Source organism: Huijunlia imazamoxiresistens (genome assembly GCF_037132455.1).
Taxonomy (GTDB): Bacteria; Bacteroidota; Bacteroidia; order Chitinophagales; family Chitinophagaceae; genus Flavisolibacter; species Flavisolibacter imazamoxiresistens.
Window position 1 is genome coordinate 74,401 of the sequence record NZ_JBBBEI010000009.1, and the last position, 57,671, is coordinate 132,071.

General features: G+C 56.0%; 34 protein-coding genes and 2 tRNA genes (1 of these 36 running past the window's edge). 27 read left to right on the plus strand and 9 right to left on the minus strand.

Going from position 1 to position 57,671, the window contains the following annotated elements:
• The 7 genes from V9K67_RS12955 to V9K67_RS12985 all read left to right on the plus strand — a co-directional run.
• A partial coding sequence (locus V9K67_RS12955; RefSeq protein WP_336723091.1) for a beta-galactosidase small subunit-related protein occupies nt 1-1,733 on the plus strand: 1,733 nt, incomplete at its 5' end.
• A 362-nt stretch (nt 1,734-2,095) separates the two neighbouring features.
• On the plus strand, nt 2,096-3,751 hold the full coding sequence (locus V9K67_RS12960) for an alpha-L-fucosidase (protein WP_336723093.1): 1,656 nt from the start codon (nt 2,096-2,098) through the stop codon (nt 3,749-3,751).
• 335 nt (nt 3,752-4,086) lie between these two features.
• Complete coding sequence (locus V9K67_RS12965) at nt 4,087-6,486, plus strand: glycoside hydrolase family 127 protein (RefSeq protein WP_336723095.1); 2,400 nt, start codon at nt 4,087-4,089, stop codon at nt 6,484-6,486.
• Between the two features lie 57 nt (nt 6,487-6,543).
• Nucleotides 6,544-8,586 (plus strand): NPCBM/NEW2 domain-containing protein, encoded by a 2,043-nt coding sequence (locus V9K67_RS12970; protein ID WP_336723097.1) that lies wholly within the window; start codon nt 6,544-6,546, stop codon nt 8,584-8,586.
• Between the two features lie 161 nt (nt 8,587-8,747).
• Nucleotides 8,748-11,075: a glycoside hydrolase family 31 protein gene (locus tag V9K67_RS12975; RefSeq protein WP_336723099.1), complete on the plus strand. Its 2,328-nt coding sequence runs from the start codon at nt 8,748-8,750 to the stop codon at nt 11,073-11,075.
• 39 nt (nt 11,076-11,114) lie between these two features.
• The gene (locus V9K67_RS12980) at nt 11,115-13,034 is read left to right on the plus strand and encodes a glycoside hydrolase family 97 protein (protein WP_336723247.1); all 1,920 of its coding nucleotides are present in this window, start codon (nt 11,115-11,117) and stop codon (nt 13,032-13,034) included.
• Nucleotides 13,035-13,064: 30 nt separating this feature from the next.
• On the plus strand, nt 13,065-15,677 hold the full coding sequence (locus tag V9K67_RS12985) for a glycoside hydrolase family 31 protein (protein WP_336723101.1): 2,613 nt from the start codon (nt 13,065-13,067) through the stop codon (nt 15,675-15,677).
• Nucleotides 15,678-15,793: 116 nt separating this feature from the next.
• Here V9K67_RS12985 and V9K67_RS12990 read toward each other — a convergent pair whose 3' ends face one another.
• From V9K67_RS12990 to V9K67_RS13010, 5 genes are read right to left on the minus strand one after another with little or no spacing between them, the layout of a single operon-like run.
• Entirely contained in the window at nt 15,794-17,065 is a 1,272-nt protein-coding gene (locus tag V9K67_RS12990) for a mandelate racemase/muconate lactonizing enzyme family protein (RefSeq protein WP_336723103.1), read from the minus strand.
• A gap of 24 nt (nt 17,066-17,089) precedes the next feature.
• Nucleotides 17,090-18,034, minus strand: a complete 945-nt coding sequence (locus tag V9K67_RS12995) for an RraA family protein (protein WP_336723105.1) — start codon at nt 18,032-18,034, stop codon at nt 17,090-17,092.
• Between the two features lie 31 nt (nt 18,035-18,065).
• Entirely contained in the window at nt 18,066-19,202 is a 1,137-nt protein-coding gene (locus V9K67_RS13000; protein WP_336723107.1) for a bile acid:sodium symporter family protein, read from the minus strand.
• Between the two features lie 24 nt (nt 19,203-19,226).
• Nucleotides 19,227-20,765 (minus strand): gluconokinase, encoded by a 1,539-nt coding sequence (locus tag V9K67_RS13005; RefSeq protein ID WP_336723109.1) that lies wholly within the window; start codon nt 20,763-20,765, stop codon nt 19,227-19,229.
• A 12-nt stretch (nt 20,766-20,777) separates the two neighbouring features.
• Nucleotides 20,778-21,668 (minus strand): helix-turn-helix domain-containing protein, encoded by an 891-nt coding sequence (locus tag V9K67_RS13010; RefSeq protein ID WP_336723111.1) that lies wholly within the window; start codon nt 21,666-21,668, stop codon nt 20,778-20,780.
• 192 nt (nt 21,669-21,860) lie between these two features.
• On the opposite strand from V9K67_RS13010, the gene V9K67_RS13015 reads away from it, so the two are divergent.
• The 11 genes from V9K67_RS13015 (at nt 21,861) to V9K67_RS13065 (ending at nt 39,319) form a co-directional block, all read left to right on the plus strand.
• On the plus strand, nt 21,861-25,025 hold the full coding sequence (locus V9K67_RS13015; RefSeq protein ID WP_336723113.1) for a SusC/RagA family TonB-linked outer membrane protein: 3,165 nt from the start codon (nt 21,861-21,863) through the stop codon (nt 25,023-25,025).
• A gap of 10 nt (nt 25,026-25,035) precedes the next feature.
• Entirely contained in the window at nt 25,036-26,601 is a 1,566-nt protein-coding gene (locus tag V9K67_RS13020; protein WP_336723115.1) for a SusD/RagB family nutrient-binding outer membrane lipoprotein, read from the plus strand.
• A gap of 127 nt (nt 26,602-26,728) precedes the next feature.
• On the plus strand, nt 26,729-28,033 hold the full coding sequence (locus V9K67_RS13025; protein WP_336723116.1) for an MFS transporter: 1,305 nt from the start codon (nt 26,729-26,731) through the stop codon (nt 28,031-28,033).
• A 26-nt stretch (nt 28,034-28,059) separates the two neighbouring features.
• Complete coding sequence (locus V9K67_RS13030; RefSeq protein ID WP_336723118.1) at nt 28,060-28,896, plus strand: fumarylacetoacetate hydrolase family protein; 837 nt, start codon at nt 28,060-28,062, stop codon at nt 28,894-28,896.
• Between the two features lies 1 nt (nt 28,897).
• Nucleotides 28,898-30,478 carry an aldehyde dehydrogenase (NADP(+)) gene (locus V9K67_RS13035; protein WP_336723120.1) on the plus strand — a complete coding sequence of 527 codons (1,581 nt, stop codon included), beginning with the start codon at nt 28,898-28,900 and terminating at the stop codon, nt 30,476-30,478.
• Between the two features lie 26 nt (nt 30,479-30,504).
• The gene (locus tag V9K67_RS13040; RefSeq protein WP_336723123.1) at nt 30,505-32,223 is read left to right on the plus strand and encodes an IlvD/Edd family dehydratase; all 1,719 of its coding nucleotides are present in this window, start codon (nt 30,505-30,507) and stop codon (nt 32,221-32,223) included.
• Between the two features lie 232 nt (nt 32,224-32,455).
• Nucleotides 32,456-33,637 (plus strand): alpha/beta hydrolase-fold protein, encoded by a 1,182-nt coding sequence (locus V9K67_RS13045; protein WP_336723126.1) that lies wholly within the window; start codon nt 32,456-32,458, stop codon nt 33,635-33,637.
• 11 nt (nt 33,638-33,648) lie between these two features.
• Nucleotides 33,649-34,551 (plus strand): alpha/beta hydrolase, encoded by a 903-nt coding sequence (locus tag V9K67_RS13050; RefSeq protein ID WP_336723129.1) that lies wholly within the window; start codon nt 33,649-33,651, stop codon nt 34,549-34,551.
• 32 nt (nt 34,552-34,583) lie between these two features.
• Nucleotides 34,584-37,211 (plus strand): xylan 1,4-beta-xylosidase, encoded by a 2,628-nt coding sequence (gene xyl3A, locus V9K67_RS13055; RefSeq protein ID WP_336723132.1) that lies wholly within the window; start codon nt 34,584-34,586, stop codon nt 37,209-37,211.
• Nucleotides 37,212-37,365: 154 nt separating this feature from the next.
• On the plus strand, nt 37,366-38,322 hold the full coding sequence (locus tag V9K67_RS13060; protein ID WP_336723134.1) for a glycoside hydrolase family 43 protein: 957 nt from the start codon (nt 37,366-37,368) through the stop codon (nt 38,320-38,322).
• Between the two features lie 46 nt (nt 38,323-38,368).
• Complete coding sequence (locus V9K67_RS13065) at nt 38,369-39,319, plus strand: alpha/beta hydrolase (RefSeq protein WP_336723135.1); 951 nt, start codon at nt 38,369-38,371, stop codon at nt 39,317-39,319.
• Between the two features lie 68 nt (nt 39,320-39,387).
• On the opposite strand, the gene V9K67_RS13070 is transcribed toward V9K67_RS13065, so the two are convergent.
• Nucleotides 39,388-39,465, minus strand: a tRNA-OTHER gene (locus V9K67_RS13070).
• Between the two features lie 53 nt (nt 39,466-39,518).
• Nucleotides 39,519-39,592 (minus strand) — tRNA-Asp (locus V9K67_RS13075).
• 81 nt (nt 39,593-39,673) lie between these two features.
• On the opposite strand from V9K67_RS13075, the gene V9K67_RS13080 reads away from it, so the two are divergent.
• The 3 genes from V9K67_RS13080 to V9K67_RS13090 all read left to right on the plus strand — a co-directional run bounded on the left by V9K67_RS13080 (nt 39,674) and on the right by V9K67_RS13090 (nt 44,957).
• Nucleotides 39,674-40,564: a glutamate--tRNA ligase family protein gene (locus tag V9K67_RS13080; RefSeq protein WP_336723137.1), complete on the plus strand. Its 891-nt coding sequence runs from the start codon at nt 39,674-39,676 to the stop codon at nt 40,562-40,564.
• Nucleotides 40,565-40,657: 93 nt separating this feature from the next.
• Nucleotides 40,658-41,803 carry a glycoside hydrolase family 88/105 protein gene (locus V9K67_RS13085; RefSeq protein WP_336723139.1) on the plus strand — a complete coding sequence of 382 codons (1,146 nt, stop codon included), beginning with the start codon at nt 40,658-40,660 and terminating at the stop codon, nt 41,801-41,803.
• A gap of 160 nt (nt 41,804-41,963) precedes the next feature.
• On the plus strand, nt 41,964-44,957 hold the full coding sequence (locus tag V9K67_RS13090) for a DUF2264 domain-containing protein (protein ID WP_336723141.1): 2,994 nt from the start codon (nt 41,964-41,966) through the stop codon (nt 44,955-44,957).
• Between the two features lie 835 nt (nt 44,958-45,792).
• Here V9K67_RS13090 and V9K67_RS13095 read toward each other — a convergent pair.
• A complete protein-coding gene (locus V9K67_RS13095) occupies nt 45,793-46,827 on the minus strand; it encodes a LacI family DNA-binding transcriptional regulator (protein WP_336723143.1) in 1,035 nt (344 codons plus the stop codon).
• A gap of 249 nt (nt 46,828-47,076) precedes the next feature.
• Between V9K67_RS13095 and uxuA the strand changes: the two genes are divergently transcribed.
• The 4 genes from uxuA (at nt 47,077) to V9K67_RS13115 (ending at nt 53,216) form a co-directional block, all read left to right on the plus strand.
• Nucleotides 47,077-48,291: a mannonate dehydratase gene (gene uxuA / locus V9K67_RS13100; protein WP_336723145.1), complete on the plus strand. Its 1,215-nt coding sequence runs from the start codon at nt 47,077-47,079 to the stop codon at nt 48,289-48,291.
• Nucleotides 48,275-49,090 carry an SDR family oxidoreductase gene (locus V9K67_RS13105; RefSeq protein WP_336723148.1) on the plus strand — a complete coding sequence of 272 codons (816 nt, stop codon included), beginning with the start codon at nt 48,275-48,277 and terminating at the stop codon, nt 49,088-49,090. The genes uxuA and V9K67_RS13105 overlap by 17 nt, the downstream gene beginning before the upstream one ends.
• 1,191 nt (nt 49,091-50,281) lie before the next feature.
• On the plus strand, nt 50,282-50,695 hold the full coding sequence (locus tag V9K67_RS13110; RefSeq protein WP_336723149.1) for a hypothetical protein: 414 nt from the start codon (nt 50,282-50,284) through the stop codon (nt 50,693-50,695).
• A gap of 133 nt (nt 50,696-50,828) precedes the next feature.
• Nucleotides 50,829-53,216 carry a DUF5703 domain-containing protein gene (locus V9K67_RS13115; RefSeq protein ID WP_336723150.1) on the plus strand — a complete coding sequence of 796 codons (2,388 nt, stop codon included), beginning with the start codon at nt 50,829-50,831 and terminating at the stop codon, nt 53,214-53,216.
• A 35-nt stretch (nt 53,217-53,251) separates the two neighbouring features.
• Here the strand turns inward: V9K67_RS13115 and V9K67_RS13120 are convergent, their stop codons facing one another.
• On the minus strand, nt 53,252-54,835 hold the full coding sequence (locus V9K67_RS13120) for a sensor histidine kinase (RefSeq protein WP_336723152.1): 1,584 nt from the start codon (nt 54,833-54,835) through the stop codon (nt 53,252-53,254).
• 295 nt (nt 54,836-55,130) lie between these two features.
• Here V9K67_RS13120 and V9K67_RS13125 point away from each other — a divergent pair, with 295 nt between their 5' ends.
• Together V9K67_RS13125 and V9K67_RS13130 are read left to right on the plus strand one after the other, a co-directional pair.
• Nucleotides 55,131-55,544, plus strand: coding sequence for a hypothetical protein (locus V9K67_RS13125; RefSeq protein WP_336723155.1), 414 nt, complete (start codon nt 55,131-55,133; stop codon nt 55,542-55,544).
• A gap of 711 nt (nt 55,545-56,255) precedes the next feature.
• Nucleotides 56,256-57,671: the 5' end (the start) of a TonB-dependent receptor gene (locus V9K67_RS13130; RefSeq protein WP_336723158.1), read on the plus strand. Its footprint extends 1,737 nt past the window's final position; the window shows 1,416 of its 3,153 coding nt (coding positions 1-1,416); the start codon lies at nt 56,256-56,258; the stop codon falls past the right edge of the window.

A 57,671-nucleotide genomic window follows, 5' to 3' on the forward strand; every position in this document is an offset into this window, starting at 1 on the left:
GCGGGACCGGCGGCTCGAACTTCCGGACGGCATTAAGTGCCATCAGGGCCATCGACAACACCCGTCCTACCCATTATGAAGGGTTTGGCGTAGGCCCGGGCAACCCGGCCGACCTGGACAGCAAAATGTATTCGCCCATACTGCCGTATCCCAACCCCGATGCGAAGCAACGGCTCCTGGCCTCCGTGGCCCTGACGGCAACGGACACGGCCCTGACAAAACCTTTTTACCTATGCGAGTTTGCCCATGCGATGTTCAACTCCATGGGTTCGCTGAAAGAATACGGTGAGGCCATCGATAAGTATCCCTCCCTGTTGGGAGGAGCTATTTGGGAGTTCCAGGACCAGGGCATCTGGAACCGGCGCAATCCCGCCCGCCCGATCCTGGCCTTTGGCGGCGGTTTCGGCGAGTTTCCGAACGACCACTATTTTATCCATAAAGGCGTGTTCACCTCCGACCGGCAGCCCAAGCCGCATTACCCGGAAATGAAGCACGTATTCCAGTGGATCGGCATTTCGGCAGAAAACCTGGCCGGCGGCAGTTTCCGCATTCGCAACAAATACCAGTTTGTTGATCTAAGCGGTTTGGAAGCCAGCTACGTAGTTACCAAAAATGGCCAGCCGCACAGCTCGGGTACGTTCAGCGTGGCAGGCATCGGGCCCCGGTCCGAAAAAACCATAACCATCCCCTATGCCGGCGAGGATAGGGAACCCGGCGCGGTGTACCACCTGCGGCTTTCCTTCAAGCTGGCGAACGACCAGTTATGGGCACCCAAAGGCTATGAGGTAGCCTCGGAGCAATTTGAATTGCCCTCTGCGGAAAAGGGGGCCACCCTGGAGACGGCAGCAACCGCGCCCCTGCGCCTGGAACAAACGGATACGTCCATAGCGGTGCAAGGCAAAGAGTTTCGCTTGGAATTCAATAAAGCTTTGGGCACGATCAGCCGCATGGTCGTGAACGGCAATAATGTATTGCAGGAGAACGGCGGGCCCCTGCTCCATTTGTGGCGGGCGCCGCACCAGCAGGACGACCTGTATGCCGACAGGGGCTGGGAAGAAACAGGATTGAAATACCTGCGCTGGACCACGAAAAGCATTTCGGCGAAACAATTGTCCCCAGCCTCCGTCAGCGTTACGGCCATCCTGGTGGGCAGCGGCATCCATGGCTTCTCCGTCAGCCACGATGTGGTGTATACCATATCCGGCGACGGCACCATAAAAGTGCAGAACAGCGTGGCGGCCAGTGATGCCAACCTGGTCCTTGCCCGCATGGGCGTTCGCCTGTTTTTGAACAAAGCCTATGAGCGGTTCGATTACTTCGGCCGGGGGCCCTTCGAGAATTATTCCGACCGGAAGAGCGGCTCGGACGCGGGGATCTATGGCAGTACGGTAATGCAGCAGCTGACGCCTTATGAGCGACCGATGGAATGCGGCAACCATGAAGACGTGTACTGGGCAACTCTTTCCAACAGGGAAGGAGCGGGCCTGAAGATCATGGCCGATAAAACCCTGCTGCAGGTAGCTGCCCTGCCCTACAGCGACGAGGAGCTGGCACGGACCGAAAACAGGATCGACCTGCCCCAAAGCACCTCCACGGTAGTCGCCATCGGCTACAAAACCTTAGGCGTCGGTTCCAACTCCTGCGGTCCCACCCCCATGCCGGAATATACCGTTAAAGCGGCGCCGGCAAATTTCACGTATCTCATGAAGCTGGTTACAGGCAGGGGAAAATAGTCAGGGTTGAATCGAATCAAGTCTGTTCCAGGCAGCAGGGTCAGGGGCTTACGGATAAGAAATGCGGCAGTAAGGACAACGGATGTTTTGGCTGCTTCCTGTCCGGGAAAGGAAGTTCATGCGCTGCAATTAAGGGCAAAAAGTCGGATTTGTATAAAACAAAGTCTGTTTCCTGTAAGGGCAGGGAAGATGCAGCAAGTAACTTTGTACCGACGTAAATTCAGGAAGATAAAGGACTTGTCGTGTCGCCAGGCGGTGCAGGAGAACCTCTAAAGCGGCCTATGCCCCCCTGCAGTGGTCGGGAACGGTGTGTAATAAAGAGGCGCACATTCATTAAACTACAAAAAGACTAACGATTCATCATGGACCGCAGAACCCTTTTAAAGCAGTTAGCCCTGGCCGCCCCGGCCATCACCTTGTCGAAATACACGCATGCCGCCGACAGTTTTTTGAACGGCACATATGAGCCCATGGCTCCCGGGCCCTTTCGGCCCACCTGGGAAAGCCTCTCTGCTTACCAAACCCCCGAATGGTTCCGCAATGCCAAGTTCGGCCTCTGGGCCCACTGGGGCCCGCAATGCCAGGCCGAAGCCGGCGACTGGTATGCCCGTGGCATGTACCAGGAGGGAAGCGGCAAGTACAAATACCAGCTCGAAAAATATGGCCATCCCTCCAAATTCGGGTTTAAGGACGTGATCCACTCCTGGAAGGCCGAACAGTGGGACCCCGAAAGCCTGGTAGCGCTGTATAAAAAGGCGGGTGCCCGGTACTTTGTGGCCCTGGCCAACCACCACGATAATTTCGACCTGTACAAAAGCCGGTACCAGAAAAACTGGAATTCCACCCGCATCGGTCCCAAAAAAGACCTGATCGCCGGTTGGGAAAAAGCCGCCCGCCGCCATGGCCTCCGCTTTGGCGTAAGCGTCCATGCGTCCCATGCCTGGTCCTGGTTCGAGCCGGCACAGCGGGCCGATAAGTCGGGGCCAATGGCCGGCATCCCTTACGATGGCCGGCTGACCAAGGCCGATGGGAAGGGCTTATGGTGGGAGGGCCTGGACCCGCAGGAGTTGTATGCGCAAAACCATCCCCTGAGCGAAAACAGCTTCAACGACAACATGATCCACCGGCAGTGGAACTGGGGCAACGGGGTGGCGGTACCCTCAAAGGAATATTGCGAAAAATTTTACAACCGGACCATCGAGCTGATCAACGCTTACGATCCCGACCTGGTGTATTTCGACGATACCGCCCTTCCTTTATGGCCGGTGAGCGACGCCGGCCTGCGCATTGCCGCCCATATGTACAACCGGAGCATTAAAAAGAAGGGGCGGCTGGAAGCGGTAATCAACGGCAAGATCCTGGATGCGCAGCAGCGCAAATGCATGGTGTGGGATATTGAGCGGGGTCAGAGCAATGAAATAGAGCCCCTGCCCTGGCAAACCGATACCTGCATCGGCAACTGGCATTACGAACGCAGCCTCTACGAACAGAAAAGATACAAAAGTGCCCGGACCATTATCCACACCCTTGCCGATGTGGTGAGCAAGAACGGCAACCTGTTGCTCAGTGTCCCGGTACGGGGCAATGGCACCATCGACGAGCTGGAACGCGCCGTGGTGGAGGAGATCGGGGAGTGGATGGCCCTCAACGGCGAAGGGATCTATGATACCCGTCCCTGGAAGGTCTTTGGAGAAGGACCGGCCATGGAAGCGGCTGCCCCGCTTTCGGCCCAGGGCTTTAACGAAGGAAAGGGAAAACCCTTTACGGCCGGCGATATCCGTTTTACGGCAAAGGACCATACCATTTACGCGATTGTCATGGGCTGGCCTGAAGACGGCAAAGTGCGGATCAAAAGCCTGAAAAGGGGGAGCGCCCACCTGAATGGAAGCCTTTCAAAGGTGGAACTGCTGGGAGCGACCGGCGGCCTTGCTTTCCAGCAGAGGGAGGAGGCGCTGCTGGTGGAACTGGGGGGGAACAAACCCAAACTTGACTATGCTTTTACGTTAAAGATTTCTTAGGGGCCCCGGCGGCAGTTTGGGGGAACAATTGTTTCAGGATACCTCCGGTAGGGAGAAGCACCTAAAGTTCGCCCGGATGCCGGAGCCGGGCGGGCACAAAACACCATAAAGGATCAAACATTTGTTCAGGGCCGGCAGATACCCCAAAGGGGGTGTTTGCGCTTGCCCGGCAGCCGAAGGCAGGACAATTCTTCCATAGGATGAACGATGCTGCCCCCGGGATAACAATTGTGCTATTAATTTTTCCAAATGACTCATTCCCCCTTGGGTGGGGACCCTACTTTTGGCAGCGGGATAGATCCCTCCATATGATTTGTTTAAAGAATTAATCTATCATGATGCGCTTGCCCCTTTTTTCATTGTTGCTCGCCTGTGGCCTGGGCGCCGGTATGGCTGCGGCCGCCCAGGAAAAGTTATACCCCAATACCTTTCCCCTACAAAATGTCACCTTGCTCGACGGGCCGTTCCAACAGGCCCGCGACCTGAATATCCGGACGCTGTTGCAATACGACGTAGACCGCCTGCTGGCCGGCTACCGGCAGGAGGCGGGGCTGGCCGCCAAAGCCACCCCCTTTCCCAACTGGGACGGGCTGGACGGTCATGCGGGCGGCCACTATTTATCCGCTTTGGCCCTGCACTATGCCGCTACCGGGAACCCTGAATGTAAAAAACGCATGGAATACATGCTGGAAGAACTGGACGCCTGCCAGGAGGCCAATGCCCGGAACCATCCCGGTTGGGGCGCCGGCTATGTGGGCGCCGTTCCCAAGGGCGAAGGGTGCTGGCCGAAGTTGAAAGCCGGCGATATCAGCCCGGTCTGGAAATATTGGGTGCCCTGGTACAATGTCCATAAAACGTACGCCGGCCTGCGGGACGCCTGGTTATATGCCGGCAACGAACAGGCAAAGCGGATGTTCCTGAAATTCTGTGACTGGGGTATCGCCATCACCGCAGGGTTAACGGAGGAGCAAATGAACGAGATGCTCGGCAATGAGCATGGCGGCATGAACGAGGTTTTTGCCGATGCCTACCAGATGACCGGCAATGAAAAGTACCTGGCCGCGGCCAAGCGGTTCTCGCACAAAATGTTGCTGGATGCCATGGCCGCCTCCGAGGACAACCTGGACAATAAACATGCGAACACGCAGGTGCCCAAGGCGGTGGGGTTTCAAAGAATAGCGGAAGTGGCCAAAGACGACCGGTACGGAAAGGCCGGCAGCTTTTTCTGGGAAACCGTCACCTCCCGCCGCACCCTGGCCTTCGGCGGTAACAGCCGGCGGGAGTTTTTCCCGAGCGCCGCTGCCGGCAGTGATTTTGTCAACGATGTGGAAGGGCCGGAAACCTGCAACACCTACAACATGCTGAAACTGACCGAAGACCTCTTCCGGGTTCGGCCGCAGGCGAAATATGCCGACTTCTACGAACGGGCGCTGTACAACCATATCCTGTCCACCCAGCACCCGGAGCATGGCGGTTATGTGTATTTTACGCCGGCACGTCCCCGGCACTACCGGGTGTACTCTGCTCCCAATGAAGCCATGTGGTGTTGCGTGGGCAGCGGTATGGAAAACCACGGGAAATACAGCCAGTTTATCTATACCCATACACAGGAGGCCCTGTACCTGAACCTCTTCGTGGCCTCCGAAGTCCACTGGAAGGAAAAGGGCATCCGCCTGCGGCAGGAAACGACTTTTCCCAATGAAGAGCAAACCCGGGTGGTCATTACCCAGGGGGCTTCCCGCTTTACCTTAATGGTCCGGTATCCGGAATGGGTGGGGGAGGGGGCCCTGAAGATCCGGGTAAATGGCAAAGCCGTTGCGTATACGGCAAAGCCGTCCTCCTATATCGCCCTGGAACGGCAGTGGAAAAAGGGCGACGTGGTGCACATCTCCCTGCCCATGCACCACTCCGTCGAACAATTGCCCAGTGTACCCAACTACGTCGCCTTTATGCATGGGCCCATCCTGCTGGGCGCGAAAACAGGCGCCGAAGACCTGCGCGGCCTGGTGGCGGGCGACAGCCGCTGGGGACATATTGCCAGCGGCCGGAAACTGCCGGTGGATAAAGCCCCGGTTTTGATCGAAGGCGATGGGGGCGCGCTGGCCGGCAAACTGGTGCCGGTGGCGGGTAAGCCGTTGACGTTCCGCTTGTCGGGGGTGGATATGCGGAACCCGGGTGATTTCGTGCTGGAGCCTTTTTACAGGATCCACGACGCCCGGTATATGCTCTACTGGATGAACCTGTCCCCGGCGGCCTACCGTTCCTATATGGATTCCATCGCCGCCCTGGAAGCGCAAAAGCTGGCCCTGCAGCGGCGCACGGTCGATTTTGTGGCGCCGGGAGAGCAACAGCCCGAAGTGGACCATTCCATGGAAAAGCAAAATTCCAATACCGGCAATTACCTGGACGAGTTCTGGCGGGATGCCCGCAACGGGGGCTCCTTCAGCTACAGCCTCTCCACCGGCGGGCAAACCGGCTTACGCCTGATCGTCCGCTACTGGGGTGCCGAGCGGGGCGCCCGGAAGTTTGACATCTACATCGATGAGCAAAAGCTCCTTTCCGAGGACCTGGCGGAAAAATGGAACCAACAGAAGTTCCAGGAAGTGGAATATACGATCCCCGACGCGCTGGTAAAAGGGAAGGCCCGCATACGGGTGAAGTTCCAGGCGCCGCCGGCAGGCACTGCCGGCCCGGTTTATTACCTGCGCCTGGCGCGGGAAAAAGGGGCGCAGTAGCAAGGAAACGGTATTCGAAACATACATAAAATGCAGGCTCTTAAAAATATACACAAGATGAAGGCAACCATAAGCAGGAAATGGATCACTTTGGCTGGATGGATGATCGCGCTGAACCTGGCCGGAACAAACCGGCTGTCCGCGCAAACCGTATGGCTCGACCAGCTGGACCTCCGGGCCGCTACCCAGGGTCATGGCGTACCCATGAAAAACAAATCCGTTGACGGCCGGGACATCCGGATCGGCGGCAAAACGTTCCAGCGGGGCTTCGGCACGCATGCGGAGAGCTCCCTGATGATCCAACTGGAGGGAAAAGCCACCCTGTTTACGGCCCATGTGGGGGTGGACGACGAAATGGAAGGGCACCAGCCGGCAGTGGAGTTCGTGGTCATCGGGGACAACAAAAAGCTTTGGTCGAGCGGCGTTATGCGCCTGGGAGAAGCCGCAAAGGCCTGTTCCGTTTCGCTGGCCGGCGTGCAAAAGCTGGAGCTGGTGGTTACCGACGGCGGCAATGGCAACTACTATGACCATGCCGACTGGGCGGATGCGCAATTCGTCACCACGGGCGTCCGTACCCTTGCCACCACCAATCCCGTATCCGGCACCCCTTATCTACTCACCCCCAGGCCTTCCGCCCAACCCCGGATCAATGGCGCCAGCGTCTTCGGGGTACGCCCGGGTTCCCCTTTCCTGTTTCGCGTAGCCGCCACCGGCGACCGGCCCATGGCCTTCTCGGCCAAAGGATTGCCTGCGGGGCTGCGGATAGATCCGCAAACCGGTATCATTACAGGTAACCTTTCCACCGCCGGAACCTATATTGTTTCGTTAACCGCAAAGAACCGGAAGGGAACAGCGGAACGCAAGCTACGCATCGTCTGTGGCGACCGCATGGCGCTCACCCCGCCGATGGGCTGGAACAGCTGGAACTGTTTTGCCGGCGAGGTGTCGGCCGATAAGGTAAAAAGGGCCGCGGATGCCATGGTAAAAAGCGGGCTGGTCAACCATGGCTGGACCTATATCAATATAGACGATTTCTGGCAGAATCACCGCGACGCCAAGGACTCCACGCTGCGGGGCCCGTTGCGGGATGATGCGGGCCATATCGTGCCCAATGCCCGGTTTGGCGATATGAAAACGCTCACCAATTATGTACATGACCTCGGGTTGAAGATCGGCATCTATTCCAGCCCCGGCCCCTGGACCTGCGGCGGCTGTGCCGGCAGTTACGGCTATGAAAAACAGGATGCGGAAAGCTATGCCCGCTGGGGCTTCGACTACCTCAAATACGACTGGTGCAGTTACGGCGGCGTCATTAACGGCATGCCGGAAAACAATCCCTTCAAAGTAGCCTCCCTGTCCTACCAGGGCGGCGGTACGCTGCCGGTGGCGGTGAAACCCTTCCAGGAGATGGGCGCGTACCTGCGGCAGCAGCCCCGCGATATCTTGTTCAGCCTGTGCCAGTACGGCATGTCGGATGTATGGAAGTGGGGCGATAATGTGGGCGGTACCTCCTGGCGCACCACCAATGACATCACCGACACCTGGGCAAGCGTGAAAGGCATCGCCCTGGCACAGGACAAAGCCGCCGCATGGGCGAAACCGGGAAACTGGAACGACCCGGATATGCTGGTGGTGGGTACGGTGGGCTGGGGAAATCCCCACCCGAGCAAGCTGAAGCCGGATGAACAATACCTCCACATGAGCCTTTGGAGCCTTTTTTCGGCCCCGCTCCTCATTGGCTGCGATATGGAGAAGCTCGATGCGTTTACCCTGAACCTGCTGACCAATGACGAAGTGATCGACATCAACCAGGACCCGCTGGGCAAACAGGCCACCTGCGTGCAAACCATCGGGGACCTGCGGATCTATGTGAAGGAGCTGGAAGACGGCAGCCGTGCCGTGGGCTTCTGCAACTTCGGCCTCGAAAAAGTGGCGCTTTCTTATAACGACTTCGAAAAGCTGGGTATAACCGGCCGCCAAAAGGTACGTGACCTCTGGCGGCAGAAGGATGTCCGCAACCTCCATACAAAAAGTGATCACCTGCCGGTTAACGTGCCGGTGCATGGCGTGCTGCTGTACAAATTTACTCCTGCCCCGTGATGATGACGATGTGCCGGGATAAAGCCCGGCCCCAAATGCGTAACATGAGCTAAAATTAAAGTCGAAAGAGCATGAAGTACCGCCTGTTCACCTTCCTTTTTGTATTTCTTATTGCCGGCATAAACAGCAGCGCACAGTCGTACCAAAAAACCGGTCTTGGCATGAAAACCGCGGTCAAGGGTATGGAGATAGAGCTGCAGGTTTACAGCCCTGCGATCATCCGGGTGCTGAAATCACCGGCGGGCCGCCCCTTCTCCAAAGAAAGCCTTTCGGTGATCAAAAAACCCGGAAAGGAAACGTTCCGTGTACGGGAACAGGGCGAATGGCTGCACCTGGAAACGGGTAAGGTAAGCGTACGCCTGGACAAGAGGTCGGGAGCTATCGCGTACTATATGGGGTCCAATGACCTGCTGCTGAAGGAGAAAGAAGCCGGCGTAAGCTTTACCCCCTTTAATGATGCCGGCAGCAATACATTTACGGTGCTACAGACCTATACCCTGGAAGCAGACGAGGCCATCTATGGACTGGGCCAGCAACAAGGCGGAAAGATGAGCCAGCGTAATGTGTCGCTCCGCATGGTCCAGGGAAATACGGATGATTACATCCCCTTTTTTCAATCCGTAAAGGGGTACGGCATTTTCTGGGATAATTATTCGCCCACACAGTTTACGGATAATGCGGCAGGAACATCTTTCCGGTCGGATGTAGGCGATTGCGTGGATTATTATTTTATGTACGGGGGCAATGCAGATGGGGTGATTGCCTGCATGCGCGACCTCACCGGCCAGGCGCCCATGTTCCCCTTATGGACTTTTGGTTTCTGGCAGAGCAAGGAGCGCTATAAAAGCCAGGACGAACTGGTGAACGTGGTCAAAAAGTACCGCGAATTGAAAGTGCCGCTTGATGGAATCATCCAGGACTGGCAGTACTGGGGTAATAATTATTTATGGAATGCCATGGACTTTCTGAATGTGGAATTTCACAACCCCCAGCGGATGGTGAATGAGGTGCACCACCTGAATGCCCGCCTGATGATCTCCATCTGGAACTCCTTCGGCCCTCAGACAAAACAGTACCGGGAACTGGATACCATCAACGCCCTGTTTGACTTTGCCACCTGGCCCCAGTCAGGCTCTGAAAAATGGCCGCCCAACCGCGATTACCCCTCCGGTGTACGGGTATACGACGCCTACAATCCCGAAGCCCGGAAGATCTACTGGAACTATTTGAAAAAAATGTTTTCGCTGGGAATTGACGGGTGGTGGATGGACTCTTCCGAGCCGGATCACCTGGATTTCAAACCCGCTGATTTTGATAATAAAACGTTCCTGGGTTCCTTCCGTAAAGTCCGTAATGCTTTCCCGTTGATGACGGTGGGTGGCGTGTTCCAGAACCAGCGTTCCGAAAGCTCCGGCAAACGTGTATTCATCCTTACCCGTTCCGCCTTTGCAGGGCAGCAGCGTTATGGCGCCAATACCTGGTCGGGCGATGTGACGGCATCCTGGGACGCGTTGCGCCACCAGGTATCCGCCGGGTTAAACTTTTCCCTCACCGGCATACCCTACTGGAACAGCGACATTGGCGGGTTCTTCCTTTCGAAATACCGCCGGAAACTGGAGGACCCGGAATACCGCGAGTTATATGTCCGCTGGCTGCAGTTCGGCGCGTTTACCCCGATGATGCGCTCGCATGGAGCAGATGCCCCGCGGGAGATCTACCAGTTCGGCAAAAAAGGCGATAAGGCTTATGATGCCATTGAACGGTATATTCACCTGCGTTACCGTTTGCTGCCCTATATCTATTCCACTGCCTGGGAGGTAACGGCCCGTCAATCCAGCATGATGCGCGCCCTGGTGATGGATTTTCCAAAGGACAAGGATGCTTTGAATATCAATGACCAGTACCTGTTCGGCAAATCCCTGCTGGTAAGCCCGGTTACCGGGGCGATGTACCTGAAGCCGGTGGTGACCGGGAAGGATACTGCCTTTGCGGAGGATTTCAGCACGATCCGATCAAAGGCTACCTACCTGCCGGCCGGTGCTGCCTGGTACGACTTCTGGACAGGGGAAAAGCTGCAGGGTGGAACCAATGTAACCAGGGAAACGCCCCTGGATATCCTGCCCCTGTATGTAAAAGCGGGCTCCATCCTTCCTGTAGGACCCGACGTCCAGTATGCCGAAGAAAAGAAATGGGACGAACTGGAAATCCGTGTATACCCGGGGGCAGACGGCACCTTTGTCCTGTACGAAGACGAGAATGACAATTACAATTATGAAAAAGGAGTTTACGCCACTATTCCCTTCCGCTGGGAGGATAAAAAGAAGACGTTGACCATAAGTGACCGGAAAGGCGCTTTCCCGGGGATGCTCCAAAACCGGAAATTTCATATAGTCATCGTGCATCCCGGCAAAGGCGGAGGAGAGCAAAGGGTAGCCCAACCCGATAAGGTGATCCACTACACGGGCAAAAAAGTAACCATTACATTCTAATCGTATACAAATTGAAGCATGGCAAAAGGGAAAGCAACGATGGTTGCGGCGCTTGTTTTTTCGCTTAGCGGAATTGCCGCATTCGCCCAGAAGATAACGGTCCGGTCGCCTAATCAAAAAATTAAGGTGTCCCTTTTTAACAGCCGGAACCAGGACGCAGGGGCATGGTACCTCGCCACCACTTATTCGGACAGTGGAAAAACATCGGAAGTGGTGCCGCGGATCGACCTGGGACTTTCGAGAAGCGACCAGGATTTTTCCGGTGAGCTGAAATTCCTGAAAGCGGGCAAGCCGCTGTTGATCAGTGAACAATACACCGTCCCGCATGGCAAAAAATCCGTGTGCAGCAATGCGGCCAGCGAGGTGACGGTTTCGTTGGAGAACCCCTCGAAAGCTAAATTGAACATCATCATAAGGGCCTACAATGACGGCGTTGCCTTTCGCTACGAATTCCCCGAAAAGCAGGGGACCTTTGAAGTGAAGGAGGAACATACCGCCTACTCCATTCCCGGTGAAACGGCGCGGTGGATGGAAAGATGGAATCCCGCCAATGAAGGCCTGTACACCGCTATGAGCGGCGACAAGGTGCAACAGCAGGAATGGGGTTACCCCGCACTGTTCCGGTCCAAAGACAGCGCCTGCTGGTACCTGTTGCACGAATCCGACGTGAACCGCACCTATTGCGGCTCCAAACTGAGTAACCAAGGGGAGGCATCGAAATACAAGCTGGCCTTCCCCAACCCCAAAGACGGCAGGGGAACAGGTGCGTCCGCTCCCACCATATCCCTTCCCTGGAAATCGCCCTGGCGGGTGATGGTCATGGGCGGGCTGGACGCTATCGTATCCTCCACCCTGGTGGACGATGTGGCCCCCCCTTCCGTTGTAAAAAATACGGACTGGATCCAGCCGGGAAAGGTTTCCTGGAACTACTGGTCCAGCAACCATGGCACCAAGGACTTTAAAGTGGTAAAAGAGTTTGCCGACCTGGCCTCGGAAATGGGGTGGCGCTATACGTTGCTGGACTGGGAATGGGACGCCATGTCCAACGGGGGCAAGGTGGAAGATGCGGCAAAGTATATCCTGTCCAAAGGGGTAAAACCGTTGATCTGGTACAATTCGGGCGGCAACCATACCTGGGTGTCGGCTACGCCCAAAGACCGCATGCTGACGCATCAAAACCGGGTGGAGGAATTTACCAAACTGAAGAAAATGGGCTTTGCAGGCGTCAAGATCGATTTTTTCGAAAGCGAAAAGCAGGATATGATCCGCTACTACCTGGATATCCTGGAAGATGCCGCCCAGTTTGAAATGCTGGTGTATTTCCACGGCTGCTTGGTCCCCCGGGGATGGGCCCGGACCTATCCCCACCTGATGACCTACGAGGGCGTGCGGGGAGCGGAATGGTACAACAACGGGCCGGAATTTACAGGTACCGCCCCGGAGCATAATACCATCCTGCCCTTTACCCGCAACGTGGTGGGCGCTATGGATTATACACCGGTGACCTTTACCAACTCGCAATTCCCGCACCTGACCTCCTATGGGCATGAGCTGGCCCTGAGCGTCTTGTTTGAATCCGGCCTGCAGCACCTGGCCGACCGGCCGGAAGGTTATTACGCGTTGCCGGATGCCGCCAAAGCCTTTCTCCGGGCGGTTCCCAACGCCTGGGAGGAAACAAGGCTGCTGGAAGGTTATCCCGGCAGGGATGTGGTCATGGCCCGCCGTAAAGGAAGGACCTGGTACATCGGGGGCATCAATGCGGAAACCAGGGAAAAGAAGAAAACCCTGCGCTTCGATTTTTTGCCCCCTAACGCAACCTATAAACTGACCCTGATCGCCGACGGGCAGCACGACAAAGCCTTCGCCACGAAATACCTGGTGGTGGACCGGTCCGGCTCCGTGGAGGTAGGCCTGCTGCGGCGGGGCGGCTTTGCCGCCTTGTTAGAGCCGGTATTGTAACGCAAATAAAAAACGATCCTTGCCAGAATCATGAAGTCAACACTCTTTTTATTGTTTGGATGGCTGCCCGCCCTTGCATGGGGGCAGGTGTATCAAAAGCACCGCTTGCAGCAAGACCGGCTTTCCATCCAGCTGTCCGAAGGCTTGCTGCACCTTACCCCCTTGTCCGAAAAAGCGGTAAGGGTGCAATGGGAAAAAGACGGCAGCAGGGAAGAACGCCAGTTTGTTTTGGTCAACAAGCTCCTGGTCCCGGCATTTACGTTCGCGGAAACAGCAGCAAAGCTGAAACTGAGCACCAAGTCCATAAATGTGCTCTTTGATAAACAAACCGGCGTCATGGAATACAGCGACCGGGGCGGGAAGGTGTTCCTACGGGAAAAGGCCGGGAGCCGGAAACTAATAAAGGACTCCGTTTTGGGCGCGCCTTGCTTTATCGCGGCGCAAAGTTTCGACTCGCCCCCGGGCGAATATTTGTTTGGCCTGGGCCAGTTCCAGGACGGGGCGTACAACCTTCGGAACATCAGCCGCAAATTGATCCAAGTGAACTCCCAGATCGCCATCCCTTTTCTTTATTCCAGCAGGGGGTATGGCATTTTATGGCACCAGTACGGCCTCACGGACTTTAATCCTGCCGATCACGAGGTGCCGCTTGCCAAAAAAGACCGGGCGGACGGGGAAAAGGGGGAGGTGGAAGTAACCACCACTTCAGGAACGCAAAAGGTTTCCCGGCAGCAATCCGTGTATGCAGGTACGTTCCGGATCGAGAAGGAAGGCGAATACGCCCTGATGCTGGACCTGGGAAATATGGACAGCCGCCACCTGGTTACCATTGATGGCATTCCCTGTATCGACCAGTCGAACCTGTGGCTGCCGCCGGCCGTGGGAAAGCTGGTCCGCTTAAAGGCCGGCGAACATTCCGTGCAAGTGGTGTGCAAGGCGTCGAATACGCCGAAACTATCGTGGCGGCAGGCCGGCAACGAAACCACGTTCCGCTCGCCTAATGCCCGCTCGCTGGATTACGTGGTGTTTCATGGAAAAAATGCCGACGAGGTGGTTGCCACCTACCGCAACTTATCGGGAAACGTGCCGATGCTGCCGCTATGGGCGTACGGTTTCTGGCAGTGCCGCGAACGGTACACCTCCGGCAACCACCTGGTGGAAACGGTAAAAGAGTTCCGGAAGCGAAAGCTGCCCCTGGATGTGATCGTACAGGACTGGCAATACTGGGGTAAATACGGGTGGGGCGTACCCAAGTTCGATGAAGCCCATTATCCCGAGCCCGGCAAGTTTATAGGGCAATTGCACGACCTGAAGGCCCGGTTTTCCATTTCCGTCTGGGAAAACCTGGATAAAGCCTCGGAAGTAGCCAAAGACTATGTTTCGAAAAACCTGTACATCCCCAACAGCCCCTGGATCGATATCTATCAGCCCGAAACGGGGCGGACGCACTGGAACGCGTTGCGGAAAAACCTGTTTGACTACGGGGTGGACTCCTGGTGGATGGACGCTACCGAGCCGGAGAACGACGCCCTGGCCGGAAAGCAAACCCATTTCGGGCTGGGCAACTTTTACCGGCTAACCTACCCGCTCTTTGTCAGCAAAGCGGTGTATGAAGGACAACGCCATACCGACTCCTCCAAGAGAGTGGCGATCCTTACCCGTTCCGCCTTTGCCGGCCAGCAGCGTTACGGCACGATCAACTGGTCGGGGGATATCGGCTGGGACTGGGATGCCTATAAGCGGCAGATCGTTGCCGGCCTCAATTACTCCCTGACGGGAATGCCTTACTGGACGACGGATATCGGGGGCTTTTTCCGCCCGGGCCCCTCCCAGTATACGGACGCGAAGTACCATGATATTTTAACGCGCTGGTTCCAGTGGAGCACCTTCAATACCATTTTCCGCATGCACGGTTACCAAACGGAAACCGAACCCTGGAAGTACGGGCCAACCGTTGAAGCCCATATGCGGAGCATGCTCGACCTGCGTTACCGCCTGTTGCCGTATATCTATTCGGAAGGATGGCAGGTTTCCAGCAAAGGGTCCACCCTGGTGCGCCCCCTGGTCATGGACTTTCAACACGACCGGGCGGCCATCGGCCAGGCCTACCAATACCTGTTCGGTAAAGCGTTCCTTGTGGCCCCTGTTACCGAACCCGGGGTTTCCGAATGGGGTGTTTACCTGCCCCGCGCCACGGACTGGTACGACTTCTGGACCGGCAGGCGGTTCGGGGGCGGGCAAACCATAAAAACCGCGGCCCCGCAGGATAAAATTCCTGTTTTTGTCAAGGCCGGCGCTATCGTCCCCATGGGCGGCTACCAGCAATATTCCTCGGAAAAGGCTATGGATACCCTGGAGATCCGGGTTTACCCCGGCGCCGACGGCCATTTCAACTGGTACAGCGATGAAGGGGATAATTACAATTACGAAAAAGGCAAGTACGCCCTGGTGCCCTTTGCGTGGAACGAAAAGGAGCAAACGCTGACGATTGGCAAACGGCAGGGCACTTACGCCGGGGCGTTGCAGCAATGCGTATTCAATATTGTCCGGGTACAGGAGGCGCAAGGGCAGGGAACAGGCATAAGCCCGGCAACAAGGCAAGTAATTTATAAAGGAGAAAAGACCCGTGTGGCCCTCCGGTAACTTTTCCTTTGATCCCTAAATTGTTGTAAGGCTGATAAAACGAAAAAGTCAACGTTCAGAAAGCGTTTGCCTCCGGCGGCGCTTTCTGAACGTTGACTTTTTTGCGAACACCCGGTTTAGGCGAAGAACGGCATGTTGGGCAAGGCATATTTTTTCATGCCTTCTTCATTGATATCCACGCCAATGCCTGGTTTTTCGGAAAGAGGGATGAAGCCATCCTCCACCCATTTACCCTCGTAGGTAACAATATCCCGGAACATCGGGTCGGTATGAAAGTAGGATTGCCATTCCAGTATCAGGAAATTGGGGACCGAGGCGCATACATGTGCGGAGGCCATGGCGCCGAGGAAAGAGGCGACCATATGCGGGGCAAAAGGCACATAATATAAATTCGCCAGGTTGGCGATGCGCTGTCCCTCGCCAAGACCCCCCGCTTTCTGAAGATCAGGCATAACGATATTCACGGCGCCTATTTCCAAAAGCCTTCTGAACCCGTAGGCCAGGTACAGGTTCTCGCCGGCGCAAATGGGCGTCCGGGTGGAATCCGTGATCAGCTTGTAGGCTTCCACGTTTTCCGCCGGTATCGGCTCTTCCAGCCACATCAGGTTTAAGGGTTCCAGGCGCTTGGCCACCAGTTCGCCGGTAACGGCATCGTAGCGGCCATGCATGTCCACGCATATATCGATGTTCGGCCCGACAGCTTCCCGGGCGGCGGTTACCTGGTCCACCATACGTTGCAATTCACCGGGGCTGGCCGTCCAGTTATACAGGTCATATTTATTGGGATCATTGGCCTGGTCCAGGTCGAACTTGATGGCATTAAAGCCCATTTTCTTCGCCTTGAGCGCCGCCTCTGCAAAATCTCTTGGCGCGGGCAGACTGCGCTGGTATAAGGCCGTATCGCAGTATACCCGGATCTTATCGCGGAACTTTCCACCCAGCAGCTGGTATACGGGCATGTTCAGCGCTTTGCCCGCGATGTCCCATAAGGCGGTTTCGATTGCGGAAAGAACGGCTACATACATACCTGCCTGGGCGCCCTGGAAAAACCCGGATTTCCGGATATCTTCAAACAGGCGGTGCACGTTCAACGGATTTTTGCCTTTGATCCGGCTTCCGAAGTTCTGCACGAGGTGGTACGTACCCGGTACGGCGTCCACCCCTTCTCCACACCCCCAGATCCCCTGGTTGGTGTGGATCTTCACAAACACGCTTCCTTTGATGTACCCGCACTTTATATCGGTAATTTTTAATTCGGAAGGCGGCGAGGATTTTGGTGTTTTGTCAATTGCGGCTTCATAGCTGCGGCCGAAGGATGCCAGGGGGGCAAAAGCAGCCGCCAGTGCCGCCCTGGATAAAAAGGATCTTCTTGAAGTTGAGGTTGCCATTTGATGGTGGTTTAAAGGTGATGCTTACCAGGTGCGTTCTTTTAAATATTTCTGGATTTCTTCTTTGGGAACCGGGAGCTCGTTGATATGGTCATTCAACCATTTGGAAAAATCCTTTTCTATTTCCTCGCTCCAGCGGGCGTCGATCTGGCCGGCCGTATATTTTCCCTCCCGTAAACGCAGGTGTCCGAACATGTCCCGTAAGCGGACGACCTCTGAGGTCCGCACCACTTTTTCCGCCAGGTGCGGCGGGATAAAGACAACAACGCCATTTTTGCCCAGTACCACATCTCCGGGCATAACGGTTGCCTGGCGGATCCGCGTAGGGTGGTTGATGCCGACAATCATGGTATTGAGATCGCCTTCAGGGTTGTGGTGGGAAGGATCGTAACTGGTGAAATAAGAGGTGAACCCACCCATTTCCTTTAAGCCGGCAACGTCTCGTAAGGCCCCGTCATAAACAATCCCGTTCCCGGATTTGGCATAGATGGCATTGCCGACATTGTCACCAATGGTCGGCCCGTTGCGGTGCGCGCCAAACTGGTCGGCAACATACACGTCCCCTTTTACCAGCAGGTCTACCGCCCAGGTATTCTGGCCGCGTTTGCCCTGCTGTTTGCCGCGGTCGTCAATGGCTTTCCATACGTCAGGCCGGCCGGGCATGAAGGAAGCGGTAACGGCCCTGCCCACCAATACACTATCCGGGTTGATCTGCTGCCATCCTTCGGCAATCTGGTAGAGGTAGCCTGCGTTTTTCATGACGGCCCAGGCCTCTTCCACGCTCACTAATTTCATGCGTTGAATCAGGTTATCGGGCACTTTCGGCCTTCCATCGGGGAATCGTTCCCCCTTCCATTCAGCGGTCAGGGCCAGGAGTTGTTCTTTGGGGAGCTGCACCTGCTGTGCTTTTGACGGTTTCAGGAACAGCAAAAGGGTAAGCGAACATAAGAAGCGGTTCATTGTGCGCATAGGGTTTGCTTTTTTTTACAGGAATAATTTTTTAAAGGATACCTGCCGGGGCGGCTTCTTTCTTTTCCGCGGTTTTTTCGGGGGCTTTCTCTTTCGGCAGATGATTGTGCCACCAGCTGGCCAGTGAAGAACCATTCACGTTCATTACCGGTCCGAAGATGGCGGGCGCCAAACCTGCGGTGGCCATTTTTCCCATGGTCAGGGCAAGGCCGGTAGCCAGCCCGGCGTTCTGCATGCCCACTTCAAGGGCTATGGTGCGGCAGTCGCTTTCCGGGAAATTCAATAAGCGCGAGGACCAGTAACCCAGGAAAAACCCGGCAACGTTGTGCAGGAAGGTGGCCACGAGCAGCAAGGCACCTACTTTCAGCAGGTTATCCCTCCCTGCCGCTACCATGATCGCCAGGATGCAGGCGATGCCCGCCATGGAAAGAAGCGGCATGACCTTGTCCAGCCAGCTGAACTTTCCACGCATCAGGTGGTGGAAGGCAAGGCCGGCAACAATGGGAAGGATGACGATCTTGGTGATCTCCCACGCCATGCCCCAAAAGTCGATCTGGACAAAGCTGCCGCCCAGCCACTGCAGCAGCAAAGGGGTTAAAAAGGGGGCCAGCAGGGTGGAGATCGTGGTCACCGAAACCGAGAGGGCCAGGTTGGCTCTTGCCAGGAACGCCATCACATTGGACGCCAGGCCGCTGGGGCAGCATCCCACTAAAATGATCCCGGCAGCAATTTCCTTTGGAAAATCAAAAAGGCTGGCGATGGTAACGCCCACCAGGGGCATGATGAGGTAATGAAAAGCAACGCCGACGATGATCCCTTTCGGCATGCGGACCACATGGGCGAAATCCTTCAGGCTGAGTTCCGTGCCCATGCCGAACATAATGACCTGCAGCAGGGGAATAATGAGCGCGGACATTTTAAAGCTGCCGATGCTCACGAAATAGTGGGGGTGGTACAGGGCAAAGCTCACCACGCCCAGGATCATTACCGTAAAGGAAAGGCCTTTGAGGAACTTGTTGCCCCGGAACGCCAGCGCCAGGAAGAAGAAGAACGACAGCAACAGTCCTCCTCCCCAATGATGCAATTGCCCGGCGGTAACAAGGATCCATGCGATCAAAAGAAGGGCAGCGGGCAGGTAAAAAAGATGGTAACGGGATTTTTTGTTCATGGCAAGAAGGGAATGGGTTAGAGATTATGGTTCGTTTTCATTTTCCTGTTGCAGGTCGGCAATCGCCTCGAATTCATCAAACAACTTCACGCCTAATCGTTCGAAAATGGCGAAGTGCTTCATGTATACCTGGTGATGCTTCTTCTGGGGAAGGAAACTGTCCGGCAGCTTCACGGTTTCCGCGGCTTCATCCAGGTTTTTGTAGATGCCCATTTCCACGGCGCTCAGTAAAAAAGAGCCGAAGGCAACGCTGTCCGAACCCGGTCCCTGCTTGATATGAACCGGCTTGTTGAACATGTCCGCCATCATCTGGGTCCAGAAAGGATAAGAAGCCAGGGTTCCGTTTGCCGCGATGCTTTTGAAGGAACGATGCTCCTGGAGGGTTTTTCCAATGCTGTAAAATGCGTATAAGATGCCTTCGATCGTGGCACGGACAAAATGGGGTTGTTCGTGTTTTATGTTCAGCCCGAAATAAACGCCCCGGGCGTTGGCGTTCCATATCGGTGCCCGTTCCCCCTGCAGGTACGGCAGGAAGATCAACCCCTCCGAACCCGGGGGCACCCTGCCGGCATCGGTGATCAGGTTCTCCACGCACTCCTCGAGGTCAAATGCTCTTTTAAAATCGCCGAATTGCTTGGCATACCATTCAAAGACCGATCCGGCATTGTTGGTGGGGCCGCCGGAAACATAATTGCCTTCGGTAAGCACGTAGTTAAACAGCCGCTGCATGTCATCCTGCAGCACTTCCTTGCCCGCCACCCTAACGGCACCGCTTTCCTCCAGCGTTACGGTTGCTTTCCCGTCCCCCCAGACGCCGGCGCCCAGCGTGGCCATGCAGCCATCGCTGGAGCCAATGATCAACTTTACCTTTTCGTGCAGGCCCAGTGAGGCCTGGAACTCCCTTTTCAACTTTGCCGAGGAATAAAACACCGGCACCACGTCGGCCAGTCTTTCTTTGCCGATGCCTGCATGTTTCAGCGCATCGTCTTCCCATTGCAGGGAATAAATATTCAGCATGCCCGTTGCGGAAGCCACGCTGTGGTCCACCACATATTCCCCGGTAAGCTGCTGCAGGATATAGGTTTTTATGGACAGGAACTTTTGCGATGCGGCAAAGCGGTCTTTTTCGTGGTTTTTCAGCCAGGTGATTTTATTGAGCGGCGACATGGCGTGTATGGGCGTGCCGGTTGCCTTGTATAAGGACTTTCCGAGAGCGGAGTTTTTCAGCTCATCGGCTTCCTTTTTTGCGCGGTTGTCCGACCATACAATTGCATTGCCTATGGGTACGCCGTTCCGGTCAATCGGCAACACGCTATGCATGGCAGAACTAAAGCAAATGCAGGCCACCTTGCGTTTTTTGGGATGGATGCTCTCATTCAGGAAATTCTTGAGAATATAAAGCATCGTGATGAAGATCTGTTCGGGGTCCTGCTCGCTATAGCCCGGCTTTGCATGGAAAGTGGGGTAGGAGCCTTTGGAGGAACCCAGCAGCTTTCCCTTCAGGTCAAACGCCGCAACCCGGATGGCGCCGGTTCCTATTTCAACGGTAATGATACAGTCCATTTTCAAAAAAATTTAATTAGCGGATGGGGTGTTTTTCTTCCGGAACGCACTGGGCGTATAGCCCGTCAGTTTTTTAAACGTAGTGGCAAAATGCTGTGATGAATAAAAGCCTACATCCATCGCTATGTCGGTCACCTGCACGTCGGGGCGCTTCAGTAATTTGATCGCTTCCGAAATGCGGATGTTGATGAGGTAGTTCAGGGGCGAAAAGCCTGTCAGGCGCTTTACCTTTTCGGAAAAGGCCGTCATGCCCAGGCCCACCAGGGCCGCCATTTCCTCCACCGTCCATTGGTGGGAAAGGTCTTCGCGCAGCGCCTGTTCCAACTTCAGGAAGGTTTGGGGGAAGTCCCTGCGGGAATCATTCTCCCGGGTTAACTGGCGGGCTATCAGGATGAACAGTTCGTCGATCAGCTGGTTGATGCGGGTGGCATAACCGATCTCCTGGTTGACCAGTTCGCTCTGCAGGTTTTTCAACAAGATGCCTGCCTCCTTCAGCTTCGACAGTACCGGGCAATTATTCAGTTGCAGGATCCTTCCGATGGTCCTGCTTTCGCTTTCGGTAAGACCGCTCCATTCGCCCATCACCACTTTGCCGTTTCGCTGCAGCTGTTGCAGCTCCAGGTGCATCCAGGAAACGGCGCCTATATCCAAAAAATCCTTTTCCCCGCCAAAGACCTGCCCGGGTAAAATAACGGCCAGGTCGCCCGGGTACAGGATATAGTGCTGTTCCTGGATCATCCAGTTGAACCGGCCTTCCATGATATAATAAAAGCGGATAAATTCCGATGCTTCTTTCTTTAAAGAATCGAATTGGATGATGCTGATCTTTCTGGAAGCAAATTCAATGATGTAGGGAAAAGCATAAAGCTCTTTACAGCCTTTTGTGACAGTGTACTGGTTCATGCAATCGTTAATTTCCGGGGTTCCCGGCTTTCCTGCAGCGATATTACTAAGAAAAGATTACCAGCTTGTACAAAATCCTTCGCCGCATTTTTTTGGAAGTTTTTCCTCTCAATGTTCAGATACTTTGTACTGCCGGCAAAAGGAAATGCACTTTTCCGAACCGGCGATTCACGAACAAAAAGCCTTGCACATATGAAGAAACTCTACCGGGCCCCTGCTGCCCTAAACCACCTGTTTTTATTATGTTCCCTGTTACTCTTCTCGGCTGCCGCTTTTTCCCAAACCATTTCCGGCACCGTTACCGATGGCGCAAAAAAGCCGATCGGCAGCGTATCGGTGCAGGTAAAAGGCACCTCCCTTGCTACGGTGACCAATGAGGCCGGGAAGTTCAGCATCAAGGCCTCGGAAAGCGATGTGCTGGTTTTCTCCAATGTGGGTTATGCCACCCAGGAGGTGGCGCTGAAGGGACGCCAGTCGGTAACCGTGGCCCTGGTAAACGAAACCAGGAACCTGGAAAACGTGGTGGTCACCGCTTTGGGCATGAAGCGGGAATCCAGGAAACTGGCCTATTCGGCGGAAACCGTAAAAATGAACGAGGTCCAGCAAAGCCGCACGACCAACTTTACCAGTGCGCTGGAAGGTAAAATCGCCGGCCTGGATATTTCGCCCCCTTCCGCCGGCGCGGGTGCGAGTAATAAGATCCGCCTGCGGGGACAGGTGGCCTTTGCAGGGGCCAACAATTCGCCCCTGATCGTGATCAACGGCCTTCCCATGGACCTGGGCGCCAGGGGTACCAATGCCGACGGCCCCAACCGCGACCTGGGCGATAACCTGCAGATGATCAACCCCGATGACATCGAAAGCATGACGGTACTGAAAGGGGCTACGGCCGCCGCTCTTTATGGTTCCCGGGCCGCGAACGGGGCGATTATCATCACCACCAAAAACGGCAGTAAAAATTCCGGCTTGGGCATTGATTTCACTTCCAGCTATGCGTCGGACGAGGTGCTGGACCTGACCGATTTCCAGTACGAATACGGGCAGGGGGTCAACGGGGTGCGGCCCGCCAACCAGGGCGCTGCCGTCAATTCCGGGCAATTTGGCTGGGGGGAACGCTACGACGGCAAGCCTACCGTGCAGTTTGACGGGGAATCCCGGCCCTACGAGCCCCACCGCAACCGCCTGAAGCAATTTTTCCGGACAGGAAGCTCCTTTACCAATACGATCGCCCTTTCCAGCGGTAATGCTAAGGGAAGCTTCCGGGCTTCGTATACCAACCAGGACGTGAAGGGAATCACGCCCAACAACGATTACCATAAGAAGATCTTTAACCTGGGTGTCAACCAAAACATAGGCGAAAAATTAACCGCCCAGGTTAATATCAATTACGCCAATGAAAAGAACGTCAACCCGCCGCAGGTGGGCGTCCAGGGCATTGGTGCGATGAACTTTATTATCCGGACGTCACCCACCGTACCCCTGAACGTCTTTGAACAAAAAGCGGTGAATGCCGCCGGCATCGAAACCCAAACGACCGGGTTTGCGCAAACCCTGATCAACCCTTATTGGGTGATGCCCCGGCAATTCTTTACCAACCGCAGGGACCGCCTGCTGGGTACGGCTACGTTGCGCTACCAGTTCTTTGACTGGCTGTACCTCCAGGGCCGGGTAAACATGGACAACCTGGTGGACTTTACCGAACAAAACAGCCCCACCGGCACCGGCAGCCCCGCCAACGGCGCTTATTATACGGACAAGAAAACCACCTATAACGGCACCTATACGGTAAGCGAAGGCAATCAGCGGCAAATGAATTACGACTTCCTGCTGGGCGGCAACCATAAGGTGGGGGATTTTTCGGTGGATGCCAGCTTCGGCGGGAACGTATTTACCGAACACGGCCGCACCTTCAGCCAGGATGCCACCGCCTTTGTGGTAAGGGACCTGTATACCATTGAAAACGGTACGGTCCGCAACCAGAGCTATGGCATCGGCAGAAGACAGATCAACTCTTTGTATGGCGTTGCGGAACTGGGTTATAAGAACCTCGCCTTTATCAACCTGAGTGGCCGCAACGACTGGTTTTCCGTTTTAAACCCCAAAAGCAACAGTTATTTCTATCCTTCCGTAGGCGGCAGCTTTGTGTTTACCGAATTGCTCAAAGACCGGTCGTGGCTGAATTTCGGAAAGCTGCGGTTTTCCTATGCCGACGTGGGCAGTGAAAACGGGATCGGCATCTTCAGCGGCATGCTGACGTACGGCTTTTTGCAGCAGCCTTTCAACGGCTATACCCTGGCCACCATCAACAACACCAATAACCCCAATCCCAATATCCGGCCCTTTGGCGTACGGGAAAAGGAAGTAGGGATCCAGTTAAAAATGTTTAACGGCAAGGTGAACCTTGACGTGGCGGCTTATGATAAACAGACCAGGGACCAGATCGTCACCATCACCAATTCCATTGCCTCGGGCTATAACGGCACGACCATTAACTTCGGCTCCCTGCAAAACCGCGGCCTGGAATTCCTGCTGGACCTGACGCCCGTTAAAACGACTCACTTTAGTTGGAACAGCGCCTTCAATACCGCCTATAATACCACCAAGGTGCTGGCCCTGACCCCGGGCACCACCCGCACCACCGTTGCCGACTGGTCGGGCGGCAATGAGTTTATCGGCTCGCTGGTGTACGAGGTAGGCAAGCCCTTGAACCAGATCTCTTCGAGGACCTATTTACGGGATGACCAGGGCAACATCCTGGTAGGCGCGGATGGCCGCCTGCGGGCCACCACCACCAATGTGCTGCACGGAAGCGCCCTGCCCAAATACACCGGCGGGTGGAATAATACCTTCCGTTATAAAACAATAAGCCTTCATGTGCAGGTCGACTACAAGGCGGGCGGCAAGCTGCTGTCTTCCACTGCCCTGAACGCTTTACGGCAGGGCCATTCCAGGGCCTCCCTGGTCGGCCGCCGCGAAGGGGAGAGCGGCGTCGTATTCCCGGGCGTCTACCAAAGCGGGCCGGAAGCCGGCAAACCCAATACCACCGCGGTTTTTGGCCAGGCATTCTATGCCGACTACCGCAACCTGCAAATAGCGGATCCTTTTATTTTCAAATCCGACTTTATCAAGCTGCGGAATATAACCCTGACGCACGACTTCTCGAACCTCGTAGGCACCAAATACATTAAGGGGCTGGTGCTGTCCGCTTACTGCCGCAATGTGCTGATCCTTAAAAAGCACACGCCGGATATTGACCCGGAAGCGGTACAATCGAGCGGCGATTTCCGGGTGGGCTACGAAGCGGCTTCTCTGCCTACCACCCGTACGTACGGCCTTAACCTCAATGTAAAACTTTAAACTGTGGTTTATGAAACGCATGAATCGTCTTACCCTGCTCTCCTTTGTCCTGCTGTCGCTGGCAGGTTGTGACAAGGATTTTGAACAAATAAACACCAACCCCGCCGCCGTCATCAACGTGGACCCCGGCTACTTATTTTCGAATGCGCAACGGCTGACCGAACCCGGAAGCTGGGAGGGGGAATCCACCATTGCCCAGCAATTTGTCAATGCCTATAACCTGGGCACCACCGCCGGCTTCCAGTTTAACTTAAATGCCGATATCCATAACCGCAACCGGTTTAACAACACCTATTCAGGGCCCATCAAACACCTCGAGCACATCATCAGCCTGGTAAAGGACGACGCGTCCCGGAGCAACCTGTACCAGCAGGCCCGGATCTGGAGGGCCTGCAACTACATGACCCTCGTGGACGCTTATGGCGATGTGCCGTATTCGGAAGCCGGCAAAGCTTACCTGGCGGGCGTCTACTACCCGAAATACGATAAGGACGAAGAGATTTATGCCGACCTGTACAAAGAGCTCAAAGAAGCCACCGCCGCCCTGGACGCGGCAAAGGACGGGAACAAGTTCGACCTGTTTTACAACGGGAACGTGGACGCGTGGAAAAGGCTGGGCTATTCGCTGTTGCTGCGATTGGGAATGCGGTATTCCAAGTCCGACCCGAACAAGGCGCGCTCCATCGCCCAGGAAGCATTCAGGGGAGGCGTCATGCAATCCAACAGCGATGATGCGGTGGTGAAGTACCTGACCCCGGCCAACCAGCCGGTAGCAGGTTTTGAGAACCCGCTGAATACGCCCATCCGCAACAACAACCCGTATTACTACTACCTGACCGAGCCCCTGGTGAACCTGTTGAAATCCACCTCCGATCCCCGGTTAAAATACATTTCCGCCAAATACGGGGACCAGACGATCGCTCCGTCCAATGCCAGCCCGGATACCACAACGGCCAACCAATACGGTTTTCCCATCGGGTACAGCGATGCCACCCTGTCTTCGTATCCGGGATACCGGCCGCCGGTGGGTAAGGGGCAAAACTATTCCCAGGTCAATTTCAACGTGGTGGGCAATGCAACGGCGCCGGTATTTTACATTACCCATGCGCAAACCCAGTTGCTGTTGGCAGAAGCCGCTTTCAGGGGCTGGCTTACGGGGCTGGCAGGCGCCAGAACCGCACAGGAATATTACGAAGCGGGGGTGCGTGCTTCCATGGACCAATATGCCTTGTACCCGAATGTGCAAAGTCCCGCCATCCCTTCCGGCCTGCAAAACGGCTATCTTGCCCATCCTGCCGTCGCGTATAACCAGGCGGATGCCCTCCGGCAGATCAATACCCAGTACTGGATTGCCTCCCTGGGCAATGGGCTGGAGGCCTGGGCCAATTTCCGCAGAAGCGGGTTCCCGGCCCTTGCTCCCAACAATTTCAACAGCAACCTGCAGGGCGGATTTGTCCGGCGCATGGCCTACCCGGTATCGGAATCGGCGGTGAATACGGAGCACTATAAAACGGCCGTAGCCAGCATGGGAGGAAAGGACGACCTGGTGACCCGGGTGTTCTGGGATACGCCCTGATTCTTTGCGGGCCCGTTGTGGCCGTACCGAAATTTGGAATAAATTGCTGTAGGAATAAATCATCATTTTTCACCTCACCAAACATAAAGACCTCCTGTTTTTACATGGGGTCTTTTCTGATGCCTTTATGGAAAAAACGATTGCCCCTGCCCGCTGGTACCGCCTGGTGCCGGTTGTTTTCATCACCTATAGCCTGGCCTACCTGGACCGGGCCAATTTCGGATTTGCCGCTGCAGGCAAAATGGGGGAGGACCTGAACATCACCCCGGCCCTGGCTTCTTTACTGGCGTCCCTGTTTTTCCTGGGCTATTTCTTTTTCCAGATCCCCGGGGCGTACTATGCCTCCCGGAGCAGTGCCCGAACGCTGATCTTCTGGTCCCTGATCCTGTGGGGGTTATGCGCCACGGCTACCGGCCTTATCAGCAATGTAACGGTATTGCTGTTCATCCGCTTCCTGCTCGGCGTGGTGGAAAGCGCCGTATTTCCGGCCATGCTTATCTTATTGAGCCGGTGGTTTACGAAATCGGAACGTTCCCGGGCGAATACGTTCCTGATCCTGGGCAACCCCGCCACCATGCTCTGGATGTCCATCGTATCGGGGTATTTGATCGATGCGGTGGGCTGGAGGGGCATGTTCATCTGGGAAGGGATCCCTGCCGTGATCTGGGCAGCCTTCTGGTGGCGGCTGGTGGAGGACCGGCCGGGACAGGCAAAATGGCTGAAGCCGCACGAGCAGCAGGGCCTGGAAACGCAATTGCAGCTCGAGCAGAAAGGTATCCGGCCCGTTAAAAACTATGCCGCCGCATTCCGGACCAAAGCGGTTCTTTTACTGTGCCTGCAGTATGGGCTCTGGAGCATCGGCGTATACGGCTTTGTCATGTGGCTTCCTTCCATTATAAAGGCAGCGCCGGATATGAATATCGTAACCACGGGCTGGCTGGCTTCCGTCCCCTATGTTTTTGCCATAGCGGGTATGATCATCGCCTCTTATTTCTCCGATAAGCTCTTAAACAGGAAAGCGTTTGTGTGGCCCCTGCTTTTGATTGCCGCCCTTGCTTTCTATGGTTCCTACCTGGTGGGAACCGGTAATTTCTGGTTATCGTTTGTGTTGCTCGTTATTGCAGGCACCACCATGTACGCGCCTTACGGGCCCTTCTTTGCTATCATCCCGGAACTATTGCCCGCGAACGTGGTGGGGGGCGCCCTGGCCCTGATCAACAGCTTCGGCGCCCTGGGGTCCTTTTCCGGCTCCTATGTGGTCGGTTATCTCAATGGAACCACCGGCGGGTTCGGCGCCTCCTATTTATTCATGGCCGGCTCCGTTTTGTTATCGGCTTTTATTACCATGATCGCGGTAAAGGAAAAAAACCGGAGCAAACGCCCGAAAGCACCGGAACGGGCCGGGGTCGCTGCTGCGGAAAAACATGCATAGCTTTTTAAACTCTATAAAACACGCATATGAAACTGTATAAAACGAAAAAGGGAATCGTCGTGGAAAAACTGGACCATTATTACCTGATCCAGGACAAGAGCTGGGATGCTTATGTAAATGACGACCAGCTGCATGCCAAGCTGGAAAAGGCTATTGGGGAGTTGGAGGCGGACCCGGAAGCAAAAAAATTAACGCAAACCGAGATACAGGCGCCCCTGCAAAGCCAGGAAATATGGGCCTGCGGCGTTACGTATTACCGGAGCAAAGTGGGCCGGCAGGAAGAATCCAAAAACACCGGCGGCAGCGAGTTTTATGCCCGCGTATATGAAGCCGAGCGCCCCGAGATCTTTTTCAAATCCACCCCTCACCGTGCCGTAGGACCCGGCGGAAAAGTAAACATCCGGAAAGATTCCACCTGGGATGTGCCGGAGCCGGAATTGACCCTTGCGGTAACTTCTTCGGGAAAGATCATCGGCTACACGGTAGGCAATGACATGAGTTCCCGAAGCATTGAAGGCGAAAACCCGCTCTACCTTCCCCAGGCGAAAACCTATGACGGCAGTGCGGCCATCGGTCCCTGCATTTACGTAACCGAGGAGCCCCTTCCTTCCGACACCCAAATCCAGATGCAGATACTCCGGCAGGGCCACCTCGTGTTCGAGGGCGCGATCGCCATCAACCAGATCAAGCGCCGGTTCGAGGAACTGGTATCCTACCTTTACCGGGAAACCTCGTTTCCGCACGGCTGCCTGGTGATGACCGGCACGGGCATCGTTCCTTCTTCTGATTTCACGTTGCAACAGGAAGATGAGATCCGCATTACCATCCAAAATATAGGCACGCTGGTTAATACCGTTAAATAATATGGAACTGACTGGAAAAAATATCATCGGCAGCACGCTTTCCAACGAAAGCCATGCCCCGTTCTTTGGAGAAGACCCGGCCACCGGCAACCGGATCGAACCCGCCTTCTATGAAGCCTCGGAAAGGGAAATCAACGAAGCTATTCAAAAGGCCGACGAGGCCTTCCCGCTCTACCGGAACAAAACCGGCAAGGAAAGGGCCGCGTTCCTGGAGGCCATAGCGGAGGAACTCCTGGCATTGGACCACCAGCTCATCCTCCGGGCGATGGAAGAAAGCGGCTTGCCCGAAGCCCGGTTAACCGGGGAGCGGGGAAGAACGGCAGGACAGTTGCGGCTTTTTGCCCAATTGCTCCGGGAAGGCTCCTGGGTAGATGCCCGGATCGACCGGGCCGACCCGGAGCGCAGGCCCCTTCCCAAACCGGATATCCGCAGCATGCAGAAAGCCCTGGGCCCTGTGGGGGTATTCGGCGCCTCCAATTTTCCGCTGGCTTTTTCCGTGGCCGGCGGCGATACGGTGGCGGCCCTGGCTGCCGGCTGCCCGGTGGTCTTTAAAGCCCATCCCGCCCACCCGGGAACCTGCGAGCTGGCAGGCCGGGCCATCCAAAGCGCCGCTATCCGGACCCATATGCCGGAAGGGACCTTTTCGATGGTCCAGGGAAAAAGTACGGCTGTCGGACTGGCGATCGTACGGCACCCCCTCATTAAAGCGATTGGCTTTACCGGTTCGTTCGCGGGGGGGCGGGCCCTGTTGGACGAAGCGAATAAACGACCCGAACCGATTCCCGTTTACGCGGAGATGGGGAGCTCCAACCCTGTGTTTATCCTCCCCCGCATCTTAAAGGAAAAAGGAGAAAAGATCGCCCGGGACCTCTCGGCTTCCGTAACCCTGGGCGTCGGGCAATTCTGTACCAATCCCGGCCTGGTCTTTACCGAGCAATCCGGGCAGGAACAGGCATTCCGGGAACGTTTGTCCCGGCACGTAACCGAGCTTTCCGCCGGCGTCATGCTCTCCTCCGGCATCCGGAACAATTACCACAGGGGGCTGGAAAAGGTCAGCGCTCTAGAAGGGGTGACGGTGCTGGCGAAAGGCAAACAGGAAGGAGCAGGATACAGGGGAACCCCCAGCCTGCTTCATGCCACCGCCGCCGCCTTCCTGCAACAACACGAACTGGAAGAAGAGGTATTCGGACCTTCCACCCTTGTGCTTACAGCCGGCAATAAGGATGAATTACTGCAGGCGGCCAGGCGGTTGCGGGGACATCTGACCGCTACGATCCATGGTACGGAAGAAGACCTGGCGGAGTACGCTCAACTGGTGTCCATCCTGGAACAAAAGGTGGGCAGGGTATTGATCAACGGGTATCCCACCGGCGTGGAGGTTTGTGCCGCCATGGTGCATGGGGGGCCTTACCCGGCCACCACCGACGGCCGGTCCTCCTCGGTAGGCACCCTGGCCATCCACCGCTTTACCCGCCCGGTCTGCTACCAGGATTTCCCGCAAAGCCTGTTGCCGGAAGAATTGAAGGAGGAGAATCCTTTAGGCATCTGGCGGCTGGTAAACGGGGAACGAAAAAACAACTAATTTTCTACTATACAGTTGCACTCATTATGGATGAAAAGAAATTAAGAAGCTATGACTGGTTTGGCAAGTCCGATAAAATGGGTTTCGTGCACCGGTCGTGGCTGCGCAACCAGGGGTACCCGGACGATTATTTCAGGGGCAGGCCCGTCATCGGCATCTGCAATACCTGGTCGGAACTGACCCCCTGCAACGGGCACCTGCGCGACTTTGCGGAGATTGTAAAAAGAGGGGTGGTGGAAGCCGGCGGGTTTCCTTTGGAATTCCCGGTAACCTCCCTCGGGGAAACGATCATGCGGCCCACCACCATGCTTTTCCGGAACCTCGCCAGCATGGACGTGGAAGAGTCTATCCGCGCCAACCCGCTGGATGGGGTGGTGCTGCTTACGGGTTGTGATAAAACTACGCCGGCTACGGTGATGGGGGCCTGCAGCGTGGACCTGCCCACCATCGTGGTTCCCGGCGGGCCCATGCTGAACGGGCGGTTCCGGGGCGAATGCGTGGGCTCCGGCTCGTTCAACTGGGCGATCAAGGAGAAACAAAAAGTAGGGAATTATTCCGAGGCCGATATACTGGAAATGGAGATCGGGGTGGCCCGGAGCCAGGGCCACTGCATGACCATGGGCACTGCCTCTACGATGGCCTGCATGGTGGAAGCCCTGGGCTTAACCTTGCCGGGAGCGGCCGCTATCCCTGCCGTTGATTCCCGTAAAAAAGTACTGGCGCAGCTCACCGGCAGAAGGATCGTGGAAATGGTGAAGGAAGACCTGACCATTTCCAGGATCCTGACGCGCCGGGCGTTTGAAAATGCGATCGTCGTCAATGCGGCGGTGGGCGGTTCCACCAACTTTATCATTCACCTGCTGGCCATCGCCGGCAGGATGGGCGTGGAGCTGAACCTGGAGGATTTTGACAAAATAGGCAGCAAGGTCCCCTTGCTGGTGAACCTCAAGCCGGCGGGCAAATATTTGATGGAAGACTTTTATTACGCCGGCGGATTGCCGGTGGTGCTGAAGGAATTAAAAAATTACCTGCACAACGATGCCCTTACCGTGAATGGAAAAAAGATCGGTGAGAACAATGCCGTCAACACCTGCTATAACCTCGATGTGATCACCTCCGTGGACAAACCGTTTCAACAAGAGGCCGGCATTGCGGTGCTGAAGGGAAACCTCTGTGAAGACGGCGCCATCATAAAGCCTTCGGCGGCTTCGGCAAAGCTGATGAAGCACCGGGGGCCGGCGGTGGTTTTCGAAAGCATGGAAGACTATCACCAGCGAATAGATGATCCGGACCTGGATATAGATGAAAACTCGGTCATTGTATTGAAGGGCGTGGGGCCAAAGGGATACCCGGGCATGCCGGAGGTGGGCAATGTGGACCTGCCGGAAAAACTGCTGAAGAAAGGCGTCCAGGATATGGTGCGTATCTCGGACGGCAGGATGAGCGGAACGGCCGCCGGGACGGTGGTGCTGCATGTATCGCCCGAATCGTCCGTTGGCGGCACCCTGGCACTGGTGCAGGATGGCGATATGATTGAGCTGGACGTGGAAGGCAGGAGGCTGCACCTGGATATCAGCGCGGAAGAACTAGCCCGGCGCAAGGCGGTCTGGGTGGCTCCCGAGCCGCTGGCAAGCAGGGGGTATGTAAAATTGTATATTGACCATGTTCAGCAGGCCCACCTGGGTGCGGATATGGATATTTTGCGCGGTTGCTCCGGGTCGGAGGTGGCGCGGGACCTGCATTGACGGGCAGGCGACCTGCACTTTATTCGCTCTTTAGGAAGCCGGCGTCCTAAACGCTTCAGCGCCCCCTGTGGAAACGGGGGGCTTTTTTTACGGGCGTTGGCTGGTCTTTCCAGATACCCGCACAGGAAAACCATTGTTCCATAGATTTTAACCAATGTGCCCTTCCCGGTTTCCCCTTCCGAATACTTTTACGCTTGTCCGAACTTTTTATCCGCCAAACTAAATCAGAAAAATGATGAAACAGCTATTGCCTGCCCTTGCCGCTGCCTGCCTGTGGGGACAGCTCGCGCAGGCCCAAAACGCCGCAACAGCAGATGCCGCCCCTGAAGGGCAGCCGGCATCCACCAATATCCCGGGAATACAGTACCCCCGCCTATTGCCCGGCAACCGGGTAATGTTCCGTGTAAAAGCCCCGGACGCACAGAAAGTGCAAATCGACCTGATGAAAAAATACGACATGGTGCGGGACACCGGCGGGTATTGGGTGACGACCACCGACCCCGTGGTGGAAGGCTTTCATTATTATTCCCTGCTGATCGACGGCGTTGCCGTGGTGGACCCCGCCGGCAAAACCTATTACGGCATGGGCAGGATGGCCAGCGGGATCGATATCCCGGACAAGGACGGCGATTTTTATTCCATCAAAAATGTTCCCCACGGCCAGGTACGGATGGTGAATTATTATTCGGATATCACCAAAGCGTGGAGAAGGGCTTTTATCTATACGCCTCCCGGCTACGATGAGAACCTGAAGAAAAAATACCCGGTGCTGTACCTGCAACACGGTTCGGGGGAAGATGAAACCGGCTGGTACAACCAGGGAAAGATGGACCTGATCCTGGATAACCTCATCGCCGAAGGAAAAGCGGCGCCCATGCTGGTGGTGATGGACCGGGGATATGCCACCGACCCCACGCGGGCGGCAACGGCCGGCGCCGGCGCGGCTCCCCGAAGCTTGGCCGGGAATGTGTTCCCCGAAGTGCTGGTCAAAGAAATCATTCCCATGGTGGACAAGAACTTCCGGACCCTCGCCGACCGGCAACATCGCGCCATGGCAGGCCTTTCCATGGGCGGCTTCCAGACCTTCCAGACGACCATGACCAACCTGGATAAATTCGCCTACATCGGCGGGTTCAGCGGCGCGGCTTTCTTGCAGCCGGGAAGCGACATCACACAGCTCTACAACGGCGCCTGGGCGGCCCCCGACGCCTTTAACAAAAAAGTGAAACTGGTTTACCTCAGTATCGGCACCACCGAGCCCGAACGCATGTATAGCGGCGTGAAAAACTTCCACGAAGCTTTGGAAAAAGCCGGGATCCGGCATGTGTATTATGAATCCCCGGGCACGGCACACGAGTGGCAAACCTGGCGCAGGTCGCTGCGGCAATTTGCCGGCCTGATTTTCCATGACTAAATCCTCAAAGAATGAAAGCAGTACGTATTTTCTCCCTGTTGTTGTTTTTATTGCCTTTGGCGGGGGGCGCACAGGAGATCCTGAACCTTTACCCGGGCAGCATCCCCAATTCCAAGGTGACCACAGCCAGGGAGGAGGGGAGCCTGCCCCCTTCGGGGATGTACACCCGTGTCACCACCCCCACACTGGAGGTGTACCTGCCCCCAAAGGAAAAGTCCTCGGGGGCGGCGGTCATCATCTGCCCGGGCGGCGGCTATAAGGTGATCGTTTACCAGGGCGAAGGCATTGCTACGGCAAAAGAATTCGCCCGCAACGGCGTGGCCGCTTTCGTGCTGAAATACCGCCTTCCCGATGATGCAACGATGGTGGATAAAGCGATCGGCCCCCTGCAGGACGTACAGCAGGCCATCAAGCTGGTACGGGAAAATGCGGCCCGGTGGGGCGTGCAGGCGGATAAAATAGGCATCATGGGCTTTTCTGCCGGCGGCCACCTGGCGGCAACCGCTGCCACCCGGTTCGAAAAAGCCCTGGTGGACAACAGCCGCAACACCCCGCTGCGGCCCGACTTCCAGATCCTGGTATACCCCGTCATCAGCATGCAGGACAGCCTGACGCATGCCGATTCCCGCCGCAACCTGCTGGGCCGCCAACCGTCCCGGGAAACGGTGGACCTGTTCTCCAACGAATTGCAGGTGACCGCCCGCACGCCGCCCGCTTACCTCACCCATGCGGCCGATGACAAACTGGTGGATGTTGATAACGCCATTGCTTATTTTGAAAAGCTGCGGCACCAGGGTGTTGACGTGGAAATGCATGTTTACCCCAAGGGCGGCCATGGCTTTGTTTTCCGGCACCCGGGCTGGATGGAGCCTTTATTCCTATGGATGAAGCAAAATAAATGGCTGAATAACTGATGTAAAAAAGGGCCAACAATAAATTGAAAATAATGTACCATAAGTCGGGTTTAAAGCTTTTTTGTTTCCAGTTGGGCATCCTGTTTTCCCTGTCCGGCTTTGGCCAGGAACTGCCCTTTCAAAACCCTCAACTGAGCTCCGGGGAACGGGCCAAAGACCTGGTCTCCCGGTTGACCCTGGCGGAAAAAGCATCGCTGATGTTCGACCAGTCCCCTGCCATACCGCGCCTGGGCATCAAAAAGTTCAACTGGTGGAGCGAAGCCTTGCATGGATTGGCGAATAATGAAAACGTAACCGTCTTCCCCGAGCCTATAGGGATGGCCGCTTCGTTTGACGATGAACTGGTGTATAAGATCTTTAACGCCACTTCCGACGAAGTCCGCGCCCGGTATCATGAGGCCATCCGGAGCGGGAAAGAGAACCGGCGCTTTCTCAGCCTTTCTGTCTGGACGCCTAACGTAAACATCTTCAGGGATCCGCGCTGGGGCCGTGGCCAGGAAACCTATGGCGAGGACCCGTACCTGACCTCCCGCATGGGGGTGTCGGTGGTGAACGGATTGCAGGGCCCGAAAGATGCCCGGTACAAAAAGCTTTTGGCCTGCGCCAAACATTACGCGGTTCATTCGGGGCCGGAATGGAGCAGGCATACCCTTAATCTCAATAATGTGCGCAACCGCGACCTGTGGGAAACGTACCTGCCGGCATTTAAGGCACTGGTAAAAGAGGCGGACGTGCGCCAGGTGATGTGTGCTTACCAGCGGCTGGACGACGAACCCTGTTGCGGCAACAACCGCCTGCTGCAAACCATCCTCCGCGATGAATGGGGATTCAAGCATATCGTTGTTTCCGACTGCGGCGCCATCACTGATTTTTATACCAGCCATAAAACCTCCTCCGACGCCGTCCATGCGGCGGCAAAAGGGGTGCAGGCGGGCACCGATGTGGAATGTGTCTGGGAAGGCTATGCCTACAAGGATATACCGGAAGCCATTTCCAGGGGTTTGATCACCGAAACGGAGGTGGATAAGCATTTGATGCGTGTATTAATGGGAAGGTTTGACCTGGGCGATATGGATGACGACAAGATTGTTCCCTTTGCTCATATCCCTGTGTCGGTAATCAATAACGACGAGCACAGAAAGCTCGCTTTGGATATGGCGCTCCGGTCCATGACACTGCTGCAAAATAAGGCGAACGTGCTGCCGTTAAGCCCCTCAGGGAAGAAAATAGCCGTGATCGGCCCCAATGCCGATAATGAGCCCATGCTGTGGGGCAACTATAATGGCAAGCCCGTCCGGACGATCAGCATCCTGGAGGGGATCACCTCCAAACTGCCGGGCAACCGGGTGTTGTATGATAAGGCCTGCGACCTGGTAGAGAATAAAATCACGCAAAGCTATTTTCCCCGGGCTTCGTTTAACGGGAAAAAGGGGTTTCAAGCCACTTACTGGAATAACCGGGACAGCAAAGGGGAAAGCGTCCTTACCGAACAAATAGCCAACCCGATCAAACTCACCACCGCCGGCCAGCATGAATTTGCCTCCGGTGTTCCGCTGGAAAACTTTTCGGCCGTTTACGAAACGGAGTTTACCGCAAACGAAACAGAAGAAATCGTTTTTAAGTGCGGGGCCACCGGTTCCTTCCAGTTGCTGGTAAACGGAACAGTGGTCCGGAGTTTCAATAACTGGCGCACGCTGCCTACCCGGATCCCGTACCCGGTGGAAAGCGGTAAAAAATATAAGATCGAAATAAGGTTTGCCCAGTTGAATAACTGGCAGGCCAATATCGAGTTTGATTTCGGCAAAGAGGTGGATATCGATTTCAGCGGGCTGGTGGATAAGCTCAAAGGGGTGGACGTGGTGGTATTTGCGGGCGGTCTTTCCACCTTGCTGGAAGGGGAGGAAATGCCGGTGACGTTCCCCGGCTTTAAAGACGGCGACCGTACGGATATCCAGCTTCCCGAAGTGCAGCGGAATTGCCTGAAAGCATTAAAAGCTGCCGGGAAAAAGGTGGTTTTCGTGAACTGCTCGGGTTCCGCCATTGGCCTGGTGCCGGAAACGGAAAGCTGCGATGCGATCCTGCAGGCCTGGTACGGGGGCGAATCCGGCGGACAGGCCGTTGCGGAAGTGTTGTTTGGCGATTATAATCCTTCCGGCAAGCTGCCCATTACCTTTTACAAAGACACCACACAGCTGGCCGGCTTTGAAGACTATTCCATGAAGGGAAGAACCTACCGCTACCTCGAATCCGCCCCGCTTTTCCCGTTTGGATATGGATTGAGCTATACCGGTTTCCGCATCGGCGCAGCCCACATCAATAAAAGCAGTATCAAAAAAGAGGAAGAGGCCGTGCTGACCGTTCCCGTTGCCAATACGGGGAAACGCGATGGAACCGAAATCGTGCAGGTGTATATCAAAAAAGTGGGCGATGCAAACGGCCCGGTAAGAACCTTAAGAGCTTTTCAACGAATCCAGGTTGCTGCCGGCAAAAGTGCCCGCGCTGAAATTCAGCTGCCTTATTCCTCTTTTGAATTCTATGATGAACAGTCGTTGAAAATGACCGTAACCCCGGGCGAATATGAACTTTGGTATGGCAACAGTTCGGCCACTAAAGATTTAAAGATGATCCGGGTTACCCTCCAGGCCGGCACAGGCCGATAGCATTTGTTCCATAAATTTCAACAAATGAACCCCTCCCTTGCGGGTGCCTGCAATAGCTTTACGGGCACCCGGCAGGGCCGTAGAAAGACTGCAGTCCTTCCGCCAAAAATAGATGACCGCCAAAAACGAAAAGAACAGTCAATTTAATTGAGCAATGAAAAGAATACTTCTGACCATCGCAACCGCCCTCTGTGCCCAGGTACACCTGCAGGCGCAGAACCCGGTTATCCAGCACATTTTCACGGCCGATCCTTCCCCGATCGTTTACCAGGATACGGTGTTTCTGTACACGGGGCATGACACCGCTTCGGTAACCGCCACCAATTATAAAATGCCCGACTGGCACGTGTTTTCCTCTACCGATATGGTGAACTGGAAAGACCACGGCGCCCTGCTTTCGCCCAACACCTTTGCCTGGGCCACGGGCGATGCTTATGCCGCGCAATGCATTTACCGCAACGGGAAGTTTTACTGGTTCGTTTCCACCTTTCATAAAAAAGACAGCGTCAGCGGCGGCGGGGCCGCCATCGGCGTGGCGGTTTCGGACCGGCCGACCGGCCCTTTTACAGATGCTATAGGAAAAGCGCTGGTCACCAATGAAATGACCACCGATATGAAGCATGGCTGGGACGATATCGACCCCACCGTGTTTGTGGATGATGACGGGCAGGCTTATTTATTCTGGGGCAACGGCAGTTGCAAATGGGTGAAGCTGAAAGAAAACATGATCGAGCTGGATGGCCCCATCACCGCTTTCAAACCCCTGAATTATATTGAAGGCCCCTGGGTATACAAACGGAAGGGGTTGTATTACCTGGTTTATGCCAGCAAAGGCGACAAGGCGGAAAGGATCGAGTATTGTACCGCAACGAACCCGGCAGGCCCCTGGACGTACCGGGGTATTCTCCAGGACAACGTACCCAACAGCTTTACCACGCACCCGGGTATTGTGGATTATAAAGGGAAGTCCTATTTCTTTTACCACAACGGGGCCTTGGCTTCCGGCGGCAGTTACCGGCGCTCCATCTGCGTCGATTACCTATACTACAACCCCGATGGCACCATCAAAAAAATAGTGCAAACCACTACTGGCGTTTCCCCGGTCAAATAGCGCAACAAAACACGTATTCAGAATTTAGATTATCAACCACATCCTCATGACGTATACATTTAAAAGCCTGACGAAAACTTCCATTTTAGGCGCCTTACTTTTTTTCGCCGCATCCGCAAGGGCGCAGGACGGCACCATCTACCCGCTCCAAGCCCCTGCCGAGCCGAATGCCATTCTACTCGGCACCGGCGGTGTCGCTAACCAGCCGGCCAAGGAGACCTGGTTTCGCCAGTGGGGTGACCCTATGGCGCGGAACATCTCCACGGCCACCCTCACCCCCTTTCTCCCGAAACCGGGCAAGGCCAATGGCACGGCGGTGATCGTGGCGCCGGGCGGCGGATTCCGGTGGCTTTCGCTGGGCAACGAGGGCTGGGACGTCGCAAAGGCACTGGCCGAGAAGGGAATTGCCGCCTTTGTGCTCAAGTACCGGCTGCACCCGACCCCGGAATCGCTCGACGACTTTAAGGCCTGGATGAATAACCCCCGCCCGGCACCGGCCGCCTCTTCCGACAATTCGAAAACGGCAACGACGCCCGGTGCTTCACAGATGGACCTGTCGAACCAGTTAGAGGATGCCGAGGCCGCCTACGCTATGATCCGCAAGCGCGCCAAAGAGTGGGGGGTGGATACAGGCAGAATAGGCATGATCGGCTTCTCGGCCGGCGCCGGTTTGACCATGCATGCAACCCTCCACTCAAAGACCATGAAACTGGCCTTCATCGGCCCGGTTTATGGCGGAATGGGCCCGGTGGAGGTGCCGAAGAATGCTCCTCCCATGTTCAGTGTAATTGCCACCGACGATTTTCTTTTCCGCGGTCAGTTCGGTGTCATTGATTCCTGGTACAAAGCGGGCATACCTGTCGAGTTTCACCTCTATCAGAACGGCGGCCACGGTTTTGGCCTTGGAAATCCCGACCGGACGAGTAACCGCTGGTTCGATGCTTTTATGTACTGGCTGGAGGTGAACCGCTTTCTCAAGGCCCGGTCCGGAAAGTGATCCTACCGTTGATCCCGCACCAGAGTAATAAAACAAGAAACCCCGCTAAAAGCGGGGTTATTTTCTTGCGGACCGGACGGGACTCGAACCCGTCTCGCCCTAGGCGAGATGACAGGGCGGCATTCTAACCGACTGAACTACCGGTCTGAACAAGACAGCTATAAAACAAAAAAGCCCCAGATTACTCTAGGGCTTCTTGCGGACCGGACGGGACTCGAACCCGCGACCTCCGCCGTGACAGGGCGGCATTCTAACCGACTGAACTACCGATCCGGAGGGGGTGCAAATATAAAGCGTTCCTTCAAACTTTTATCAAAAACTTTGCACGGCCGAAAAAAAAGTTTCGGGGAAATAATGGAAGTTTACGTCCGCATGAACCCGTTGCACCCCTTCCGCAAAACAAGGATCGCTCCCACACCCAGTGGCTACCTGCACCCGGGCAATGCCCTCTCGTTCCTGACCACCGCCCAACTGGCCCAAAAAACAGGCGCCCGGGTGCTGCTGCGCATCGACGACATGGACGCCCAGCGGGCCCGCCCCGAATACGTGCAGGATATCTTTGACACGCTCCGGTTCCTCCAGATCGGCTGGGACGAAGGCCCGCGCAACCCCGAAGAATGCACCGCCCGCTTTGCCCAACGGCACCGCCTGGCGCTCTACCACGACGCCCTCCAGCAGCTGCGCGCCGGCGGACACGTCTTTGCCTGTACCTGCTCCCGCTCCGAGATCCTGCGCGCCCGCCCCGACGGCTCCTATCCCGGCACCTGCCGCCATAAGGGCATCCCGCTGGATACCCCGGGTGCCAGCTGGCGCCTGCACACGGCGCCGGAACAAACGCTGCGGGTAAAGCACCCCGATGGCTCGGTGACCACCGACCGCCTGCCCGATAGCATGCACGCCTTCGTGGTGCGGAAAAAAGACGGCATGCCCGCCTACCAGCTGACCTCGGTAGTGGACGACCTGCATTTCGACGTGGACCTCATTGTCCGCGGCGCCGACCTGTGGCCGTCCACGCTGGCCCAGCTCACCCTGGCCTCCCTGCTGGGGCAAACCCGCTTCCTGGAGGCTTCGTTCTACCACCACCCCCTGCTGACCGATGCCGACGGGAATAAATTGTCCAAGTCCGCCGGTGCCCAGTCGATCCGGCACCTGCGGGAAAACGGCCGGCAGTTCTCCGACCTGCAGGCATTTCTTACGCAAAGCCAGGCGGGAGAAAATCCCGTAATAACGAAAATGACCCCCTAAATAACAAAATACCACCCTAAGCACCCCGTTTTCCCGGGTTAATTTGCCGGCAGGTAAGCTGCGAAAAGCTTCCCGCAATTATCCTCTTACAAAATGAAAATTCGTTGTTTAAGCGCTGTTGCAGCGGTGGCCGTTTTTTTGGCCGCCTGCTCCGGCCAGAAGAAAATGAGCCGGACGGCCATGGGAACCTCCAAAGCAGCAACGCTGGAGATCATTAACCGGGTAAACGGGTACTGGCAGGGCACACAGCCGCCCGCCGAAAGGGCCTTCTGGGACGTGGCCGCCTACCATACCGGCAACATGGAAACTTACTTCCTCACCAAAAACGAAAACTTTCGAAAGTATTCCGAGCGCTGGGCCGAACACAACCAGTGGAAGGGCGCCAAGTCGGACAATAAGGCCGAATGGAAACACACCTATGGCGAAAAGGACGACTACGTGCTGTTCGGCGACTGGCAGATCTGCTTCCAGACCTACGTGGACCTGTACCGCCTGGACAAGGACCCCAAAAAGATCGCCCGGGCCCGCGAGGTGATGGAATACGAAATGAGCACGCCCCGCAAGGATTACTGGTGGTGGGCCGACGGCCTGTATATGGTGATGCCGGTAATGACGAAGCTCTATAAGGTGACTGGCAACCCGCTCTACCTCGAAAAGCTCCACGAATACCTCAATTATGCCAACAGCATCATGTACGACAGCACCGAAAAGCTGTACTACCGCGATGCGAAATATGTCTTTACAAAACACCAGAGCGCCAACGGCAAAAAGGATTTCTGGGCCCGGGGCGACGGCTGGGTGTTTGCCGGCCTGGCCAAGGTGCTGCAGGACCTTCCCCATAACGATGCCCACCGGCAGGAATACATCGAAAAATACAAGGGCATGGCCGAAGCCATCAAAAAAGCGCAGCGCCCGGAAGGCTACTGGACCCGCAGCATGCTGGACCCCGAACATGCCCCCGGACCCGAAACCAGCGGTACCGCCTTCTTTACCTACGGCTTCCTCTGGGGCATCAACAACGGCTACCTGGATGCCCACGCCTATGGGCCGGTAGTGCAAAAGAGCTGGGACTACCTGACCAAGGTGGCCCTGCAGCCCGACGGCAGGATCGGCTACGTGCAGCCCATAGGAGAGCGGGCCATCCCCGGCCAGGTGGTGGACAAAAATTCGACGGCCAACTTCGGCGTGGGCGCCTTTTTGCTGGCCTCCTGCGAAATGTACCGCTACCTGGATCAATAAGCTTTCCCTCCTGACGGAGGACGAAAAATTTGCCGGGACCACCGGTAACAAGGCCGCCGGCAACGGTTCCCGAACCCGGGAACCCTGGCCGGCGGCCCTTTCCATAACCCGGGAGAACTTGTAAACCCGTAAACTTGTACACTCGTAAACTTTAAGCAGCATGAACGATTGCATGAAAGTGCTTTATTCTTTTTCTTTCCTGCTGGCCAGCGGACTGGCGCAGGCACAGGCACCGGCGCCCGCAACCTCTGTCCCGGCGGGCACAACCACCCTTCCCCTTAAGGGCAAAACGGTGTTCACCATCAGCAACCCCGACTATAAGCTGAGCCCGCAGACCGGCATGACGCGGCAGCACTGGAAAGACGCCGCCCTGTACCTGCTGCAGGGGGCCTTTAGTTATATCCATTCCCTGGACGACCCGATGAAGTTCCCCAAACAGCCGGGTAAAAGCTATCCGCGGGACGAAAAGCCCAATGCCACCGAAAAGATGGAAGGGTTGTGCCGCACGATGTTTATCGCCGGCCCCCTGCTGAAGGAGAACCCGGGCCTGGTCGTCAACGGCATCAGGGTAGGGGATTACTACCGGCGCCAGATCGAAAGGATGCTGCAGCCCCAGAGCGATACCTATATCGAGCCGCGGCCGGCCAACGGCGGCCCGAGCCAGAAGCTGGTGGAGTTCGGCGGCCTGGCCGCCTCCCTGCTGACCTCCCCGGAAATTTTCTGGGAACCGCTCGCCCCCTCCGTGAAAGAGGCCCTGGCCAAAACCATGCTGAGCTATGGCGACGGCCCCACCATCGGCATGAACTGGCGCTATTTCAATATCCTCATCCTCAGCTTTTATAAAAGCCAGGGATATACCGTGAACGAAGGCCTGTTGCAGCAACTGGTACAGCAATCACTGGCCCAGTACGACGGGCAGGGCTGGTACAACGACAGTCCTTACTACGACTATTACAGCATGTGGGCCTTCCAGATGTACGGGAAGATCTGGTCGGAATATTTTGGCAAAAAGTACTATCCCGACTATGCGGCCCAACTCGAAAAGAATTTTAAGGATTTACAGGATAACTACCCCTACCTGTTTTCCCGCAAGGGAGAAATGATCATGTGGGGGCGAAGCATGCCCTACCGCATGGGTGCGGCGGTGCCGTTCCCCCTCATGGGACTTTCCGCCGACCCGTCGATCAATTACGGCTGGATGCGCCGCATCGCCTCGGGCACCATGCTGCAGTTCCTGCAAAATCCCGATTTTATGGAAGACAGCATTCCTACCCTGGGCTTTTACGGCGCCTTTGAGCCGGCCGTGCAAACCTACAGCTGCCGGGGAAGCGTGTACTGGCTGGGAAAACTTTTTTTGGGCCTGCTGGTGCCGGCCGACAGCCCCTTCTGGACCGCCACCGAAAACGAAGGCGCCTGGACCGGCGAACTGAAAAAAGGCACGGTATCGAACAAGTACACCCAAAAGTCCAACCTGCTGATCACGGACTATCCCAATATCGGCGCCTCCGAGATCAGGGCCTGGTGTTTCAGCAAGAACATAGGCGTGTACCAGGGCACGGAAAACTACAACCGCCTTTCCTACAACAGCGCCTTTCCCTGGCAGGCGGACAGCGTGGAAGGCGTGGTAGCCATGAACTATATCTTTAAAAACAAAAAGGACCAGTGGGAGCCCCTGCGCCAATACACTTTTTCAAAATACGAGGACGGCGTCTACTACCGCGACGCGGTGCTGGCGACGGACGCCAACATCCGGATGCAGCTGGCCGACATTCCCCTGCCCGACGGCATCCTGCGGGTCGACCGCAATGCCAGCACCGGCCCGGTGGAGGTGCGCCTCGGCCACTACGCCCTGCCGAAGCTGAAAAGCCCCATCCGGAAATCGACCCGGAAGGTAAACGGCATCGAAGCGCAGATCATCGACAACGGCGTTTACCAGCTGGCATTGGTGCCGCTGGAAGGCTGGAAGGGGATAGAAACCTTTTCTACCAAAGGCGTGCACCCGGCCAGCGCCGAAAGCGCCGTGATCAACGTAAAGGACAGCTTTGCGCCGGGCATGCAGCCAACCACTTACGTAACGCTGATGCTCTGGAAAAAATCGGGCGAACGCTGGAGCGATAAAGACCTGGCGCCGGTAAAGAAAATAAGCTATTCCGCCGACGGCAACACGGTGACCCTGTCGTTGCGGAACGGCACCGGCAAAACGGTAACGTTTGCACCGGTGGCGGCAGCGCAGCAGGAGGGGCCGGCGTCCACTCCTCCGGGCCGCCCGCTCGTGCCCGGGTACTTTGCCGACCCCTCGATACTGGCGGCGAACAATAAATACTACCTCTATGCCACCATCGACCCCTGGGGCGGCGACAGCCTGGCCCTCTGGGTGTCGGACGACCTGCAGCAATGGACCCGCAAGCCCCTGAACTGGCCCACGAAGCAGCAATGCCAGAGCCCCACCTCCAATGACAGCAAGGTGTGGGCGCCCAGCGTCACCTACGGGCACGACAACAAATACCATATGTTCGTATCGGTGGGCAGCGAGGTTTATGCCGGCATCAGCGACCACCCCGAAGGCCCGTGGCGGAACGTAAAGGCCGACGGCAGCCCGTTTATCCCCACGCAAAAGGCCATCGGCGTCCATACCATCGATGCCGAAGCCTTCGTGGACAACAATGGAAAAACCTATTTGTACTGGGGCTCGGGCCTGAACTGGACGAACGGGCGCTGTTATTTCGGCGAGCTCAATAAGGCCATGGATGCCTTTGTAAGCCCACCCGAGGACATTACCCCGCCGAACTATTTCGAGGGACCGTATATGCTCCAACGCAACGGCACCTATTACCTGATGTATTCGGACGATACCTGCACCAATGCTTCCTATAAGGTGCGGTATGCTACTTCGGCTTCGCCCAAAGGGCCGTGGAAGGAAGGAAAGAACAGCCCGGTGCTGACCTCCGACCTTTCCCGGAAGGTTATCGGCCCGGGACACCACACGATGCTGCAGCGCAACGGCAGGTACTACATCGTTTATCACCGCATCTCCCGTCCCGATGCCCAGGCAAAGGAACTGCTGCGGGAGATCTGCATCGACGAACTGACGTTCGATAAAAAGGGGAATATCAATAAGGTAGTCCCGGCGAACAGGGGAGTGGTGTTGAAGTAGGCGCCTGCTCCGGCAAATGAACCGCATTTTTCGAACCCTGTCCGGTAATGGAGCTTTCCTCCCTTACCGGGCAGGGTTTGTCGTTTTTCAGGCCCGGCGGTCCCTAATATCCTTGCACAGGGCTGCGCCCTGTGTCCGGAAAAGATTCCTGGCGATAGCCCTTGGGGTTCCGGATGCCACCTGAATGGATTTTAAGGCGGTTTACCCGCTTTTCTTCCGCTTCCCTGGAAACATACTTCCAGGGGCTCCGGAAGCCCGGAAACGGCTTGTTTCCGGGCTTTTTGCTTTGAGGGCCGGCAGTGGTTGCTCCCGCCGGCCGGGATATCCACAGTTACCCACACCCCTATTAGTAATAACTAATTGTATTTTAGATTATGTAAAATACCCTACTATTATTACGGCTGTGAATTGGTGGAAAAAAATCCGCCGCCTGTTGGCGGTTGTAAACAAATCACACTTATCCACACAGAATCCCCATTATTTCACCGTTCGGAAAATGCAGGTCAGGAATGCAGGGCGCTTTTCCACATAAATGTGGATATCCGGGCCGGGATAACCCGTTTTTCAAATTCAAAATATTAAGTTGTGAATACCGGTGGGATAACTGTGGATGATTCCACCACCCGGCAAGAAAAATCCGTTGGCCGGGAACTTTCGTTCATTTCGTACACGAAGCCCCCGGGGTTTTACGGCCGGTTATCCACAGCTTACTGCCCCAAATCAACAGCAAAAGGGGAGCTATTAACCGGCTGCCGGGTGTCAGCGACGGGTTACCGAAAAAAAAGCCCCGGTCTCGATCAAACGAAACCGGGGCTTTTTGGCGGGCAGGCGGTCCTTATTCCTGCGCCTTCGGGCGCCGGGAAGAATCGCGGATGACCAGGTCGGAGCGGAGGGTGACCCGGTCGGTCATTTGCAGGGTGGAGGCACCTTCCAGCAGCAGGATTAGTTGCGTGACGGCGGCGGCGCCCATTTCATAACCCGGGTAGTTGATGGTCGTCAGGTTGGGCTCCAGCACCCGGGCCACGATATCGTTGTTGAAGCCCACGAACGCCATGTCACCCGGTATGGAAAGCCCTTTTTTCTTCAGGGCAACGATGCAGCCCGCAGCACAACTGTCGTTGGCCACGAATACGCCGTCCGGCCGGCGGGGCCGTTCGAGCAGGGCGGCGGCGGCCCGCTCGCCCGCTTCAAAACTCAGGTCGGTCAGGAGCACCTGCTGCGCATCTACCGCCAGGTGGTGGTCGGCCAGCGCCTGTTGAAAGCCTTCGGTCCGCTCCCGGTATACGTTGACGGGGCTGTCCGCCGTAATGTGCACGAGTTCGCGGCAGCCCTGCTGGATCAAATGGCAGGTGGCCTCATAGGCCGCTTTGCGGTTGTCGATGACCACGCTCAGCCCCTTATGCCCTTCCACCGTACGGTCGAAAAAGATGACGGGTATGTTCTTTTTGAAAAACAGGTCAAAATGGTCGGTGCTCTCGGTTTTATATACCACCGACACCAGCAGGCCGTCCACCCGGCTGTTGTACATGGTGCGGAGGCTTTGCCGCTCCAATTCGGGATTTTCGGAGGACTGGCTGATGAGCAGGTTGTAGCCCTTGCGTTGGGCCATATCCTCCATGCCGGCGATCACGGCCGACATAAAGTGGCTGTTCAGGCGGGGCACCACCACGCCGATGGTGTGGGTGCGCTGCTCCCGCAGGCTGCGGGCAAAGCGGTTGGGGCGGTAGCCCAGGGCGTCCGCCAGGTCCGTGATCCTCTTCTTGGTTTTTTTGCTGATCCGGGGGTGGTCGGCCAGCGCCCGGCTGACGGTGGCCTCGGACAGGCCCAGCTGTGCCGCAATATCGCTGATAGTGATTTCTTTCTCCTGCATAGATGCCTTGGACCGGCTTTCCCGGCTTTCCGCCTGTAAAGCAACGGCATTCTGCCGATATGAAAAAGGGAAAAGGCAAATGTTTGCACAAAATGAAGCCATATACCGACGTACCGAGCCCCGGGTCACTCCTAATCGGACAGGTTTATACTTTAATTAGAGGCCCTAGCGGAAAAAATTTTTTGTGCAAACGTTTGCACCAATGAAATTCTTTCTGGAACTTGCAGCTTATTCAAAACATACCCATCAATGGAAAAAACATGGCGGTGGTTTGGCCGCAAAGACAACATCACCCTGGACATGCTGCGACAGATCGGCGTGGAAGGGATCGTGACCTCCCTGTACGAGGCGCCGAACGGCAGCGTCTGGCCGTATGAAACCATACAGGAACTAGCCGACTATATCAAAAGCTTTGGCCTTCGATGGTCGGTGGTGGAAAGCCTGCCGGTCTCGGAAAGCATCAAATACGGCGGCGCCGACCGCGACCAGCTTATTTCCAACTACCAGCAAAGCCTCCGCCACCTGGCCCAGGCCGGCATCAAAACGGTCTGCTACAACTTCATGCCGGTGATCGACTGGATCCGTACCGAACTCAACTACCAACTGGCGGACGGCACCTACACCCTCTATTTCGACAAGATCCGCTTTGCCTATTTCGACTGCTTTATCCTGAAGCGCCCGGGCGCCTCAGCGGACTATACCGAAGAGGAACTGCAACAGGTATATGCCCTGGACAAAACCATCACCCAACAGGAAAAGGACGACCTGGTGTACACCATCATCATCAAGACCCAGGGCTTTGTCAGCGGCAACTTCAGCGCCGATACCCCCGACCCGGTCAGCCTGTTCAATAAATTGTTGTCGCTGTATTCCGGCATCGACAAGGCCGGGCTGCGGGCCAACATGCAGTACTTCCTTGAGCGGGTGGTGCCCGTGGCCGAAGAGTGCGGCATCAACCTTTGCGTACACCCCGACGATCCTCCCTTCCCGGTGCTGGGCCTGCCCCGCATCGTTACGGGCGGGGAAGACATCGAATGGATCCTCCGGGCCGTGGACAACCCGCACAACGGGCTGACCTTCTGTACCGGCTCGCTGAGCACCGGCCTGCACAACGACGTGCCGGCGCTGGCCAAGAGGTTTGCGTCCCGCACCCATTTCGTCCATTTGCGCAGCACCGCGGTGGAACCCAACGGCAACTTCATCGAAGCCTCCCACCTCGAGGGCAGGGGACAGCTGCTGGAAGTGATCCGCATTTTCGAAAAAGAAAATCCCGGCTTGCCTATGCGGGTAGATCATGGAAAGCTGATGCTCGATGACGTGCAGAAAGCGCACAACCCCGGCTACTCCTTCCTGGGCCGCATGTTTGCCCTGGGCCAGGTGTCGGGCCTGATCGCAGCGGCACAAAACGAACGCCAACAACAAACGAAAAAAACCACCTCCCCACAACATGAACTCCCTGTTTAGCATCGAAGGAAAAGTAGCCATCATCACCGGCGCCGGCGGCGTGCTGGGCGGCAGCATTGCCAAAAGCTTTGTACAGGCGGGCGCCAAAGTGGTGGCCCTGGACATCCGCCAGGAACAAACCGACAAGATCGTCGAAGAACTCAAAGCCCTGGACGGCGACGTGCTCGGCGTCGTAGGCAACGTGCTCGACGTGGAAAGCCTCGAGAAGGTGGCGCAGGAAGTGCTCCGGGCCTGGGGCCGCATCGATATCCTGCTCAACATCGCCGGCGGCAACCTGCCTGGCGCCACTCTTCCGGTGGAAAAAACATTTTTCGACATGCAGCAGTCCGACTGGGAAAAGGTGACCCAGTTGAACATTAACGGTACGGTCTACCCCAGCCTCGTGTTCGGCAAGGTGATGGCGGAGCAGGGCTCCGGCAGCATCATCAACGTGTCGTCGATGGCGGTGTATTCGGCCATTACCCGTGTGCCGGGTTATTCCCTTGCAAAGTCGGGCATCACCAATTTTACGCAGTGGCTGGCCAGCGAGGTGGCCCTGAAATTCGGCGACCAGATCCGCGTCAATGCCATTGCCCCCGGCTTCTTTATCGGCGACCAGAACCGTGCGGTCCTGGTCAATCCCGATGGTTCGCTGACGGAGCGCAGCGTGAAGGTGATCGCCAAAACCCCGATGAAGCGCTTTGGCGATATCAGCGAGCTGAATGGAGCGGTGCAATTCCTCTGTTCGGAGGCGGCAAGCTTTATTACCGGTGCGGTCCTTCCCATCGACGGGGGATTCAGCGCCTTCAGCGGCGTATAAAACAAGGTCAATGCCCATTGAACCTTCTGCAGGGAGTTCCGGCCGTTCAAGCTTGGAATTCCCTGTTTTTTTTTGTTTGTATATGTTTTTGAAAAGTCATTATGAATAGTGGGTTTCAAAGCGTCTTTTGATTTGTAAATTTCCTTCGGGTACCGAAGCTTCTGTTTGTACTTTTTTTCTTGAAAAAAAAGTACCAAAAAATTCAATCCGGGCCTCTCGCCTCAGGCGAGACTGGCCCGGCGGGCCCACGCACAAAGGGGGCACAGCGAGTGTTTGTCTCGCATATTCATTGTTCTTCGAAGAGTTCGGCGTGCTATGCGCCAAGCGTGAAGGCGCTGCATTTAGCCTTGCCCTTCATTAAACCAGCAAGAAACGTTAGGTCCGGCTAAATGAGGCGCGTGACCCTTAAGTTTTCAAAGGCTCGTGCGTTCTTCTACTGCACAGGCATGGGCGCTGCCCATGCTTTTCTATTGCATATATTTTCTACCAATAGGTTTGGGCGCTGCCCAAACGAATGCTACCAGGGTGAAAATTATTGCTGTAGTTTCTTATAAATTTCGCTTCCAAAGGAATATAACGGGTAAAAACACGATCATTTGGGCAGCGCCCAAACCTGTTGGTAGAAAATACATAAAGCCAGATTACATGGGCAGCGCCCATGCCTGTGCATTAAAAGAATGTACAAGCCGTTATGATCTTGAGGGTCACGCGCCTCATTTAGCCGGACCTAACGTTTCTTGCTGGTTTAATGAAGGGCAAGGCTAAATGCAGCGCCTTCACGCTTGGCGCATAGCACGCCGAACTCTTCGAAGAACAATGAATATGCGAGACAAACACTCGCTGTGCCCCCTTTGTGCGTGGGCCCGCCGGGCCAGTCTCGCCTGAGGCGAGAGGCCCGGATTGAATTTTTTGGTACTTTTTTTTCAAGAAAAAAAGTACAAACAGAAGCTTCGGTACCCGAAGGAAATTTACAAATCAAAAGACGCTTTGAAACCCACTATTTATAATGACTTTTCAAAAACATATACAAACAACCAAATTGAATCCGGGATAAACGAACACATTTGCCCTTCGTTAAAAAACACTAATAAAGACATTCACCTTAATTAACCATCAGCGCTTAAACATTCAGCTCTTCGGTGGTTCTTATATCCGTAACAAAGATTACAGAACAATAAAAACCACTGAATCATGAAAAAAATATTCGCACTGGTACTGACCCTGGGAACGCTGACCTCCGTATTCGCTGCCGCTCCTGCTGTTGCTCCTGTTTCTACAACAGTTACCACCGCCGCCGCCCCTGTGTATTCGTTTACCGAGCGGGAACGCGACGATCAGATCAGCCGCATCCGCAGAGAATATGCCTACAAGATCAAAGAAGTACGGGAAAGCCGCCGGCTGCGTTCCTCGGACAAAGACCGGCAGGTGCGCAACCTGGAGCAGCAACGCGACCGCCAGATCCGGGAAGTGAACCAGCGCTACTACAACGACCGTAACAAAGCGTATCGCAAAGACAGCCGCCGCGACGACCGCGACAACAACGGCCGCTGGGATAAAGACAATGACCGGTACGACAACCGGTATGACAAAGACAGAAAATGGTAGTTTTTAAGGTGAAGGAAAATGAAAGGTGAACAGGCCCTTCCCGCTCCAGCGGGGAGGGTTTGTTTTTTTAGCGTTGATTAACAATTAAATGATCCGGATAAGCGCTAATTTCCGCCGGCAATTGTACCTGTCCATGAGAAAATTACTCCTTAGTGCTTTGGCGTTCATCGCCTGCACCCCTATTGTTACGGCGCAAGACATCTCGCAATACGACATCGCCTGGACCACCCAGAGCCGGAACTCGTCGGAATCCATGCCGCTGGGCGGCGGCGATATCGGCTGCAACGTCTGGGTGGAAAATAATGACCTCCTGTTCTATATCGGCCGCAGCGGCACCTATGACGAAAACGGGTCGATGCTGAAATTGGGCCGCGTACGGCTGCAGCTGTCGCCCAACCCCTTTAAAAGCTCCTTCCGCCAGGAATTGAAACTGAAGCAGGGACATATCGAAATCAAAGGCGACAACAATACACGCATAAAGCTATGGGTGGAAGTGTTCCAGCCCGTTATTCATGTGGAGGTAAGCAGCGACCAAAAGCTGCGTGCCAAAGCCATCTTTGAAAGCTGGCGCACGGAAGACCGCCAACTGTCGGTGGAGGAGCGGCACCAGGCCTGGAGCTACAGCAACGTGCCGCCCGATAAACTTGCGGTATACACCCGCAAAGACACGATCCGCCCGCAGGCCCATGCACTGGTATGGTACCATCAGAACCGTAACGGGGAAACGGTCACCGACCGCGAAGCCGTGCAGCAACACCTGGGAAAAGTGAAACACCAGCTCTGGAACCCGATGAAAGACCTCGTCTTCGGCGGTGAGCTGGTGGCCGGCAGCCTGAAGTTTACCGGCACCATGGACAGTGTTTACGTGGCCACCCGCTACCGGGGATGGGTATACGAAAGCGTGGCACCGGCCCAAAAGATCAACCTGGAGGTGGTGCTGCACACGGCGCAGGGCACGCCTGCCCAGTGGCAGAAGGGCCTGCAGGCGGCCGTGGCACGGTCTGCAGGGAGCAGTGTCAAATGGGCAAAGAACGAGGCCTGGTGGGCGCAGTACTGGGATCGCAGCCATATCTACATCAATACCGATAAGCAGGACCCGGCGAATGACAAAGGCTGGGAGGTGGGCCGCAATTACAATGTTTTCCGCTACCAGCTGGCCGGCAACGCCTTCGGCGAGTGGCCCACCAAGTTCAACGGCGGCCTGTTTACGTTTGATCCGGACTTCGTCAAAGGCGATTACAAGAACAAGGCGACGCCCGATTTCCGTCGTTGGGGCGGCAGCATCTTTACCGCCCAAAACCAGCGCCTGGTGTACTGGCCGATGCTGAAAAGCGGCGACTTCAGCCTGATGAAGCCGCAATTCGAATTTTACCGGCGGGCGCTGGGCAATGCCCTCCTCCGCACGAAAACCTACTGGGGCCACGGCGGCGCATCGTTTACCGAGCAGCTCGAAAATTCCGGCCTGCCGGGAGGCCACCCTTATGAACGCCTGTGGGGCGGTCGCCCGCTGCAGCCGCGGTCCGATTCGTCCAGTACCCGCGTGCTGAAAAACCAGAAGGGGGAGGTGATGAAGTTTGTGGATTACGGTTTTTTGACCAACCCCTGGGTGATGGATCATTACGACGGGCAGCTGGAGTTTGCCAAAATGGTGCTGGATTACCAGCAATACAGCGGCGCCGACATCAGCCCCTACCTGACTTTTATCGAGGAAAGCGTTCGTTTTTTTGACGAGCACTACCAATACTGGTCGAAAAAGCTGAACGGCTACCCCCTGGATGCCCATGGCAAGCTGATCCTGTACCCCGGTACGGCCCTGGAAACCTATAAGTACGCCACCAATGCCACCAGCACCATCGCCGGCCTGGAAAGCGTGCTGAACGGGCTGATGGAGCTTCCTGGCCGCTACGGTACGGCCGCGCAGCGGGCTTACTGGAAGGGGTTGCTGGACCGGCTGCCCCAAATAAGCACCCGCGAGCTGAACGGGCATACCGTCATTGCACCGGCGCAGGCCTGGGATGGCAAGGTGGTCAATACCGAATTTCCCCAGCTCTACCCGGTATTTCCCTATCATATGTACGGCGTCGGCAAGCCCGGCCTGCAGCTGGCACAGGACACCTGGCATTTCGGGGCCGACAGCAAAAGCCAATACGCCATCGAAAGCTGGCACCCCGACCCGATCTATGCCGCCGACCTGGGCCTGACCGACGAAGCCCAAAAGCTCACCATCCGGAAGCTGGGCAACGCACCCTTCCGCTTCCCTACGTTCTGGGGGCCCGGCCTGGACTGGGCGCCGGATCATAACTGGGGCGGCAGCGGCATCATTGCCCTGCAGGAAATGATGCTGCAGACCAATGGCCGGAAGATCTACCTGATGCCCGCCTGGCCGAAAGACTGGAACGCCGACGTAAAGCTGCATGCGCCTTACAACACCACCATAGAAGCCAGCATTAAAGACGGCAAAGTAGTGAGCCTGAAGGTGACGCCGGAGGCCCGCCGGAAGGATGTGGTGGTCAGCAATTAAAGGCGTCAAAATGCCCCGGTAAGCCGTGCATGCGGCTACTGGGGCAGGATGATGGTGAAAGTGGCGCCTTCGCCTTCACGGGACCTGGCCAGGATCATCCCCGAATGGTTGTGCACGATCCTTTTGGCAATGGCCAGGCCCAGGCCGCTGCCCTCGTATTCTTTCTTGCTGTGCAGGCGGCTGAACAGGCCAAAGATCTTTTCGCCGGCTTCGGGATGAAAGCCGATGCCGTTGTCGGCCACACAGAGCTGCAGGTACCGGTCGGCCGGCGGCAGGGAATGCAGCTTTACCTCCCCGCTCGTGAGCCAGCTGTGGGTAATGGAAATACGGGGCGGCACCTCCGGCCGGGAAAACTTCAGGGCGTTCGCCAGCAAATTCTGGAACAGCTTGCGAAACTGTGCCGGCACCACCCGGGCGGCAGGGAGGTCATCAAAGGAGATCGTTGCTTTTTTTTCCTCGACCGCCAGTTCCAGCACCTCCAGCACTTCCCGGATGATGTCTGTAAGGGGCGTGCGTTGCCGTTCCTCCCATTGGATCAGGGTAGAGTAGGCCAGGATGTCGTCGATCATGCGCCCGTTCTGTACGGCCGCCTGGTGGGCTTTTTCCAGCAGCCGGCGGGAAGCCTCGGACAGGCCCGCTTCCCGCACCAGCACCATATCGGTAAAGGTGGCGATCTTGCGCAGCGGCTCCTTGAGGTCGTGGCTGGCCACGAAGGCAAACTGTTCCAGGCTTTCGTTGGAGCGTTCCAGGGCCAGCGTTTTTTCCAGCAGCTCCAGCTCGGCCTTTTTTCGCGGCGTAATGTCCTGGATCGTGCCCCGGATGGTGACCGGCCTGCCGTCCTCGTAAACAGCAATGCCCTGCGACCAGATGTATTTCACCTTCCCATCCTTTATAAAGCGGAATTCCGATTCGTAGGCCCCCGTTTCCAGGGCGCCGGCCATCGACTGCTCCACTTTTTCCCGGTCCTGGGCATGGACGAATTTCATGAAGTTGTCCATGCCCAGGCCGGGCTCTATTTCGTAGATCCGGTAGATCTCCGGGGAGTTCCGCGATTTGCCGGTCCGCAGGTCCAGCTCAAAGCTGCCCATATGGGCAATTTGCTGGGCTTCCAGCAGCTCGGCCTCGTTCCGGGCAATATGGTCCTTCAGCAACTGGATGTAGGTATTGGCGGCCGCCGTGGTGCTGCCGGTTAAAAAGCTGTCCAGTTCATCCACCAGGTCCAGGGCGGTGGCCAGGTCTGTCGTGAATTCGGGAATGAAGAGGTGGAAGGCCCGGCCCCGGATGTAATTGAGCAGGTAGATGTCTTCGGCTACCAGGTCGAACTTGCCGATGATCTCCAGCTGGTCGGCCTTCCACCGCTCCAGCGAGAGGGCAATGAGCTCCGTAGCCTGGTCCCGGGACAGCATTTCCAAATATTCCCGCATGCTGGTCTTCGTCAGTTCCACCAGTTGCTCGTCGCTGAGGCGGGTTAGCAGGCGGAGCGCCGGCAGGCCCGCCTCACGGGCCAGCACCAGCTGCTGCCGGCTAAAGGCATCCAGGCGCTGCTCGAGCAGGTAGCGGCAGTAGGCCGGCAAAAACTTATACTCATGGGTACGGGTGTAGGATTGAATGAAACGCACGGTGCTTCGTTTTTATGGTTTCGGTTAACGAAGGGCTTTATCCCCGGCGGTTGCTCCTGCCCGGCAGGCAGCCCGCCTCCAATATCATTCCTGAGGAACCACCTTCTGGTTTCCAGATGTACCGATAGGCGGCAAACACAATGCCGGAGACAAAGAGGGACGAGGCTGTTAATCAACGCTAATGGCGGCTGCTCCAAACCTTCACCTTAATTAACCATCAGCGCTTAAACATTCAGCTCTTCGGTGGTTCTTATATCCGTAACAAAGATTACAGAACAATAAAAACCACTGAATCATGAAAAAAATATTCGCACTGGTACTGACCCTGGGAACGCTGACCTCCGTATTCGCTGCCGCTCCTGCTGTTGCTCCTGTTTCTACAACAGTTACCACCGCCGCCGCCCCTGTGTATTCGTTTACCGAGCGGGAACGCGACGATCAGATCAGCCGCATCCGCAGAGAATATGCCTACAAGATCAAAGAAGTACGGGAAAGCCGCCGGCTGCGTTCCTCGGACAAAGACCGGCAGGTGCGCAACCTGGAGCAGCAACGCGACCGCCAGATCCGGGAAGTGGACCAGCGCTACTACAACGACCGTAACAAAGCTTATCGCAAAGACAGCCGCCGCGACGACCGCGATAACAACGGCCGCTGGGATAAAGACAATGACCGGTACGACAACCGGTACGACAAAGACAGAAAATGGTAGTTTTTAAGGTGAAGGAAAATGAAAGGTGAACAGGCCTCCCCGTTACAACGGGGGGGCCTGTTTTTTTCCGGGGCGGCCTGCTTGCCCGAGCCTCAAAACGGCCGGCCTGCGCGTTACCCACAGGGATATTAATAATAAGTATTTGTATTTTAGTTATTGTAAAATACCCTATTACTATTACGGCTGTGAATAGGTGGAAAAAAATCCGTTTGGGGTTGTCCTTTGAAAGCCAAGGGCACTTATCCACACGAAATCCCCGTATTTGTACCCGCCCGGGTACTGAGTACCGGCAAAGCGGCGCCTTTATGCACAGATACGTGGATATCCCCCTTCGAATAACCCGTTTTTCAAATGCAAAAAATTTAGTTGTGAATAAGTGTGGGATAACTGTGGACCATTTCACCTGCAGGCCATGATGCGCCCGTGCCGGGGAACGTTTGTTTCTTCTCTGCACGTTTTCTTCGGGGTTGTACAGGGGGTTATCCACAGGTATGTGCCACAAATCAACAGGTTAATGGGGGGATAGGGAGCGCCCCCGGCACCGGGGCCACCTTGCCTGACCGTTTTTCGCTTCAATGTTTAAACTTTAAACAGAGTTCATCTTTCCTTCATTTTAAGATAACACGCAACCATTCTTTTTGCGCCCGGAAGGGGATAGGCGAGAACGCTATTGCCTTCCGACACCAGCATACTTCTATAAAAGGTCAAAAAATGAATTGGAAATTTACCAGTGTTGTCGTAGGGGCACTCCTCCTGAACAGCATTTGCAGCTTTGCGCAAAACGCCACCCAGGCCATCGTTTCCGGTAAGCTCTCCTCGCCGGAGGGACCGGTACAGGGAGCGACCCTGCTCGTTAAAAACGAATCGACAGGATTTAGTTCGTTCACGGTCACCAACAAGGACGGCAGTTTTATTTTCCATCAGTTGCCCCTCGGTTCCCCCTATTCGTTAACGGCCTCCTATGTGGGTTTTAAAACGGAGAAGCGGACCGGCATCAGCCTGAACCAGGGTGATAAAGTGGAGATCAACTTCGCCCTGGTGAAGAATGACGGGTCGTTGACGGAAGTCGTGGTCACCTCCAATACCTTAAGGCGCGGCGTTGCCAACCTGGGGGCGGCCACCACCATCTCGCCCAAAGACATGAACACCATGCCGGTCAACGGCCGCAACTTTACCAGCCTGATCGACCTGTCGCCGGTAGCCAACGGCACCAGCATCGGCGGCCAGCTGGCCTCCTCCACCAACTTTACTATCGATGGCATGTCGGCCCGCGGCACCATCGCCGGCGGCAACACCTCCGGCGCGTATTCCATTTCCATGGAAGCCATCCGCGAGTTCAAGGTGGTGAACAACGAATACGACGTTACCGAAGGCCGCGCCGGCGGCGGCACCATCAGCACCGTGACGAAGTCGGGTACCAACACCTTTACCGGCAGTGCCTTTTCCTACCTGCGGCACAATAAGCTGTCCAGCTCGTACGATATCCGGGGCAACAAAAGAAACCAGCCTTTTTCCACCGCGCAATACGGCGTCTCCTTCGGCGGCCCGATCGTCAAGGACAAAGCCCATTTCTTCTTTGTATGGGACCACCAGAAAGACTCCCGCCCCCTGATCATTGCCGACATTCAATCGACGGCCGATGAAGCCGCGTTCCGGGTGAGCAAGCAAACCCTGGAGCGTTTTTTGGAAATAGCAAGAGACGGGTACGGCGTGTCCGACAACCCGCAGTTCGGTTCCTTTGATAAGCGCCGGGCCACGGATGCCCTCTTTGGCCGCATCGACTGGCAGCTGAACCGCAGGAACCTGCTGACCATCCGCAACAATTATGTGTACGAGCTGGATAACCTGTCCGAAGGCGACAACTCCGGCATCAACGCCCTGGAATCCTGGATTGACCGCAAGAAGATGAACAACAGCCTGATCGTGTCGTTACGCTCCAGCATCAGCCCGAAGTGGACGAATGAATTAAAGGCGCAGCAGTTTTTGCAGCAGGAGTTCGTGCTCCCGAGCCCGGAGCTTCCGTCCGCAGGCATTCCCCGGGCGATCGTGGAAAACGTGGCTTCGGTGGGCCAGAACGGCACCAATTATACCAACTCCATCCAGATCGGCGGCCAGCGCTTCTCGCCG

Coding starts and splice junctions, on each gene's coding strand:
- V9K67_RS12960 (WP_336723093.1), top strand. CDS start 2,096: ATGGACCGCAGAACCCTTTTAAAGCAGTTAGCCCTGGCCGCCCCGGCC.
- V9K67_RS12965 (WP_336723095.1), top strand. CDS start 4,087: ATGATGCGCTTGCCCCTTTTTTCATTGTTGCTCGCCTGTGGCCTGGGC.
- V9K67_RS12970 (WP_336723097.1), top strand. CDS start 6,544: ATGAAGGCAACCATAAGCAGGAAATGGATCACTTTGGCTGGATGGATG.
- V9K67_RS12975 (WP_336723099.1), top strand. CDS start 8,748: ATGAAAACCGCGGTCAAGGGTATGGAGATAGAGCTGCAGGTTTACAGC.
- V9K67_RS12980 (WP_336723247.1), top strand. CDS start 11,115: ATGGTTGCGGCGCTTGTTTTTTCGCTTAGCGGAATTGCCGCATTCGCC.
- V9K67_RS12985 (WP_336723101.1), top strand. CDS start 13,065: ATGAAGTCAACACTCTTTTTATTGTTTGGATGGCTGCCCGCCCTTGCA.
- V9K67_RS12990 (WP_336723103.1), bottom strand. CDS start 17,065: ATGGCAACCTCAACTTCAAGAAGATCCTTTTTATCCAGGGCGGCACTG.
- V9K67_RS12995 (WP_336723105.1), bottom strand. CDS start 18,034: ATGCGCACAATGAACCGCTTCTTATGTTCGCTTACCCTTTTGCTGTTC.
- V9K67_RS13000 (WP_336723107.1), bottom strand. CDS start 19,202: ATGAACAAAAAATCCCGTTACCATCTTTTTTACCTGCCCGCTGCCCTT.
- V9K67_RS13005 (WP_336723109.1), bottom strand. CDS start 20,765: ATGGACTGTATCATTACCGTTGAAATAGGAACCGGCGCCATCCGGGTT.
- V9K67_RS13010 (WP_336723111.1), bottom strand. CDS start 21,668: ATGAACCAGTACACTGTCACAAAAGGCTGTAAAGAGCTTTATGCTTTT.
- V9K67_RS13015 (WP_336723113.1), top strand. CDS start 21,861: ATGAAGAAACTCTACCGGGCCCCTGCTGCCCTAAACCACCTGTTTTTA.
- V9K67_RS13020 (WP_336723115.1), top strand. CDS start 25,036: ATGAAACGCATGAATCGTCTTACCCTGCTCTCCTTTGTCCTGCTGTCG.
- V9K67_RS13025 (WP_336723116.1), top strand. CDS start 26,729: ATGGAAAAAACGATTGCCCCTGCCCGCTGGTACCGCCTGGTGCCGGTT.
- V9K67_RS13030 (WP_336723118.1), top strand. CDS start 28,060: ATGAAACTGTATAAAACGAAAAAGGGAATCGTCGTGGAAAAACTGGAC.
- V9K67_RS13035 (WP_336723120.1), top strand. CDS start 28,898: ATGGAACTGACTGGAAAAAATATCATCGGCAGCACGCTTTCCAACGAA.
- V9K67_RS13040 (WP_336723123.1), top strand. CDS start 30,505: ATGGATGAAAAGAAATTAAGAAGCTATGACTGGTTTGGCAAGTCCGAT.
- V9K67_RS13045 (WP_336723126.1), top strand. CDS start 32,456: ATGATGAAACAGCTATTGCCTGCCCTTGCCGCTGCCTGCCTGTGGGGA.
- V9K67_RS13050 (WP_336723129.1), top strand. CDS start 33,649: ATGAAAGCAGTACGTATTTTCTCCCTGTTGTTGTTTTTATTGCCTTTG.
- xyl3A (WP_336723132.1), top strand. CDS start 34,584: ATGTACCATAAGTCGGGTTTAAAGCTTTTTTGTTTCCAGTTGGGCATC.
- V9K67_RS13060 (WP_336723134.1), top strand. CDS start 37,366: ATGAAAAGAATACTTCTGACCATCGCAACCGCCCTCTGTGCCCAGGTA.
- V9K67_RS13065 (WP_336723135.1), top strand. CDS start 38,369: ATGACGTATACATTTAAAAGCCTGACGAAAACTTCCATTTTAGGCGCC.
- V9K67_RS13080 (WP_336723137.1), top strand. CDS start 39,674: ATGGAAGTTTACGTCCGCATGAACCCGTTGCACCCCTTCCGCAAAACA.
- V9K67_RS13085 (WP_336723139.1), top strand. CDS start 40,658: ATGAAAATTCGTTGTTTAAGCGCTGTTGCAGCGGTGGCCGTTTTTTTG.
- V9K67_RS13090 (WP_336723141.1), top strand. CDS start 41,964: ATGAACGATTGCATGAAAGTGCTTTATTCTTTTTCTTTCCTGCTGGCC.
- V9K67_RS13095 (WP_336723143.1), bottom strand. CDS start 46,827: ATGCAGGAGAAAGAAATCACTATCAGCGATATTGCGGCACAGCTGGGC.
- uxuA (WP_336723145.1), top strand. CDS start 47,077: ATGGAAAAAACATGGCGGTGGTTTGGCCGCAAAGACAACATCACCCTG.
- V9K67_RS13105 (WP_336723148.1), top strand. CDS start 48,275: ATGAACTCCCTGTTTAGCATCGAAGGAAAAGTAGCCATCATCACCGGC.
- V9K67_RS13110 (WP_336723149.1), top strand. CDS start 50,282: ATGAAAAAAATATTCGCACTGGTACTGACCCTGGGAACGCTGACCTCC.
- V9K67_RS13115 (WP_336723150.1), top strand. CDS start 50,829: ATGAGAAAATTACTCCTTAGTGCTTTGGCGTTCATCGCCTGCACCCCT.
- V9K67_RS13125 (WP_336723155.1), top strand. CDS start 55,131: ATGAAAAAAATATTCGCACTGGTACTGACCCTGGGAACGCTGACCTCC.